Annotated in this window: 45 protein-coding genes and 2 pseudogenes (1 of these 47 cut by a window edge); 23 read left to right on the top strand and 24 right to left on the bottom strand. The window is 62.3% G+C overall.

The genetic code is table 11. The annotated features are described in order from the left end of the window. From FYM52_RS00775 to FYM52_RS00730, 10 genes are all read right to left on the bottom strand, one after another. Nucleotides 1-1307, bottom strand: partial view of a TonB-dependent siderophore receptor gene (locus FYM52_RS00775; protein WP_154162693.1) — the 5' portion only. 829 nt of this gene lie to the left of the window's left edge; 1307 of the gene's 2136 nt are visible here — the first part of the coding sequence; its start codon is at nt 1305-1307; its stop codon lies off the left edge, out of view. A 709-nt stretch (nt 1308-2016) separates the two neighbouring features. After that, entirely contained in the window at nt 2017-2235 is a 219-nt protein-coding gene (locus tag FYM52_RS00770; RefSeq protein ID WP_042412622.1) for a hypothetical protein, read from the bottom strand. 122 nt (nt 2236-2357) lie between these two features. Continuing rightward, on the bottom strand, nt 2358-2813 hold the full coding sequence (locus tag FYM52_RS00765; RefSeq protein WP_042412621.1) for an Lrp/AsnC family transcriptional regulator: 456 nt from the start codon (nt 2811-2813) through the stop codon (nt 2358-2360). 305 nt (nt 2814-3118) lie between these two features. Then, nucleotides 3119-4588, bottom strand: a complete 1470-nt coding sequence (locus tag FYM52_RS00760; RefSeq protein ID WP_154162692.1) for an efflux transporter outer membrane subunit — start codon at nt 4586-4588, stop codon at nt 3119-3121. Continuing rightward, nucleotides 4585-7740, bottom strand: coding sequence for an efflux RND transporter permease subunit (locus FYM52_RS00755; protein WP_154162691.1), 3156 nt, complete (start codon nt 7738-7740; stop codon nt 4585-4587). Before FYM52_RS00755 ends, FYM52_RS00760 begins: the two co-directional genes overlap by 4 nt. A gap of 18 nt (nt 7741-7758) precedes the next feature. Next, a complete protein-coding gene (locus FYM52_RS00750) occupies nt 7759-9042 on the bottom strand; it encodes an efflux RND transporter periplasmic adaptor subunit (protein ID WP_154162690.1) in 1284 nt (427 codons plus the stop codon). 302 nt (nt 9043-9344) lie between these two features. Beyond that, the gene (locus FYM52_RS00745; RefSeq protein ID WP_154162689.1) at nt 9345-10262 is read right to left on the bottom strand and encodes an SDR family oxidoreductase; all 918 of its coding nucleotides are present in this window, start codon (nt 10260-10262) and stop codon (nt 9345-9347) included. Between the two features lie 98 nt (nt 10263-10360). Then, nucleotides 10361-11377 carry an NADP-dependent oxidoreductase gene (locus FYM52_RS00740; RefSeq protein ID WP_154162688.1) on the bottom strand — a complete coding sequence of 339 codons (1017 nt, stop codon included), beginning with the start codon at nt 11375-11377 and terminating at the stop codon, nt 10361-10363. Between the two features lie 99 nt (nt 11378-11476). Continuing rightward, on the bottom strand, nt 11477-11917 hold the full coding sequence (locus FYM52_RS00735) for a PaaI family thioesterase (protein ID WP_043378066.1): 441 nt from the start codon (nt 11915-11917) through the stop codon (nt 11477-11479). A gap of 197 nt (nt 11918-12114) precedes the next feature. Beyond that, nucleotides 12115-12900 carry an SDR family oxidoreductase gene (locus FYM52_RS00730; RefSeq protein WP_154162687.1) on the bottom strand — a complete coding sequence of 262 codons (786 nt, stop codon included), beginning with the start codon at nt 12898-12900 and terminating at the stop codon, nt 12115-12117. Between the two features lie 274 nt (nt 12901-13174). Here FYM52_RS00730 and FYM52_RS00725 point away from each other — a divergent pair, with 274 nt between their 5' ends. From FYM52_RS00725 to FYM52_RS00660, 14 genes are all read left to right on the top strand, one after another. Beyond that, nucleotides 13175-13495: a hypothetical protein gene (locus FYM52_RS00725; RefSeq protein ID WP_042412606.1), complete on the top strand. Its 321-nt coding sequence runs from the start codon at nt 13175-13177 to the stop codon at nt 13493-13495. Nucleotides 13496-13742: 247 nt separating this feature from the next. Continuing rightward, nucleotides 13743-14882, top strand: a complete 1140-nt coding sequence (gcvT, locus tag FYM52_RS00720; RefSeq protein WP_154162686.1) for a glycine cleavage system aminomethyltransferase GcvT — start codon at nt 13743-13745, stop codon at nt 14880-14882. 113 nt (nt 14883-14995) lie between these two features. After that, the gene (gene gcvH / locus FYM52_RS00715; protein WP_154162685.1) at nt 14996-15370 is read left to right on the top strand and encodes a glycine cleavage system protein GcvH; all 375 of its coding nucleotides are present in this window, start codon (nt 14996-14998) and stop codon (nt 15368-15370) included. Nucleotides 15371-15482: 112 nt separating this feature from the next. Then, on the top strand, nt 15483-18353 hold the full coding sequence (gene gcvP / locus FYM52_RS00710) for an aminomethyl-transferring glycine dehydrogenase (RefSeq protein WP_154162684.1): 2871 nt from the start codon (nt 15483-15485) through the stop codon (nt 18351-18353). 88 nt (nt 18354-18441) lie between these two features. Then, a complete protein-coding gene (locus tag FYM52_RS00705; protein WP_154162683.1) occupies nt 18442-20640 on the top strand; it encodes a PAS domain-containing sensor histidine kinase in 2199 nt (732 codons plus the stop codon). Continuing rightward, nucleotides 20640-21299: an RluA family pseudouridine synthase gene (locus FYM52_RS00700; protein ID WP_154162682.1), complete on the top strand. Its 660-nt coding sequence runs from the start codon at nt 20640-20642 to the stop codon at nt 21297-21299. Before FYM52_RS00705 ends, FYM52_RS00700 begins: the two co-directional genes overlap by 1 nt. Before the next feature lie 248 nt (nt 21300-21547). Beyond that, a complete protein-coding gene (locus tag FYM52_RS00695; protein WP_042412594.1) occupies nt 21548-22672 on the top strand; it encodes a branched-chain amino acid ABC transporter substrate-binding protein in 1125 nt (374 codons plus the stop codon). 106 nt (nt 22673-22778) lie between these two features. Continuing rightward, nucleotides 22779-23705: a high-affinity branched-chain amino acid ABC transporter permease LivH gene (gene livH, locus FYM52_RS00690; protein WP_042412591.1), complete on the top strand. Its 927-nt coding sequence runs from the start codon at nt 22779-22781 to the stop codon at nt 23703-23705. After that, a complete protein-coding gene (locus FYM52_RS00685; RefSeq protein ID WP_154162681.1) occupies nt 23705-24952 on the top strand; it encodes a high-affinity branched-chain amino acid ABC transporter permease LivM in 1248 nt (415 codons plus the stop codon). Before livH ends, FYM52_RS00685 begins: the two co-directional genes overlap by 1 nt. A gap of 41 nt (nt 24953-24993) precedes the next feature. Next, nucleotides 24994-25764, top strand: a complete 771-nt coding sequence (gene livG / locus FYM52_RS00680; protein WP_042412585.1) for a high-affinity branched-chain amino acid ABC transporter ATP-binding protein LivG — start codon at nt 24994-24996, stop codon at nt 25762-25764. Nucleotides 25765-25781: 17 nt separating this feature from the next. Continuing rightward, on the top strand, nt 25782-26483 hold the full coding sequence (locus FYM52_RS00675; protein ID WP_043378083.1) for an ABC transporter ATP-binding protein: 702 nt from the start codon (nt 25782-25784) through the stop codon (nt 26481-26483). Nucleotides 26484-26533: 50 nt separating this feature from the next. Then, a complete protein-coding gene (locus FYM52_RS00670) occupies nt 26534-27292 on the top strand; it encodes an SDR family NAD(P)-dependent oxidoreductase (protein WP_154162680.1) in 759 nt (252 codons plus the stop codon). 332 nt (nt 27293-27624) lie between these two features. Further along, nucleotides 27625-28605: a tripartite tricarboxylate transporter substrate binding protein gene (locus tag FYM52_RS00665; protein ID WP_154162679.1), complete on the top strand. Its 981-nt coding sequence runs from the start codon at nt 27625-27627 to the stop codon at nt 28603-28605. 548 nt (nt 28606-29153) lie between these two features. Then, nucleotides 29154-30482, top strand: coding sequence for a diguanylate cyclase (locus FYM52_RS00660; protein WP_154162678.1), 1329 nt, complete (start codon nt 29154-29156; stop codon nt 30480-30482). On the opposite strand, the gene FYM52_RS00655 is transcribed toward FYM52_RS00660, so the two are convergent. Next, nucleotides 30479-31642, bottom strand: a complete 1164-nt coding sequence (locus FYM52_RS00655) for a GNAT family N-acetyltransferase (RefSeq protein WP_154162677.1) — start codon at nt 31640-31642, stop codon at nt 30479-30481. The genes FYM52_RS00660 and FYM52_RS00655 overlap by 4 nt on opposite strands. 939 nt (nt 31643-32581) lie before the next feature. Between FYM52_RS00655 and FYM52_RS00650 the strand changes: the two are divergent. Next, a pseudogene (locus tag FYM52_RS00650) lies at nt 32582-32884 on the top strand (RNA recognition motif domain-containing protein); the annotation flags it as partial. A 161-nt stretch (nt 32885-33045) separates the two neighbouring features. On the opposite strand, the gene FYM52_RS00645 reads toward FYM52_RS00650, so the two are convergent. From FYM52_RS00645 to FYM52_RS00625, 5 genes are all read right to left on the bottom strand, one after another. Beyond that, nucleotides 33046-33297 carry an RNA-binding protein gene (locus tag FYM52_RS00645; protein ID WP_042412572.1) on the bottom strand — a complete coding sequence of 84 codons (252 nt, stop codon included), beginning with the start codon at nt 33295-33297 and terminating at the stop codon, nt 33046-33048. 48 nt (nt 33298-33345) lie between these two features. Next, nucleotides 33346-33612, bottom strand: coding sequence for a translation initiation factor IF-1 (gene infA / locus FYM52_RS00640; protein WP_042412569.1), 267 nt, complete (start codon nt 33610-33612; stop codon nt 33346-33348). Nucleotides 33613-33643: 31 nt separating this feature from the next. Continuing rightward, a complete protein-coding gene (locus FYM52_RS00635) occupies nt 33644-33862 on the bottom strand; it encodes a hypothetical protein (RefSeq protein ID WP_042412566.1) in 219 nt (72 codons plus the stop codon). Nucleotides 33863-34163: 301 nt separating this feature from the next. Next, complete coding sequence (locus tag FYM52_RS00630) at nt 34164-34880, bottom strand: EAL domain-containing protein (protein WP_307902411.1); 717 nt, start codon at nt 34878-34880, stop codon at nt 34164-34166. Nucleotides 34881-35309: 429 nt separating this feature from the next. After that, nucleotides 35310-35585, bottom strand: coding sequence for a hypothetical protein (locus tag FYM52_RS00625; protein ID WP_154162676.1), 276 nt, complete (start codon nt 35583-35585; stop codon nt 35310-35312). Nucleotides 35586-35618: 33 nt separating this feature from the next. Between FYM52_RS00625 and FYM52_RS00620 the strand changes: the two genes are divergently transcribed. The 5 genes from FYM52_RS00620 (at nt 35619) to FYM52_RS00600 (ending at nt 41449) form a co-directional block, all read left to right on the top strand. Further along, on the top strand, nt 35619-38483 hold the full coding sequence (locus tag FYM52_RS00620) for an HD domain-containing phosphohydrolase (protein ID WP_154162675.1): 2865 nt from the start codon (nt 35619-35621) through the stop codon (nt 38481-38483). 226 nt (nt 38484-38709) lie between these two features. Continuing rightward, complete coding sequence (locus tag FYM52_RS00615) at nt 38710-39282, top strand: DUF3455 domain-containing protein (RefSeq protein WP_154162674.1); 573 nt, start codon at nt 38710-38712, stop codon at nt 39280-39282. Between the two features lie 70 nt (nt 39283-39352). Continuing rightward, nucleotides 39353-39928: a sigma-70 family RNA polymerase sigma factor gene (locus FYM52_RS00610; RefSeq protein ID WP_162524610.1), complete on the top strand. Its 576-nt coding sequence runs from the start codon at nt 39353-39355 to the stop codon at nt 39926-39928. Beyond that, a complete protein-coding gene (locus tag FYM52_RS00605; protein ID WP_154162673.1) occupies nt 39925-40668 on the top strand; it encodes an anti-sigma factor domain-containing protein in 744 nt (247 codons plus the stop codon). The genes FYM52_RS00610 and FYM52_RS00605 overlap by 4 nt, the downstream gene beginning before the upstream one ends. A 217-nt stretch (nt 40669-40885) precedes the next feature. After that, a complete protein-coding gene (locus FYM52_RS00600; protein ID WP_154162672.1) occupies nt 40886-41449 on the top strand; it encodes a fasciclin domain-containing protein in 564 nt (187 codons plus the stop codon). A gap of 72 nt (nt 41450-41521) precedes the next feature. Here FYM52_RS00600 and FYM52_RS00595 read toward each other — a convergent pair whose 3' ends face one another. The 4 genes from FYM52_RS00595 to FYM52_RS00580 all read right to left on the bottom strand — a co-directional run bounded on the left by FYM52_RS00595 (nt 41522) and on the right by FYM52_RS00580 (nt 48597). Next, complete coding sequence (locus FYM52_RS00595) at nt 41522-43021, bottom strand: efflux transporter outer membrane subunit (RefSeq protein ID WP_154162671.1); 1500 nt, start codon at nt 43019-43021, stop codon at nt 41522-41524. Nucleotides 43022-43038: 17 nt separating this feature from the next. After that, nucleotides 43039-46281 carry an efflux RND transporter permease subunit gene (locus tag FYM52_RS00590; RefSeq protein WP_154162670.1) on the bottom strand — a complete coding sequence of 1081 codons (3243 nt, stop codon included), beginning with the start codon at nt 46279-46281 and terminating at the stop codon, nt 43039-43041. A 26-nt stretch (nt 46282-46307) separates the two neighbouring features. Further along, on the bottom strand, nt 46308-47558 hold the full coding sequence (locus FYM52_RS00585) for an efflux RND transporter periplasmic adaptor subunit (RefSeq protein ID WP_154162669.1): 1251 nt from the start codon (nt 47556-47558) through the stop codon (nt 46308-46310). Nucleotides 47559-47769: 211 nt separating this feature from the next. After that, on the bottom strand, nt 47770-48597 hold the full coding sequence (locus tag FYM52_RS00580) for an alpha/beta hydrolase (RefSeq protein WP_154162890.1): 828 nt from the start codon (nt 48595-48597) through the stop codon (nt 47770-47772). 182 nt (nt 48598-48779) lie between these two features. On the opposite strand from FYM52_RS00580, the gene FYM52_RS00575 reads away from it, so the two are divergent. After that, complete coding sequence (locus FYM52_RS00575; protein WP_154162668.1) at nt 48780-49700, top strand: LysR family transcriptional regulator; 921 nt, start codon at nt 48780-48782, stop codon at nt 49698-49700. Between the two features lie 402 nt (nt 49701-50102). Continuing rightward, nucleotides 50103-51848, top strand: a pseudogene (locus FYM52_RS00570) (diguanylate cyclase). A 290-nt stretch (nt 51849-52138) separates the two neighbouring features. Here FYM52_RS00570 and FYM52_RS00560 read toward each other — a convergent pair. The 4 genes from FYM52_RS00560 to FYM52_RS00545 form a co-directional block, all read right to left on the bottom strand. Continuing rightward, a complete protein-coding gene (locus tag FYM52_RS00560) occupies nt 52139-53482 on the bottom strand; it encodes an HD-GYP domain-containing protein (RefSeq protein WP_154162665.1) in 1344 nt (447 codons plus the stop codon). Between the two features lie 42 nt (nt 53483-53524). Further along, nucleotides 53525-54976, bottom strand: a complete 1452-nt coding sequence (locus FYM52_RS00555) for a sensor domain-containing diguanylate cyclase (protein ID WP_154162889.1) — start codon at nt 54974-54976, stop codon at nt 53525-53527. A 624-nt stretch (nt 54977-55600) separates the two neighbouring features. Continuing rightward, a complete protein-coding gene (locus tag FYM52_RS00550; RefSeq protein ID WP_154162664.1) occupies nt 55601-55876 on the bottom strand; it encodes a hypothetical protein in 276 nt (91 codons plus the stop codon). A 627-nt stretch (nt 55877-56503) separates the two neighbouring features. Next, nucleotides 56504-56896, bottom strand: coding sequence for a hypothetical protein (locus FYM52_RS00545; RefSeq protein WP_154162663.1), 393 nt, complete (start codon nt 56894-56896; stop codon nt 56504-56506). 416 nt (nt 56897-57312) lie between these two features. Here FYM52_RS00545 and FYM52_RS18705 point away from each other — a divergent pair, with 416 nt between their 5' ends. Further along, nucleotides 57313-57459, top strand: a complete 147-nt coding sequence (locus FYM52_RS18705; protein ID WP_162858915.1) for a hypothetical protein — start codon at nt 57313-57315, stop codon at nt 57457-57459. Nucleotides 57460-57671: the final 212 nt, after the last annotated feature.

Here is a 57671-nt window from a genome sequence, read left to right as displayed (position 1 = left end):
AGGTCCTGAAAGTACACGGCCTGCGTCTCCCCCTCATGGCGGTTGTTCTGCGTCGGGGCAACGCGGACTGGCTTGGCCGGCCATGCGCCGGTATTCGGGTTGAACGGGTCGTAGGTGAACGATCCCGCCACCGTGCCATAGACCTTGGGCCGACGCAGCTCCTCGCTGACCTCCACGCCCACCAGCAGCTCATGCCCGACGCTGCCAGTCTGGAACTTGCCGGACAGATCCACCGTATTGGAGGTGGTTCGATTCTGGGTTTGCTGCCAGGCGTAATTCGGGCGGATCAGCCCGGTGACCGCGTTGTACGTACCGGCGAAGTAGTGGTCGAAGTCCTGATCGGCTTCACGCTGGCTGGCCACCCAGCGCACACTCCAGTCGTCGTTGAAGTCGTAACTCAGGTCCGAGCGGGCCACACGCAGACGGTCCTCCACATAGTCGCCTGGATGCTGGAAACCGTTGCGGATGGACACCCCGGCCGGCAGCGTTTCGTACGACGGTCCACGGTCGGGCACCCGCCAGACGTTGTCGTAGGTGTACTGTGCCGTCCAGCGCAGCCCGGTGCGCGTGTCCACCAGGATGCTGGGCGAGATCATCTCGTTCTTGTTGCGAATGCCACTGCGGAAGCTGTGCGCCTGCTCGCGATCGGCTGTGAGGCGCACCACCACATTCGGATTGACCACATGGTTGATGTCGATGGTTCCACCGAAGTTCTCCCAGGATCCGCCGCGCAGAGTCAGGCTGCTTTTGGCGTCAAAGCGGGCCTGCTTGCTGACCAGGTTGATGATGCCCCCGCCCCCGCCCCGGCCGTACAGCACCGAGCCCGGTCCCTTGAGGATTTCGATGCGCTCCACGTTGGCCGTGCTGCGGCGCACCTGGCCCGATTCACGGATGCCATCCCGGTAAATGTCTCCGGCGTCAGCGCTGAAGCCGCGGATCATCACGCCCTCCCCACGCATGTCGTAGTTGGTGTTCACGCCGGGAACGCCGTCGAGCATCACAGCCAGATCGTTGATCCCGTAGCTCTTGTACTTGTTGACTTCCAGCGTGTCGATGGTCTGCGGTATGTCTTTGGGCGCCAGGTAGGTCTTGGTCGCCGTGGTCACCCCTTCAGGACGCACATCGTCGGCGTCGTACTGCGAGGCTTTCACCTGCACGGCCGGCAAGGCCGCCACGTCTTCGGCCGCGTCCTGATGGGCCTGGGCCAGACTGGGCAATGCCAGCAGCACCAGTGCCGCAACAGGGTGCAGCCCGCCGCGTTGTCCCTTGCTAGCGCCCTGCTGCAGGCTTGGTTTATTGTGCGTCATCAAGCGCTTCCCTCTGGGCTGTATCAGCCCTTGAAAATGAAAGAGCGTTAATGTAAACAACAATCAATCTCAATAAGATTCAACTCAAGTCAAAAGGCAAATTCGTCGCGTGCGTACAACAGTGATGCGCTTGTGTGCGCTGCAGATACAGGTTCGGTGGCTGAACGCAGCAGGGCCCACCTCTAAGGGGGGAATACATCACTATCAAGGTGATTGACGCTGTAAAGATCATGTCCACAGCCGCCTAGTCCTGACTGTGCACAGCCATACATAGCCAACAGCGAAAGGCAGGTAATCGCGCCCGCAGGTTGCAGAGCTAGTCCACACCACACGAGAACCTGACACCGAGGGATGGTTCAGGACATGTTTAGACAAGCACTTGGGGTCCTAGCGAGGTCATCCACTCCACGAATTACCCGATCTCTATCTGGCCGAGAAAGAAGTCACTGATAGGTGCAACATGGCAGACGGGGTTACTTTTGCAGCAGGCAACCTACTACGTCTGAACCTACACATGCCAATCCGCCATAGCGATGACCGGCGACAGGTTTTGGCATCCGCTCTTCAAATTGGACTCTGCATCTGGGATGCTGCAATCGCATTGCTCGAGAGCAGAGCCCGCTGTCTGTGTCTGCCCCCAAGCAGACGCCCAATCCTCGGCATCTTGGACATACGCCATGCCTGCAGCGGGCATTCAGGCGCTTGCGGCTCACACCTCCATCACACCGCCGGCATCCAGCGCAGGCACGCGCAGCAAGTCCTCGTTCACCCCCATCACCTCACTGGCACGCTCCACGGCCTGCCACAGGGGGGCCGGCATCTGCAGGATGTCATCCGGCGACGCAGAGCGTGCAATCCAGGCGCTGATGGCACCGTGCTGCTCGTGTGTCAGCAGATCCAGGTTCAGCATTTCATCGATGGTCTTCATAAGGGGGCTTCGTCAATGGTGAGCGGGAGAGACCGCAGGATGCGCACGCCTGCAGTGTGCCTTAGATGCTGCCGACCATCGCCAGATCAAGGGGGCAGCGCTTACGCAGCAGGTGTGCCCCCTCACCCGCCCAGCGGCAGTTCGGTGCGCTTGAGCGTGCGCAGCACGAACATGGACTGGCTGTGCTGGATGCCCTTGATCTTGTAGAGCTTTTCACGCAGCAGGCGCTCGTAATCGCGCGTGTCCTTGACCACCACGCGCAGCAGGTAGTCGTAGGTGCCCGAGACCAGGTGCGCTTCCACCACCTCGGGGATGGTGGCCAGCTGTTCACCAAACTTCTCCAGCGTGTTGTCACTGTGGCTGTTGAGCGTGACCATCAACAACACCGTATCGGCAAACCCCAGGGTCTGGGGGTTGATGCGCACGGTATAGCCCTCGATCACACCCTCGTCCTCCATGCGCTTGATGCGTGTCCAGCAGGGCGAGGCGCTGAGTCCCACCGCCTGGCCGATGTCCTGCAGGCTGGCACGCGCATTGCCTTGCAATACAGCAAGGATTTTCCGATCAATTTTATCCATGAAGCAAATTTTGCTGCAATTTCATAAAACGCAGCATTTTTTTTCGAAAACATTCGAATTTCATAGCAGGACAGCAGCATTTTTTGCGGCGCGACATGCAAACTACAAGGCATGGAAGCAACGCCCACCGGCGATGTGGAACGCCATTTCATCGCCAAGGCAATTTACCGTTTGCCCGTGGCCATGTGACCCACGCTGGACGCACTGTGCAAAAAGGCCGATCTGCAATACCCCTCGCAGATCGGCCTTTTTGTTGGTGCCTGCCGCAGACCGCGCCAGGGCGCCCTGCGCACGCGTGCAGGCGGCTAGCCTGCTGTACCTGCAGGCACCTCCGGCATATTGACCGCCTCCTGCCCGCCCAGTGCCTTCCACAGCGTGACACGGTTGGTTTGCTCGCCCAGGCGCAAGGTGATCAAGGTCTGCTGGGCCGCATACAGGCTGCGCTGCGCGTCCAGCACCGTCAGGTAGTTGTCGACACCGGCCTGAAAGCGCGCATCCGACAAATCGAATGCTTTCTGCGTGGCATAGACCATGCCGGTCTGCGCGCCCAGGCGGTTGGCCCACTGTGCCTGGTCGGCCAGCGCATCGGCCGCCTCCTTGAAGGCCGTTTGCACGGTTTTTTCGTACTGCGAAGTGGCAATGCGCTGGTTGGCCTCGGCCACCTGCACGCCGGCACGCAAGCGACCCCCATCAAAAATGGGCAGCTTGATTTGCGGCATGAAGCTCCAGGTGCCATTGCCACCGCCAAACAAGCTGTCCAGTTCCCGGCTGCCCGAACCGATGCTGCCCGTGAGCGTGATGCTGGGGAACAGGGCCGCCCGCGCGGCACCGATGTTGGCGTTCATGGCGCGCAGGTTGTGCTCTGCCGCCTGCACATCCGGGCGCTGCAACAACACGCTGGAGTGCAGGTTCAGCGGCACCGGCACAAAAGCCATGTTGTTGGCATCGTTCGCGGCCATGGTCTGCGCCGTGGGCAGCAAGGCCTCGGGCACCGCGCCGCCGACCAGCAATTGCAGGGCATTGCGACTGCGTGCGGCTTGCGAGGTATAGGCGGCCACATCGCTGCGTGCCGATTCAACGGTCGAGAGGTTTTGCGCGATCACCAGCCCCGAGGTGGCCCCGATATCGAACATGCGCTTGGTCAGCGCGTAGGCCTTCTCACGGCTGTCCAAGGTGTTCTGCGCCAGTTCCAGGCGCGCCAGGTCGGCGGCCAGGGTCAACCAGGCATTGCTGACATCGGCCACCAGGCCGATCTGCACATTGCGCTGGTTCTGCTCCGACTGTAGGAACGCTTGCAAGCCCGCCTCGCTGAGGTTGCGCACCCGGCCCCAGAAGTCGATCTCATAGCTGGTAAAGCCCAGCTGCGCGGTGTATTGCTCAGTGATCGTGGACTGGCCGGAATTGCTCAGCTCCGCACTGCTGCGGCTGCGCGTGCCCTGGCCTTGTGCGGTGATGCCCGGCAGCAAATCGGCGCGCGTGATGCCGTATTGGGCCCGCGCTTTTTCGATGTTGTCCACGGCCACGCGCAAGTCGCGGTTGTGGCTCAAGGCCAGTGCCACCACTTCGCGCAGCTGCGGGCTTTGGATCCAGGTTTGCGCCTGCGCGAACTCCAGCACGCCCGTGCTGGCTTGCACGGGCGTGCCCGTCTGCCCGCTCAGGGTATCCGGCACGCCGGGCACCGGCGGAACGTAATGGGGTGCCAGGTTGCAGGCTGACAGCAGCACGGCAGCCAGGGCAGCGGCGGCCGCAGGCCGCAAATTCAAAGAAGTCATCATGCAGCGCTTTCCTGGTGGTCGGGGGTGTCATCGCGGCGCGAGTGGCTCTTGAACCAGCTGCGCACCAGCAGGAAGAACACCGGCACCATGAACAGGCCCAGCACCGTGGAGGCCACCGTGCCCCCCAGCACCGCCGTGCCGATGGCATTGCGCCCACCGGCGCCCGCGCCCGTGCCCAGCGCCAGCGGCACCACGCCAAAACCGAACGCCAGCGAGGTCATCAGGATGGGGCGCAACCGCATGCGCACGGCTTCCACCGTGGCATCGAACAGGTTCTTGCCCTGCTCCTGCAACTGCACCGCAAACTCCACGATCAGGATGGCGTTCTTGGAGGCCAAGCCCACCGTGGTCAGCAGGCCCACCTGGAAATACACGTCGTTCGACAGCCCGCGGGTATAGGTGGCCAGCAGCGCACCCACCACGCCCAGCGGCACGGCCAGCATCACCGACAACGGCACGGTCCAGCTTTCGTACAGCGCGGCCAGGCACAGGAAGACGAACAGGATGGAGATGGCATACAGCAGCGGCGCCTGCGCGCCCGACTGGCGCTCCTGCAGCGAGGCCCCCGTCCATTCATAGCCAATGCCGTTGGGCATGTCGCGCAGGATGCTCTCCACAATCTGCATGGCCACACCAGAGCTCACGCCCGGTGCCGCATTGCCCACGAGTTCATAGGCCGGCGCACCGTTGTAGCGCACCAGCTGGGGCGAACCGTAGGCCCAGTACGAGGTGGAGAAGGCGCTGAAAGGCACCATGTCGCCGTTCTTGTTGCGCACGCTCCACTTGGCAATGTCCTGGGGCAGCATGCGGTGCGGCGCATCGCCCTGGATGTACACCCGCTTGACGCGACCGTTGTTCAAGAAGTCGTTCACATAGGTCCCGCCCATGGCGCTGGACAGCACGCTGTTGATGTCGCTGTACGACAGGTTCAGGGCTGCGGCCTTGCGGTCGTCGATGTCCAGGCGCAGCTCGGTGGCATCGTCTAGGTTGGTGGTGCGCACGCTGGACAGTTCGGGGTGCTTGCGCGCCTCGGCCAGGAACTTGTCCTTGGCTGCCAGCAAGGCTTCGTGACCCAGGCCATTCAAGTCCTTGAGCATGAAGTTGAAGCCGGCATTCGAGCCCAGGCCACGCACGGCGGGCGGCTGGGTCACGAAGATGCGCGCATCGCGGATGGCCCCCAGTTCCTGGGTGGCCCGGTGGGCAATCGCTGCCGCCGACTGCGACGCCAGCGGGCGTGCCTCCCAGGGCTTGAGCCGCACGAAGCCGCGCGCCGAGCTCTGGTCACCGCTCAGGCCCGAGACCTGGTTGAAGCTGATCACCTCCGGCTGCTGGGCAAAGTAATCGCGCACCTGGTCCAGCACCTCCTGCAGGCGCGCATCGGCCGCACCGGCGGGCAGGTTCACGCTGACGCTGACAAAACCCTGGTCCTCATCGGGCAGAAAGGACGTGGGCAGGCGTGCCAGCAGCAGCCACACGGCCGCCAGGATCAGCAAAAAGACCAGGGTCATGCGCTTGGTCCGGCGCAGCGCCCACACCACCCCGCCCTGGTAGCGCAGGGCCGTGGCGTCAAAGTGGTGGTTGAACCAGCGGAAGAAGCGGTCGTTCAGCCCCAGGATGCAGCGGCGCAGCTGCCGTTCATGGCCGTGCTGCGAGGGCGGCTTGAGGATGGTGGCGCACAGGGCCGGCGTGAGGGTCAGCGCCACAAACACCGACAAGGCCATGGCCGCCACGATGGTGATGGAGAACTGGCGATAGATGACCCCCGTGGAACCACCGAAAAAGGCCATGGGCACGAACACTGCCGACAGCGTCACGCCGATGCCGACCAGCGCCGAGGTGATCTCGCGCATCGAGCGCCGCGTGGCCTCCTTGGCCGACAGCCCGGTCTCGTGCATCACGCGCTCGACGTTTTCCACCACCACGATGGCGTCGTCCACCAGCAGGCCGATCGCCAGCACCATGGCGAACATGGTCAGTGTGTTGATCGAGTAGCCCGCCGCGGACAGCACACCGAAGGTGCCCAGCAGCACCACGGGCACGGCAATCGCCGGAATCAGCGTGGCGCGGAAGTTCTGCAGGAAGATGAACATCACGATCACCACCAGCACCATGGCCTCGCCCAGGGCCTTGACCACCTCGTGGATCGAGGCGCGCACAAAGGGCGTCGAGTCGGAGCTGACGAAGTAGTCGATATCGTTGGGGAAGAAGGCCTTCATTTCCGCCAGCTTGGCGGCGACCGCATCCGAAACCTGCATGGCATTCGCGCCATCGGCCAGCACGATGCCCAGGCCCGCGCCCACCATGCCGTTGAGCTTGGACTTCACGGTCAGGTTGTCCGGCCCCAGCTCGACCCGGGCCACATCCTTCATGGTCACGACCGAACCATCCGTGGCGGCCTTGAGCACGATGTTCTCGAACTGCTCCACCGTCTGCAGCTTGGTGCGCGCGGTGATGGTGGCGTTGAGCTGCTGGTTGGTCACGGCGGGCAACGCCCCCAGCTGGCCGGCCGACACCTGGGCGTTCTGGGCATTCAAGGCATTGATCAGGTCCGACGGCATCAGCGCGTACTTCTGCATCAGCGCCGGATCCATCCAGATGCGCATGGCGTAGTTGGTGCCGAACACGCTGATGTCCCCCACCCCGTCCAGCCGGCCCAGCACATCGACCAGGTTGGAGTTCAGATAGTCGCCGATGTCCACCTGTGTCATGGACGGATCGGTGGAGTAGAAGCTGTAGGTGACCAGGTAGTCCTGCCCCCCCTTGTTCACGAACACGCCGCGGCTTTTCACCGCCTCGGGCAGGCGGTTCATGGCCGACTGCAGCTTGTTTTGCACCTGCACCTGGGCCACATCGATGTCGGTGCCCGGCGCGAAGGTCAAGGTGGTACGCGCGCGGCCCGAGGCATCCGAGGTCGAGCTCATGTAGAGCATGTTGTCGATGCCCTTGAGCTGTTGCTCGATGATCTGGGTGACCGAGTTTTCGACCGTCTCGGCCGAGGCGCCCGTGTACTGCGCACCGATCGTCACCCGCGGCGGGGCGATGTCGGGGTACTGCTCCAGCGGCAGGGTGTAGATCGACAGCCCCCCCGCCAGCATGATGACGATGGAGATGACCCACGCGAAGATGGGCCGGTTGATGAAGAACTGCGCCATGGTGCGATCGCTTCCCGCTTACTTGGAGGCCTGCACGGCAGCGCGCAGATTCGCGGCAGCGGCCTGGGCATCGACACGCTTGGGGCCTTGCTTGGCCTTCAGGTCCACCTCGACCACGCTGACGGTATCGCCCGGCTTGATGCGCTGGAAGCCGTCGACCACCACGCGCTCCCCGGGTTGCAGGCCGCTGTCCAGCAGCCAGTAGGTGCCGACGGCGCGGCTCAGCTCCACGGCGCGCTTTTCCACCACGTCGCCGTCCTTGACCACCAGCACGCTGGGGCGGCCCGTCAGGTCGCGTGTCACCGACTGCTGGGGCACCAGGATGGCCTCCGGCGCCAGCCCCGTGGGCAGTTGCGCCTGCACGAACATGCCGGGCATCAGCAGGCCTTCGGGGTTGGGCACCACCGCGCGCAGCGTGACCGTGCCCATGGTGGCGTTGACGATCAGGCCGGCAAACTGCAACTTGCCTTCGTGCGGGTAGTCGCTGCCGTCTTCCAGGCGGATGCGCACCGGCATCTGGTCGCCTTCAATTTTTTGATAGCGCCCCGCCTCCCAGTCACGCCGCAATTGCAGCAAATCGGCCGAAGACTGGGTGAAGTCCACGTACATCGGGTCCATCTGCACGATGTTGGTCAGCGGCGTGGTCTGGTTGGCCGTGACCAGGGCACCGGGCGTGACGCTGGACAGGCTGATGCGGCCCGAGATCGGGGCCTCGATGCGGCTGTACTTCAGGTTGATGCGCGCGTTCTCCAGGTTGGCGCGCGCCACGGCCACGTCGGCACGCGACTGCTTGGCCGCGGCCTGGCTTTCTTCATAGGCCTGCTGGCTGATGGCCGTGATCTTGACCAGCTCGGCATTGCGCCGTGCCGTGGCTTCCAGGGTCTGCTGGCTGGCTTCGGCCTTGGCCAGGGCCGCCACCGCACTGGCTTCGGCCGCGCGCAGGCTGGCCGCATCCAGCTGGTACAGCGGCTGCCCCTGCTTGACCATGCCACCCTCGGTGAACAGGCGCTTTTGCACGATGCCGCTGACCTGCGGCCGCACCTCGGCGCTCAGGAAGGCCTGGGTACGCCCGGGCAGCACCGTGTCCAGCATCTGGCTTTGCTTTTGCAGCACCACCACGCCCACCTTGGCCAGCGCATTCTGCGCGGCGGGCTTGTCCGCAGTCTTGCCGCACGCAGCCACCAGCACCACGGCCAGCGCTGCGGCGGCCATGCGCCACCTGCCTTGTGGCCGCTGGTGCTCGGGTGAAAAACAGTCCGGCAAACGGGAAGCGGCGCGTGAAGTGACAAGGCAGTGCGTCATGGAGAGGCAATCAGTGGAGCGAAACGGTGCCATTCTGGGCCCGCAATGTTGAGTTTTTGTAAAGCGCCCGGCCCAAAACCGGGGAAATTGGTAGCAAGACCGCCCGCCATCAGCTGCTTTGCGCCAGATTGCAGCCGCGGCCTGTCTGCGCCTTGTGCTGAGACTGCGAGAGTCTGTAACAGTTCCCTACATCCTGTCCACACAAATTCCGGCACGCACCCGCCAGATGCGACACAGCCCCGGCCAGCGGGGCTGCAGGTCCGCGCCGCGGGCACAGGGCCCGCGGCCTGTGCGGGGCGCGCTCAGGCGGCGGCCGGCGTGCGCAGGGCGTTGCGCAGCTGGGTGCCCACGTCCGGGCGGTCCGCAAAGGCATCGGTGGGGTTGCGCATCTCCAGGATGTCCTCCAGGCGCGTCTGCACATTGCCCAGCGCATGCGGGTGGCTGAAGATGTAGAACTGGTTGTCGGCCATGGCCGCGAACACCTTGCTGGCGATGTCCTCGGCCGTGACCTTGCCGGAGCTGACGGCCTTTTGCGACATGGCGCGCGCAATCTGCTGGCTGGTGGTCAGCTGCTGCGTGTCCACGCCCCCGGGGCGGTTGCGCTCGCTGTTGGCTATGCCGGTCGGCACAAAATACGGGCACAGCACGCTGCAATGCACCTGGTCGCTGACCAGCCGCAGGTCCTGGTACAGGGTTTCGGTCAGGCTGACCACGGCATGCTTGCTGACGTTGTACACGCCCATGTTCGGCGGCGCCAGCAGCCCGGCCATGCTGGCCGTATTGACGATGTGACCCTGCCAGTCCGGGTCCTGGCGCGCGGCCTCCAGCATCATCGGGGTGAACAGGCGCACGCCGTGGATCACGCCCCACAGGTTCACGCCCAGCACCCACTCCCAGTCCTGCACGGACTGCTCCCACAGCAGGCCGCCACCGCCCACGCCGGCGTTGTTGAACACGAAGTGCGGCGCCCCGAAGCGGGCCTGCACCTCGGCCGCCAGTTGCTCCATGGCCGGCGCCTGGCTCACGTCCACCTGCCGCGCCAGCACGTCGGCCGCGCCCAGGCGCCGGGCTTCGGCCTCGGCCGCGACCAGGGCGTCGGCCTGCACATCCACCAGCACCAGGCGCATGCCGCCGTGGGCGGCGATGCGCATGCACTCCAGTCCAAAGCCCGAGCCCGCGCCCGTCAGCACCGCCGTCTTGCCTGCCAGTCCATTCAGCATCTGTGTGTCTCCTTGTGTGTGATCCTGTCCTCGCATCCGTCACTGCCCGCCGCCGCCTGCAAAAAAGGCGCCACCGGGGCGCCTTGCAGGGAGGTGGCTCAGACCAGCTGGACCAGTTGCTTGCCGAAGTTCTTGCCCTTGAGCAGACCCAGGAAGGCCTCGGGGGCGTTCGGCAGGCCGTGGGCAATGCTCTCGCGCGGGCGCAGCTTGCCCTGGGCCACCAGAGTGCCCAGCTCGGTCAGGGCCTCGGGCCAGACGTCCATGTGTTCGCTGACGATGAAGCCTTCGACCTTCATGCGGTTGATCAGGATCAGCGCCGGGTTGGCCAGCGGCAGGGGCTGGCCGTCGTAGCCAGCGATCATCCCGCACACGGCCACGCGGGCGAACGCGTTCGCGCGCAGCAGCACGGCGTCGAGGATGTAGCCACCGACGTTCTCGAAGTAGCCATCGATGCCGTCGGGGCAGGCTTCCTTGAGCGCCTTGGCCATGGACTTCAGGTCGGGGTGGGCCTTGTAGTCGATGCAGGCATCAAAGCCCAGCTCGCCCGTGGCGTAGGCGCATTTTTCCGCGCCACCGGCAATGCCCACCACGCGGCAGCCGCGGGCCTTGGCCAGGGCGGCAAAGGCACTGCCCACGGCGCCGGTGGCGGCGCTGACGACCACGGTCTCGCCCGCCTTGGGCTGGATGATCTTCACCAGCCCGTACCAGGCGGTGACGCCGGGCATGCCCACGGCGCCCAGGTAGTAGGACAACGGCACGTGGGTAGTGTCCACCTTGCGCAGCATGCCGGGGGCGTTGCCGTCGACCACGCTGTACAGCTGCCAGCCGCCCATGCCCACGACCTGGTCGCCGGGCTGGAACTTGGGGTGGCGGCTTTCCACCACCTCGCCCACGGTGCCGCCGATCATCACTTCGCCCAGGGCCTGGCTGGCCGCATAGCTCTTGCTATCGTTCATGCGGCCACGCATGTAGGGGTCCAGGCTCAGGTAGTGGTGGCGCACCAGCACCTCGCCGTCCTGCAGCGCAGGGGTGGCCGTCTCGACCAGCTTGAAGTTGTCGACCGTGGCTTCGCCCTGGGGGCGGTTGTCCAGCAGGATCTGTTGATTGACGGGCATGTGACTTGTCTCCTTTTGATAGCTGTCAGCGCTTGCCAGATAAGCGCAAAAAGCACATTTGATACATGAAAATCAAGCCAGCCCTGGCTGGCCGCTGGCTCAGTCTGTGGCAATCACGGTGGTGGCGCTACCGGGTTTCTGACCAGGCTTGACGGTGCGCGGCATGTACTTGAAGGTGCCGGTGGCATGGGTGCACAGGCGGCCCTCGCTGTCATAGATCTTGCCTTCGCAATAGGCCATGGTCTTGGTGCGGTGCAGCACCAGGCCCTTGGCCACCAGCGGGCCGCGTGCGGCCTGCATGAAGCTGGTCTTCATCTCGATGGTGACGCAGCCGAAATCGTCGCTCTCCAGGCTGCGCGCGGCCACGGCCATGGCCACGTCCATCAGCGTCATGCTGGCACCGCCGTGCGTCACGTCGAAGGTGTTCAGGTGCTCGGGCTTGGCGGTGTAGCGCAGCTCGGCCTCCCCGTTGGCCATGTGGTGCAGGGTGAAGCCCAGGTGGTTCACAAAGGGGATGGGGTGGGCGCCAAAACTCAGCATGCGGTGTCTCCGTCATTCATATCAGGGGGAAATGCGCGCAAGCATAGCGGTGCAGGCGGTGGACTTCGGGCAAAAAGCTGTCGCATTGGAGTAATGGCGACAATCCCGACCACGCAGGCCGCCGCCCGCGCGGGCTGGGCCCTGGGCGCTGCAGACACACCGCGGGGACAGGGCCACTGACCGCGCGCGCATGCCCATCAGCCCAGCACCGCGCTCACGCCGCCGTCCACCGCCACCCACTGGCCGGTGATGTGCTTGCCGGCATCGCTGGCCAGCAGCACGGTCAGGCCCTTCAGGCCTTCGTCATCGCCCAGGCGCCGCAGCGGTGCGCGGCTGGCCATGTTGTCCTCGCCCATGGTGTCGATCAGCACCTCGGCCATCTTGGTGCGAAAGAAGCCCGGGCAGATGGCATTCACCGTCACATTGTGGGGGCCCCACTCGGCCGCCAGCGCGCGCGTGAAGTTCAGCACCGCGCCCTTGGAGGTGTTGTAGGCAATCGTCTTCATCTCGATGGGGTTGCCGCCCAGGCCGGCGATCGAGGCCAGGTTGATGATGCGCCCGCCGCGCGCCAGCATGCCGGCGTTGGCCACGGCCTGGCTCAGCAGGAAATAGCCCCGGATGTTCAGGTTCATCACCTTGTCCCAGGCCGCCACGGGGTGGCTTTCCGCCGGGGCGCCCCAGCTGGCGCCCGCGTTGTTGACCAGGATGTCGATGGGACCGACGCGCTGCACGGTCTCGGCCACCAGGCGCAGGATGTCCTCTTCCTTGGCGCAGTCCGCGGCAATCCACTGCGCGTCGATGCCCTGGGCCTGCAACTCGGCCGCGGCCGCCTCCAGGTCCTGCGCCTTGCGCGAGGTCAGCACCACGCGCGCACCGGCCTCCCCCAGGGCCTGTGCCATCTGCAGCCCCAGGCCGCGCGAGCCACCGGTCACCAAGGCCGTCTTGCCTTGCAGGTTGAAGAGTTGTTGCACGGTACGCGTCATGGACGAAGTCTCCTGGTGGTCATGGATGGAAACGGCCCTCGTTCGGGGCCTGCGCCTGCATTGTGAAATGCCCACCCGCATCGCGCTGTCGCACGGGTGAAGCCACTACCTAGTGAATCCACCAAGGCAGCCACGCAGACCCGCGGCCCGCCAGCCACCGCGCCACGGCGACCGACGCAGTGGCCCCCCGGGTGATGGGCCCTGCAAAAAACACTTGCGCAGCGGCCACAAAAAACTGTACATTCATACAGTCACTGTTGTTTTATACATATCCATGTTCGCAACCGATACTGTTCAAGACCAACCCTGCTTCACCGTGGCCCTGTGCGACTACCCCGGCCTGCCGGAGTTCGAGCGCCAGCGCGCCGAAACCCGCTACGCCCGCACACTGGCGCGCCAGCTTGGCGGCGAGGCCCAGGTGGCCGACGCCCTGCGCACGCTGGAGCGTCTGGAAGACGCCCCGCCCGAGGAAATCACCGACGATGCCAAGGCCATCTACCAACGCTGGATGAAGGCCGCCCGCGCCGCGGCCGAAGCCGGCATGCAAGGCCTGGGCGGCGAGGAAGGCTGCTATTTCGAGGTACGCCCCCACTGAGCACATTCACTCAAAAAGAGAGCTGCTGGCGCACGCCCTGCCTGCACTTCGGGCACTTTTTGCTCTGAAATTCAGGTGAAACCAGCGCCAGCGGCTCCTGCCAGGCATGGCCCGTGCGCGGCGCACCCCGTCCAGGTGCGCCCGCCACGGCGCTGTCAACTGCACGTGCGGTCCCGCTACAACGCGCAGCTACAAGCGGCGGCAGCCCCCTAGAATCGTTCCAACCACCAAGAACGAGGACCAGGCCATGACCACAGTGCCGCCCACCGAGGCGCCCGCCCTGCACACCCCCTTGCACGCCTTGCACCTGGAACTGGGTGCGCGCATGGTGCGTTTTGCCGGCTATGCCATGCCGGTGCAATACCCCGCCGGCCTGCTGGCCGAGCACAAGCACACGCGCGAGAAAGTCAGCCTGTTCGACGTCTCGCACATGGGGCAGATCAGCGTCAGCGGCCCCTCGGCCGCCGCCGCGCTCGAACAGGTGCTGCCCATCGACGTGATGGACCTGGGCCTGCACCGTCAGCGCTACGCCCTGCTGCTGGCCGAGGACGGCGGCATCCTCGACGACCTGATGGTCATCAACCGTGGCCAGGACTACCTGCTGATCGTCAACGCCGCCCGCAAGCACGAAGACCTGACCTGGCTGCAGACCCACATCGGCCACGAATGCCAGGTCCAGCCCCTGCCCGAGATGGCCCTGCTGGCCCTGCAAGGCCCGCAGGCCGCCGCCGTGCTGCAGCGCCCGGTGCCGGCCACCGGCCCGCTGCTGTTCATGCAGGGCACGCCGTTCGACTTCAAGGATGCACGCGGCTACATCACCCGCAGCGGCTACACCGGGGAGGATGGCTTTGAAATCTCCATCCCCGCCAGCCACGCCGATGCCCTGGCGCGCTGGCTGCTCAAGCAGCCAGGCGTGCTGCCCGCCGGCCTGGGTGCCCGCAATTCGCTGCGCCTGGAGGCCGGGCTGTGCCTGTACGGCACCGACATGGACCAGCGCACCACCCCCACCCAGGCTGCCCTGAACTGGAGCATCCCCAAGGTGCGCCGCACCGGGGGCCAGCGTGCCGGCGGCTTCATCGGCGCCGACGTGGTGCTGCCGCAGATCGAGGGCCAGGCGCCCGTGGCCGGCGTGCGCGTGGGCCTGCACGCCATGGAGCGCATCCCCGTGCGCGACGGCAGTCCTCTGCACCGCCCGGGGGGCATCGCGGTCGGCCAAGTCACCAGCGGCCTGCTCTCGCCCAGCACCGACCGTCCGATCGCCATGGGCTATGTCCCGCCCGACTGCGCCGCCCACGGCACCCGGCTGGATGCCCTGGTGCGCGGCAAGCCCGTGCCCATGGAGGTCATTCCTCTGCCTTTCATAGGGACCCGCTACCGCAAAAGCTAGGCCGCAGCCGCTGGCAACGCCGTCGGCGCCTGCCAACCCGGCTACAGTGTGAGCCAACGCGCGCCGGCCTGCGGCACGCTTTTTGCCTTTTCTCGCATCACGGAGTTTTTCCCATGAGCCTCAAATTTTCCAAAGAACACGAATGGGTCAATGCAGCCCAGCCTGAAGCCGCCATCGTCGGCATCACCGTGCACGCCCAGGACGCCCTGGGTGACGTGGTGTTTGTGGACCTGCCCGCCGTGGGCACCACCTTCCAGCAGGGCGACGTGACCGGCGTGGTCGAGTCCGTCAAGGCCGCGGCCGACGTCTTCATGCCCGTGACCGGCGAGATCGTCGAAGTCAACGAAGCCCTGCGCGCCGATCCCTCGCTGGCCAACACCGACCCGCTGGGCGCCGGCTGGTTCTTCAAGGTCAAGCTCAGCGACCCCAGCCAGCTCGACGGCCTGATGGACGAAACCGCCTACGGCAACTTCGCCGCCAGCGCCTGAGCGCCTGCACCCTGCTCTGGGCCTGCGCCGCCCAGATCGGGGTGGCTGCGTGCCTGCCGCCGCAGCCGCAACCCGGCCCGCGCACTGTATCGATGAGAGGGAAGGTGGGATGATGAATCAGCGACTGCAAGCACCCCTGTCTGAACTGCACGAGAGCGACGCCTTCGCGCGGCGCCACATCGGACCCAGTGCGCCGGACGAAGCACACATGCTGCGCGCCATCGGCCAGCCCTCGCGCCAGGCCCTGATGGATGCGCTGGTGCCGCCCGACATCGTGCTGGATCGCCCCATGGACCTGCCCCCGGCACTCAGCGAAGCCGAGGCGCTGCACGAACTCAAGACCATCGCCGCGCGCAACCGCGTGCTCAAGAGCTTCATCGGCCAGGGCTATTACGCCGCCCACACACCGGGCGTCATCCAGCGCAACATCCTGGAAAATCCTGCCTGGTACACGGCCTACACCCCCTACCAGGCCGAAATCTCGCAAGGACGCCTGGAGGCCCTGCTGAACTTCCAGACCCTGGTCTGCGACCTCACGGCCATGCCCGTGGCCAATGCCTCCATGCTGGACGAGGCCACCGCCGCTGCAGAAGCCATGGCGCTGGCGCGCCGCAGCGCAGCCTCGCCCAGCAACACCTTCCTGGTCCATCCTGACACCCACCCTCAGACCCTGGCCGTGCTGCGCACCCGCGCCGAGCCCCTGGGCTGGCAACTGGACTGCCCCGCAGACGACGCGGCCTTCCACACCGCCCTGCAAGCGCCGCACTTTGGTGCCCTGGTGCAGTACCCCGGCAGCACCGGGGCCCTGACCGACTGGCGCGATGCGGCCGCACACAGCCACCAGCAGCAGGCGCTGTTCATCGTTGCCACCGACCTGCTGGCCCTGACGCTGTTGACGCCGCCCGGCGAATGGGGCGCCGACATCGTGGTCGGCAGCAGCCAGCGCCTGGGCCTGCCGCTGGGGGCCGGTGGCCCGCATGCAGCCTTCATGGCCTGCCAAGATGCCTACAAGCGCTCCCTGCCCGGGCGTCTGGTCGGGGTCAGCGTGGACAGCCAGGGCGCACCCGCCCTGCGCCTGGCCCTCCAAACGCGTGAGCAACACATCCGCCGTGAAAAGGCCACCTCCAACATCTGCACAGCCCAGGTGCTGCCGGCCGTGCTGGCCAGCATGTATGCGGTCTACCACGGCCCCGACGGCCTGCGCCAGATGGCGCAGCGCATTGCCGGCCTGACCGCCACCCTGGCCCAGGGCCTGCAGGCCCAAGGCCATGCCCTGGTCCACGACACGGCCTTCGACACCCTGACCGTGCGCGTGCCGCATGCTGCAATCAATATAGCTACCCGCGCAGAGCTGGCGGGCGTCAACCTGCGAAAAGTCTCTGAATCTGCGCTGGGCATCTCGCTGGACGAAACCAGCACCCCGGCCGATGTGGCCCTGCTGCTGCGCCTGTTTGGCGCCACCGGCACCCCGGCGCTGGACCACCAGGCCGCCCCATTGATCCCGGCGGCGCTGCAGCGCCACTCCCCCTATCTGACGCACCCGGTGTTCCACCGCCACCGCAGCGAAACCGCCATGCTGCGCTACATCCGCAGCCTGTCGGACAAGGACCTGGCGCTGGACCGCTGCATGATCCCGCTGGGTTCGTGCACCATGAAGCTCAACGCCACCAGCGAGATGCTGCCCATCACCTGGCCGGACTTCGCCCACATCCACCCCTTCGCGCCGGCCGACCAGCAGCAAGGCTATGCCCTGCTGGACCAGCAGCTGCGCCAGTGGCTGTCGCGCATCACCGGTTATGCCGACGTGAGCCTGCAGCCCAACGCCGGGTCGCAGGGCGAATACGCCGGCCTGCTGGCCATCCGCGCCTGGCACGCCGCCCAGGGGCAGCCCCAGCGCACCATCTGCCTGATTCCGTCCAGCGCCCACGGCACCAACCCGGCCAGCGCCCAGATGTGCGGCATGCAGGTGGTGGTGGTGGCCTGCGATGCGCAGGGCAACGTCGACATGGCGGACCTGCAGGCCAAGTGCGAGGCGCACAGCGACCGGCTGGCCTGCATCATGATCACCTACCCCAGCACCCATGGCGTGTTCGAGGACTCCGTGCGCCCGCTGTGCGACCTGGTGCACCAGCACGGCGGCCGCGTCTATGTGGACGGTGCCAACATGAACGCCCTGGTCGGCGTGGCGGCGCCCGGCGCCTTCGGCGGCGACGTCAGCCACCTGAACCTGCACAAGACCTTCTGCATTCCGCACGGCGGTGGTGGCCCCGGCGTGGGCCCGGTCTGCGTGGCCGCCGACCTGGTGCCCTACCTGCCCGGGCACCCGGCCAGCGCCAAGGCCAGCCCGGTCGGCGCGATCTCGGCCGCACCGTATGGCAATGCCTCCGTGCTGCCGATCAGCTGGATGTACATCCGCATGATGGGCGCGCACGGCCTGCGCCACGCCACGGAGACGGCCATCCTCAACGCCAACTACATCAGCGCCCGCCTGCAAGGCCACTACCCCACGCTGTACACCGGCCCCGGCGGGCTGGTGGCGCACGAATGCATCCTGGACCTGCGCCCCCTGAAGGACAGCAGCGGCGTCAACGCCGAGGACGTGGCCAAGCGCCTGATCGACTATGGCTTCCACGCACCGACCCTGTCCTTCCCCGTGCCCGGCACGCTGATGGTGGAGCCCACGGAAAGCGAGCCGCTGTCGGAGCTGGACCGTTTCATCGACGCGATGCTGGCCATCCGCGAGGAAATCCGCCAGATCGAACGCGGCGACTGGACCCGGGACGACAACCCGCTCAAGCATGCCCCGCACACTGCTGCGCAACTGCTGCAAGAGCCCTGGCCGCACGCCTACAGCCGCCAGCAGGCCGCTGGCCAGACCGCACTGGCGCACAAGTATTTTCCGCCAGTGTCGCGTATCGACAACGTCTATGGCGACCGCAACATAGTGTGCACCTGCCCTCCGCTGGCGGCTTACCTGAGTTGATCCCCAGTCCTCTGGGGGTTTCCCGTCGTGCCCTTCACGGAGGGCGCTTACACTGCGCCTCCACGTCCCGCTGCCGGTGCTGCCGCCCATGAGTCGTCCAGACCTTTCCTTTCTGATCACCCGCGAAGCAGACGCTTCCACGCCCGTCCAGGATTTGCTGCCCGAACTGGACCCCGCCGCGCTGGATGTGCTGCCGGCGCTGCAGGTGAGCGAGGAATCGCTGAGCGACGACCCGCTGGCGGCCCTGATCGCCGAGCTGCGCAACTACCAGAACGAGCTGGAAATCCAGAACAAGGTGCTGGATTACAGCCAGGCCGTGGCCGAGAGTGCCTCGGAGCGCTTCGAGGCCCTGTTCTCCAGCGTGCCCCTGCCCCTGCTGGTGCTCGATGAGCATGACATGGTCATCCAGGCGAATGCCATGGCCTACAACGCCTTCCAGGCCGAAGGCCATGACCGGCTGTTTGTCTCGTTCATGCCGCTCGTCAGCCCCGCCGACAGCGACCGCGTGGCCGAGGGTTTTGTGCTGGCGCGCCAGGCCGGGCGCAGCGAAGTGCAGGAAGTGGTCTTCAGCCTGGGCAACGGCGAGCAGATGCAGGGCGACCTGCACATCGCCTGCATCCAGATTCCCCAGCGCGAAGGCCCAACCATCGCGCAATTCATGTGCGCCCTGGTGGACCAGGGCCCGCTGCTGGCCGAACGCCAGCAACTGCAGCAGCGCAACGACCAGCTGCATGCCAGCGAACGCCGCCTGGAGTCGGTGATCAACAGCTCGCTGGACGCCATCATCTGCGTGGACCAGAACCAGTGCATCACGGTTTTCAACCCCACAGCGGCGGCCTTGTTCCTGTGCCCGGCCACGGATGCCATGGGCAGCAAGCTGTCGCGCTTCCTGCCGGATGCCGTGCACGCCCTGGAGTTCGCCCCGCTGACCACGCAGGCCATGCTGGGCGAGATGACCGCCCTCACCGCCACGGGCAAGACCTTGCCAGTGGAAGTGGGCATGTCCTTCGAGCGCCTGTCCGATGGCGAGATCACCACCGTCTTCGCCCGCGACCTGACCAGCCGCAAGCGCGCCGAGGCCCAGCGCAGCGAACTGGAGCTGCAACTGCGCGAGTCGCACAAGATGCAGGCCCTGGGCACCATGGCCGGCGGGATTGCGCACGACTTCAACAACATCGTGGGGGCCATCCTTGGCAATGTGGAGCTGGCCAAGGCCGATTGCAGCCACAACCCGCAGGCCATGGAAAGCCTGCTGGAGATCGAGAAAGCCGGCCGCCGGGCACGCGATCTGGTGCGCCAGATCCTGACCTTCAGCCGCAACGAGCCGCCCAAGCGCTATGCGGTCCGCGCCTCGGAGGTGATGCGCGACACCGAGCGCCTGCTGCGCGTCACCCTGCCACCCGCGATCGAACTGCAGGTGGATGCCCCCCCGGAGCTGCCCCACATGCTGGCCGACCCGACCCAGGTCGAGCAGGCGCTGTTCAACCTGACCACCAACGCCGTGCACGCAATTGGCGACAACCGCGGACTGGTGCGCATGGAGGCCACACTCAGCATGTCGGAGCAACGCCTGTGCGAACGGCTGGGTCTGAGCCTGGGCGACTACATCGCCATCACGGTGCAGGACAACGGCCCCGGCATGTCGCCCGAGACCCTGCAACGCATCTTCGAGCCCTTTTTCACCACCAAACCCGTGGGCCAGGGCACCGGCCTGGGGCTGGCGGTGGTGCACGGCGTGATGCGCACCCATGGGGGCGCGGTGGACGTCACCAGCAAACTCGGCCAGGGCAGCGCGTTCACCCTGTACTTCCCGGTCAACATCCTGGCCTCCACCCCGACGGTGCCACCGCCGCGCTTTGTCACATCTCACATCTGCACGCTTCCCCCAGCCCACGCCGCCGCGTCCGTGCAGGAGCGCCCGCATGTCATGTATGTGGACGATGACCACGCCCTGGTATCGCTGGTGCAGCGCCTGCTGCGCCGCCGCGGCTACCAGGTGTCGGGCTTCCTGGATCCGCGCGAAGCCACGGCAGCCCTGGAGCAGAACCCGCATGCCTATGACTTGCTGGTGACCGACTACAACATGCCCGGGTATTGCGGGGTGGATCTGGTGCGGGACTCCAAGCGCATCCGCCCGGACCTGCCCGTCGCACTGGCATCCGGCTATGTCACCGCCGAGATCGAGGCCCAGGCCCTGGACGCCGGGGCCCTGGCCCTGATTCACAAACCGAACGATGTGGACGAACTGTGCGAGACGGTGGACCGCCTCCTCCACCAAAAGCCCTGATGACTGTTGTTGCGCCCCGTCCTTCTTGTCTGTATGAAGACGAGCACCTGCTGGTGCTCGAAAAACCCTCCGGCCTGCTGAGCGTTCCAGGCCGCGGCGAGGACAAGCAGGACTGCCTGATCCACCGCGCGTTGCAGCACTGGCCCGATGCCCTGGTGGTCCACCGCCTGGACATGTCCACGTCGGGTCTGGTCATCCTGGCGCGCACCAAGACAGCGCAAAGCGACCTGGGCAAGGCATTTGCCGCACGGGAAGTGCACAAGCGCTATACCGCCGTGGTCTTCGGCCAGGTCGCTGCGCCCGAACAGGATTGGGGCATGGTGGATGCCCCGTTGGTGTGCGACTGGGAGCGCCGCCCGTTGCAGATCGTGTGTCCAGAGACCGGCAAGCCCAGCCAGACCCGCTACCAGTTGCATCCCGACCAGCGCGGAATTCCCCCGCACAGCACCCGGCTGTGGCTAGAACCCATCACTGGCCGCTCCCACCAATTGCGGGTGCACATGACCCACATGGGTCACCCGATGCTGGGCGACGCCTTGTACGCCCCTGCGGCCGTCGTCGCCATGGCCCCCAGACTGCTGCTGCACGCGACCATGTTGCAGTTCCAGCACCCGGTATCCGGCAGCCCGTTGCAGGTTCAAAGCCCGGCTCCGTTTTGAGCACCCGGGCTTACCCCATGCCACAACAGCAAATTCTAAATAAGCGACCACGCGCGCATTAATCTTGATTCTCCGCAGCGATTTGCAAACTTTCCCTCTGCACGCAGCGCCATAGAGACAAACCCGGTTGCGCCTTTTGCTAGCAAATTTTTAAGCTTGGCACCTCGCGCATCAGGCATGCAATTTGCAGCTATCCCTCAAGGGCATGCAAATGCCGGATGCAAAACCAACCAAGAGGACATACAACCATGCGTGCTTCGTTTCAATTGAAAACCATCGTGGCAACCCTGGGCCTGCTGGGCGCAGCCGTCACCAGCCAAGCCTACGCACAAAACATCAAGTTCGCCATGGTGATCCCAACCACCGGTCCGCTGACCCAGTACGGGGACATGGTGAAGGAAGGCGTCTCCACCGCCGTGGAACAAATCAACGCGGCCGGCGGCATCAATGGCAAGAAGATCGAAGTCACCACCGTGGACGATGCCTGCGAACCCAAGCAAGGCCCTGTGGCTGCCAACCGCGTGGTCAACAGCAAGATCGGCTACATGATCGGCCCCGTCTGCTCCGGCGCTGCGATTGCCGCAGCCCCCATCTATGACAACGAAGGCGTGGTGGTGGTGACCCCTTCGGCCACGTCGCCCGCGCTGACCGAAGGCAAGAACTTCCACTACATCTTCCGCACCATCGGTCGCGACGACCAACAAGGTCCTTCCGCCGCCAAGTTCATCATCGAAAAGGCCAAGCCCACCAAGGTCGCCGTGCTGCACGACAAGCAGTCGTATGGCCAGGGCATTGCCTCGTCCGTGCGCGACCAACTGCAAAAGGCCAAGGTCAACGTGGCCCTGTTTGAAGGCATCAACGCCGGCGACAGCGACTACTCCGCCATCATCACCAAGCTCAAGAGCGCGGGCGTCGACTTTGTCTACTACGGCGGCTACCACCCCGAAATGGGTCTGCTGCTGCGCCAGGCCAGCGAGCAAGGCCTGAAGGTGCGCATGATGGGCCCCGAAGGCGTGGGCAACCCTGAAGTCAATGCGATTGCCGGCAATGCCGTCGAAGGCATGCTGGTGACCCTGCCTGCTGACTTCTCCACCAACCCCAAGAATGCGGCCATCGTGAAGGCATTCCAGGACAAGAAGCGCAATCCATCCGGCGCGTTCCAGCTGACCGCGTATGCGGCAACGCAGGCGATCGCCGAGAGCATCAAGGCCGTGGGTGACGATCCCAAGAAGGTGGCCGACCACCTGCACAAGGCGACCATCAACACCGTGATCGGCCCTGTGTCCTGGAACAAGCAAGGCGACCTGAACGCGTTCGACTTCCAGATCTTCCAGTGGCACAAGGACGGCAGCAAGACGCCTGCAACCAAGTAATCCGTAGCCACTGACCAAGCCCACAGCGCTTTGCACCAAGCCTGTGGGCTTTTCAGTTCAACACGGGTATTGCTGCGCCCTCCAATTTAGTTAGGCCTTTGCGCACATGAACGACTTTCTCCCCCAACTGCTACAGCAGCTTTTCAACGGGCTCTCACTCGGGGCCATCTACGCCTTGATCGCCATCGGCTACACCATGGTCTACGGCATCATCGGCATGATCAATTTCGCTCACGGGGACATCTACATGATTGGTGCCTACGTGGGGCTGGTGACCCTGTCGGCCGTCGGCATCCAGGGCACCGTGCCCATCTGGATGGTGATCGGCCTGATGCTCATCGTGGCCGTGGTCATCACCGGCATCTATGGCTTTGCCGTCGAACAGGTGGCCTACAAGCCGGTGCGCAGCAGCCCCCGGCTGGTGGCGCTGATCTCCGCGATCGGTATGTCCATCTTCTTGCAGAACTGGGTCGCCCTGGGCCAGGGTGCGCGCGACATGGCCGTGCCTTCGCTGCTGCCTGGTGCTTTCCAGTTTGAGATGGGCAGCGGATTCGAGGTCTTCGTGCCCTACACCCGCGTGCTGATCATTGCCGTGGCGGTCGTGCTGATGATTGCCCTGACCCTGTACATCAAGCACTCGCGCATGGGCCGTGCCTCGCGCGCCTGCTCCCAGGACATGCACATGGCCAGCCTGCTGGGCATCAACACCAACCGCGTGATTTCGTTCACTTTCATCCTGGGGGCAATGCTGGCGGCCGTGGGCGGCGTATTGATTGCCCTGGCCGTGGGCAAGCTCAACCCCTTCATCGGTTTTCTGGCTGGCATCAAGGCTTTCACCGCCGCCGTGCTGGGGGGCATCGGCAGCATCCCCGGCGCCATGCTGGGTGGTGTGATCCTGGGCGTCGCCGAGACCCTGGCGGCTGCCTACATCTCCTCCGAGTACAAGGACATCGTGGCATTCAGCCTGCTGGTGCTGATCTTGCTGTTCCGCCCCACAGGTCTGCTGGGCAAGCCTGAAGTGGAGAAAGTCTGATGCAACGCCTTCTCCTGAACCTGGGCCCGGCCCTGATGGCAGCCGTCATCACCGCCGTGGTCGTCACCCCCATCTTTGGTTTGCAGCTGCAGCGCGTCGGCGGCCGCATGACGCTGGAGCCGCACTGGAACTACGTCCTCGGCGCCGCTGTGCTGGTGTTCGTGGTGCAACTGCTCAAGCCCGCCCTGCGCGGTGCCACCCAGGGCCTGCGCATGCCCAGCCTGCCGGCACTGACACCCAAGCTGCGCAACGCCCTGGTGTTCGCCGCCTTGCTGATGGCCGTGTCCTGGCCCTTCTTTGCCGGACGCAACGCCGTGGACATTGCCACCCTGGCGATGATCTACATCATGCTGGGCCTGGGCCTGAACATTGTGGTGGGCTTTGCTGGCCTGCTGGACCTGGGCTTTGTCGGCTTCTATGCCGTTGGCGCCTATACCTACGCCCTGCTGTTCCACTGGGCCGGCTGGAGCTTCTGGGAGGCCCTGCCACTGGCAGGTGCCGCCTCGGCCCTGTTCGGCTTCGTGCTGGGCTTTCCCGTGCTGCGACTGCGCGGTGACTACCTGGCCATCGTGACGCTGGGCTTTGGTGAAATCATCCGCCTTCTGCTGATCAACCTGAACGACTGGACCGGTGGCCCTGACGGGATTTCCGGTATTCCCAAGCCCACGGTGCTGGGTCTGGAAATGACACGCAATCCGAGCGTCGAAGGCGCCACCACCTTCCACCAGTTCATGGGCTGGGAGTTCAGCTCCGTGCACATGGTCATCTTCCTGTACCTGATGGCACTGATGCTGGCAGTGGTGACGCTGTGGATCTCCAGCCGCCTCATCCGCATGCCCATCGGCCGCGCCTGGGAAGCCCTGCGCGAGGATGAGATCGCCTGCCGCTCGCTGGGGCTCAACCCCATGCACATCAAGCTGTCCGCGTTCACCCTGGGGGCCATGTTCGCAGGCTTTGGGGGCGCGTTCTTCGCGGCGCGCCAAGGCATCGTGAACCCCGAATCCTTCACCTTCATCGAGTCGGCCCTGATTCTGGCCATCGTGGTGCTGGGAGGCATGGGATCGCAGCTGGGAGTGATTGTCGCGGCCATTTTGATCACCGTGCTGCCAGAGCTGGCCCGCGAGTTCTCCGAATACCGCATGCTGATCTTCGGCCTCGTCATGATCCTGATGATGGTGTGGCGCCCCCAGGGACTGTTCCCGGTCACGCGCAACCATGTGAAGGTGCCCGCCAAACGCAGCGCCTGACCCCATCTATCCCATGCACTCTTTGAAGAAAACACTCCAGCATGCCTAGCAGTCATTTGTTGGACGTCAAGGACCTGAGCATGCGCTTTGGCGGCTTGCTTGCGGTCGATGGCGTCAGCCTCGAATTGGGTGAGAAGCAGATTCTCGCCATCATCGGTCCCAACGGGGCCGGCAAGACCACGGTGTTCAACTGCATCAGTGGTTTCTACAACCCCACAGGCGGCAGCATCCTGCTGCAGAACGCCAGCATTGCCGGTCTGGGCAGCCACACGGTCGCCCGCAAGGGCGTCGTGCGCACCTTCCAGAACGTACGGCTGTTCAAGAAGATGACGGTGCTGGAAAACCTGCTGGTGGCCCAGCATCAGAAAAACCGCGCCTCCGTCCTGGCCGGCCTGTTCAACACCCCCAGCTTCCGTCGCCAGGAAGCAGAGTCCATCGAGCGCAGCCTGCACTGGCTGGACTACATGGGGCTGCGCGATTTCGCTAACCGCGAAGCAGGCAACCTGGCCTATGGTCACCAGCGCCGCCTGGAAATCGCGCGCTGCATGATCACCGAGCCCAAGGTGCTGATGCTGGACGAACCCGCCGCCGGCCTGAACCCCCAGGAAAAGCTCGATCTGCAAGCCCTGATCCGCCAGCTGCGCGACCAGTACGGCGTCGCCATCCTGCTGATCGAGCACGACATGGGCTTGGTCATGGGCGTCTCCGAACGCATCACCGTCATGGAATACGGCAAGCCGATTGCCCATGGCACGCCGGAGGAAGTCAGAAACAATGAACGGGTCATCAAGGCCTACCTGGGAGAGGCATGATGAGCACAAATCCACCGATGCTGGAGCTGGACAGCATCAGCACGCATTACGGCTCGATTTGCGCCGTCAACAAGGTGTCGCTGCATGTCAACAAGGGCGAGATCGTGAGCCTGATCGGCTCCAACGGCGCCGGCAAGACCTCGCTGCTGATGACGGTATGCGGCAATCCCCGCGCATCCAGCGGCACCATCCATTTCGAAGGCGAGGACATCACCAGCCTGCCCACGCACCACATCATGCAGCGCGGGATCGCCGTCTCCCCCGAGGGGCGGCGCATCTTCCCGGACCTCACCGTCACGGAGAACCTGCAGATGGGGGGCTTCTTCCTGAACAAGCACGACATTGAAGCGGGCATGGACCACGTGTTCCACTTGTTCCCACGCTTGAAGGAGCGTGCGGCACAACGCGCGGGCACGATGTCGGGCGGCGAGCAACAGATGCTGGCGATTGGCCGTGCGCTGATGTCCAAGCCACGCCTGCTGTTGATGGATGAGCCCACCCTGGGCCTGGCGCCGCTGATCATTGCGCAGATTTTCGACATCATCCAGACCATCCGCAGCCAAGGCGTCACGGTGTTCCTGGTGGAGCAGAATGCCAACCGCGCCCTGCAGATTGCCGACCGCGGCTACGTGCTGGAAACCGGGCAGCTGGTGCTGGAAGACACCGGTGCCAACCTGCTGCGCAACGACGCCGTGCGCAAAGCCTACCTGGGCGGTTGATCGCCCCCCTGAGGGTTCATGCGCCGGTTGGAGCCGCTACGATACGGCGCATGAACCCTCAGCTTTACATCCTGACAGGCGGCTCGCGCGGCATGGGCCTGTCCATGGCCCGGCAGATCCTGCGCCAGGGCCACCACCTGGTGGGCATTGCGCGCCACCGCAACGCAGACCTGGACGCCACAGCCCGCGAAGGCCACGCCACGCTGCTGCAATGGCAGCACGATCTGGCCGCACCGCAGGCTGCTGCCCAGCAGTTGAAAGACTGGCTCCGCGCGCAATCACCCGGCGACTACGCCCGCGTGGTCCTGATCAACAACGCAGGGGTCATCCCCCCCATCGCCCCGCTGGCAGACAGCGACTGGAATGCGATTGCCCAGGCCCTGCGTGTGGGCCTGGAAGCCCCAATGCTGCTGACCGCCGCGTTCCTGCAGGCTACCGAGGCCTGGGAGATTCCACGCCAGGTGCTCAACATCTCGTCCGGCCTGGGCCGCCGCGCCATCGCCTCGCAGGCCACCTATTGCGCCGCCAAGGCCGGGATGGACAACTTCTCGGTGTCCGTGGCGCTGGACGAAGCCCTCAAACCGAATGGCGCCAAAATCTGCTCGCTGGCCCCTGGCGTTATCGACACGGACATGCAACGCCAGTTGCGTAGCGCCTCCAGCCAGGCCTTCCCGGACGTGCAGCGCTTTGCCCAGTTGCACAGCTCAGGGGCACTGACGTCGGCCGACGAAGCCGCTGCACGGGTCCTGGCCTGGCTGGAGCGTGCCGACTTCGGCAATCCGGTGCTGGCCGATGTGCGCAACCCCTGAGCACCGGCCTTGATGCACCAACAGCAGGCATTTTTTGCAGGATCCGTCTTTTGAGAAGGATTCCAGCGCTAACATTCGGCTATCCCAAGAACCTGTTTGCGCTACGTGGGCCACACAGTGCTGCACCATCTGATCGGTGTCTGCAGCCAGTGATCAATCTGCAGGCCACCCCTGCAGGCTACGTGCAAACAGGCGCTCACCCGGTACTCCATGCCTGATGGCCTGCACCCCCGTGCCATCCAACGGCCCACAAATCTGCTTGAAAGCGGCTGGCTCGCTGTGCTTTGCGCCTCCAGCCGCAGTTTTGATGTCTGAGTTTTTTGGAGACCTTCATGTACCGCACACTGATTACCTGCACGACCCTGGCGTTGGCCGCAGGCGCTGCCGCCCCCGTGCTCGCACAATCAGCAGACCAATACCCCGGCAAACCCATCCGGCTGGTCATCCCCTTCCCCCCCGGCGGCGGTACAGACATCCTGTCGCGCGTGATCGCCAACAAGCTGACCGAAGCCACCAAGTGGACCATTGTTCCCGAGAACAAGGCCGGCGCCGGCGGCACCATCGGCATCACCGAGGCGGCCAAGGCCCCTGCCACAGGCTATGAAATGGTCATGGGCCAAAAGGACAACCTGATCCTCGGCCCCTACCTGTACAAGAACCTGCCCTGGAACCCCACCAAGGACCTGACGCCGGTGGCCCACATTGCCTACACCCCGGTCATCATCGCCACCAGCGTGAACTCGCCCTACAAGAGCATTGCCGACGTGGTGGCCGCCGCCAAGGCCTCGCCCTCCAAGATTACCTACGGCTCGCCCGGCAACGGCACCAGCATCCACATTGCTGGCCACATGTTCGAAAAAGCAGCGGGCGTGCAGCTGACCCACGTGCCCTACAAGGGCTCAAACCCCGCGCTGATGGATGCGATTGCCGGCAACGTGGACCTGCTGGTCTCCTCGATCCCTTCGGCCATCGCACAGATCAAGGCCGGCAAGCTGCGCCCGCTGGCCGTAACCTCGGCCAAGCGGTCCACCTCGCTGCCCGATGTGCCTACGATGCAGGAACAGGGCATGAAGGGCTTTGATGTCAGCACCTGGTACGGCCTGTTCATGCCGGCTGGCACACCAGCCGACATCACGGCCAAGATGAATGCCGAAGTCAACAAGCTGCTGGCCAAGCCCGAAACCCAGGAAGCCATCCTGGCCCAAGGCGCCGAACCCAAGGCCATGAGCATTGCCGAGTTTGACAAGATGTACCGCGCAGACTTCGCCAACTCCAAGGCGGTGGTGGAAGCTTCGGGCGCCACCATCCAATAACCCACGCTGCAATTGCCGCGTTCCCTGGCCCTGCCCTGAGCGCAGCCCACCAAGCCCGACCTACCGGTTGGGCTTTTTTGTGGGGGTATTACAGCCAACTGTGCCACACCAAGAACCTGCGTCTGGCGCCATCGGTGTGGTGGTGGGTGCAGCCGCGGTTCCCCTACCGCCCTTTGGCCGTCAATGAAACCTGGATTCACCCAGATGCTTCAGTGCAGTGAATTTGTAATTTTTGGTGACGCGCACGCGACTTGTGGCGCCCCACCTCCTCGTGCCCGTTGCACACCGTACAGCCCTCGCTCCTGCACGTGAGCGCTATCAACTTCCATAGCTGCTCGCGCTTTCTCCATAAGCGCCAGCACCACTTTTGATGCCTATCCTTTGGATAGACTGCCGTCAGCGCACACCTACCCAGGCAAAGGCCCCGTCCGACGCGTGCGCACATGGCGATGGCAGCACCCGCGGATGGCGGGTGTTACACGGGTTTAGCATGGGTCGTTACAAAAAACTTACAAGCTAGACTCAGACAGCTTTTTGGATAGCCCCACTTGATCTCAATCCTCAAACCAATAGCAGTAGCCCTCGACCAGCTTGAGGTCGCCATCTGCATTTTTGATGCAGAGGACAAGGCACTCGTTTGGAACGACACCTTCCTGCAGTTCTTTCCAGAGCATGCAGGCCATGTCCATGTCGGGGAGGACTACCGCGATAACCTGCGGCGTTTCTATCTGCAAAGGCTCTCGGCCGAGGAGTTGCCACAGATCGATCGCTACATCGAGGAAGGTGTGCTGCGGCACCGCAACCAGTTGCGGGCTTTTGAGTTTGACCACCACGACTACCGCGTGCGCGTGGCGTCCCTGCCACTGGGTGCCTATGGACGCGTCAGGCTGTGGCGCAAAACGGCACCGCTGCTGACCGGCATGCAGGACCGCATCAATCCTGACACCAAGCCACTGCCCACACAAATCCTGCCAGACACAGCCATGGCACTGGAAAGCCTGGCGGACGGGATCTTGATGGTCGATGAGATCGGTCGTTCCATCTGGGCCAACCACACATTTCTGGAGCTTTACGGGCTGCCCAGCACCGATGCGCTGAAGCTGCGCGATTTTGCACAGCTCTACACCCAGGCCTGGCAACACGAAGTCCCCACGGCGGAGTATGTCGCCAGTCTGGGTCTCCTCAAGGAACACCAGCGCTTTTCAGGCGCCCCCTACGTGCTGGCACTGCCCAACAACCGCTGGGTGCGCGTGGTGGAACTGCGTGGCACCCAGACCAATGGCAGCAACTTTCTCTCCCATGTCGATGTGACGGAATCCCGGCAACAGCAGGAAGCCTTGAAGCAGCTCACCCAGCACCTGGAGTCGCTGGCGATCAAGGACGCGCTGACCGGCCTGGCCAACCGCCGCCGCTTCGATGAAGTGCTGGAGTCCGAGTGGCAGCGCGCGCACCGCTCCAAAACTCCACTGTCGCTGCTGATGCTGGACGTGGACCACTTCAAGCGCCTCAACGACACGCACGGCCACCCTTTTGGGGATGAGGTGCTCAAGCGCCTTGCCAGCATCTTGGCGCACCGCATCCAGCGCACCGGCAGCCTGGTCGCACGTTATGGCGGCGAAGAGTTTGCGGTCTTGCTGCCGGACACCGATCTGCCCTCAGCCGCCAAGCTGGCGGAATTCATCCGACAGCAGGTGGAAAACATGTCACTGGGCAACGAAAACACCGGCCTGGTGCGCATCACCATCAGCATCGGCGTCGCGTGTGCCAGCGATACGGCCTTGACGACATCGACCACTGCGCTGGTCGACTTGGCCGACCGCGCCCTTTACCAAGCCAAGCGCAGCGGGCGCAATCAAGTGGCAGCGGCCACGCCCTAGGCGGCCCCGCCCCCCCTGCTTTTTGCATCCACCTTGAACGGGTTGGCGCGCTGCAACTCATCGACATAGCCGTCAACAGCCACCGTCTCCCGCTGCAGGAAGTGGTCGATGGCCGCGGCAAACCGGCGGTCAGCCACCCAGTGGGCCGAAAACATCTTCACCGGCAACAGCCCGCGGGCCATCTTGTGTTCGCCCTGGGCCCCTCCCTCAAAAAATTCAAGGCCGTGCTGAATGCAGTAGGCAATCGATTGCATATAGCAAGTCTCGAAGTGCAGGCCCTTGACGAACTCCGTCGTGCCCCAGTGGCGCCCATACAGGGTCTTGCCCCCACGCACATTCAGCGCCACCGCCACCGGTGCCCCGTCACGTTCCGCCAGGATCAGTACCAAGTCCAACACACGCTCCGCATGGGCCCGGAGAAAGAACTCCAGGCTCAGATAGGGCTGCGACCAATGCTCGGTATAGGTATTGACATAGCAGGCGTAGAAGAACTCCAGGTGCTCCCGCTGCAGCTGTGCGCCCTCCAACCACCGGTAAGTGATTCCGGCACTGGTCACATACCGGGTGTCTTGCCGCAGCTTCTTGCGCTTGTCCTGGGACAGCCGGGCCAGGAAGTCTTCAGTGCATGTGTAGCCGTCGTTCCGCCAATGGAACTGCACGTTTTCGCGCAGCATGAAGCCAGCCTCAACCAGGGCTGCCCGGTCCTGCGGCGCGGTGAACAGCACATGCGCCGAAGAGGCATGCACGACGTCGCACGCCGCCGCCAGCTCGTGCGCCAAGGCACGGCACGCAGCCTCATCCTTGGCCAATAGCCTGGGACCTTGGACGGGCGTAAACGGAACGGCCACCACCAGCTTGGGGTAATAGGACAGACCATGCGCCTCAAACGCCTGGGCCCAGGCCTGGTCAAACACAAACTCGCCACGGGAGTGGGTCTTGAAATAGCTGGGGGCTGCAGCCACCAAGACGCCCTCCTCGTGCAGCAGCAAGTGGCGGGCATGCCACCCGGTCTTTGCGCCGACACAGCCCGTTGTTTCCAGCAACTGAAGAAATGCGTAGCTGGTGAATGGATGTCCACCGGCCAGTACCTGCCACGCGTCTTCTTCGATATGGCCAAGCGCATCCACCCAGCTCGCCGTATACCGCTCTTTTTGAGTCATGCCGTAGTCTGGCACAGGCCCACCTATCCCACAGATACTGCGTGATTTGCAGGGCCGCCCGCGTCTCTGGGCATAGCTTTCGCACACAGCATTGCATGGCGAACCTCCGCGCAAGCCATCGTGCACTGCGAGTTTCCACACGCCAACGTGCCCGTTTGCAGCAACGGAGGCTTGACATCACCCAGACACCTAAGCCCTAAGCCCTAAGCCCTAAGCCCTAAGCCCTAAGCCCTGAGCCCTGAGCCCTGAGCCCTGAGCCCTGAGCCCTGAGCCCTGAGCCCTGAGCCCTGGGGGCATTGCGACCCTACACAAGAAAGGCCATGCCTTTGCACCGAACGCTGTTATAGTTGCTGCCAATTTGCTGCAACGCAACAACATATACAGCACACCAAAATGCAGCGCCCCAAGCGCAACCCACATCGCACCAGACGATTTTCAACTCCTTGTTTTCAATGACTTCTGGTTGTCATTGAGAAATGACCAAGCATGCCGCTGCATGCTTGGCTCTTACTTTACGCCCCCCAAAACGTATAAGCGGCTTGCTTTTGAGTCTGTTATTCGCGCGTCTGCCTAATCCCAACGCGTCTCTCTTGATCCACTCTCCTGCTATCTCTCAAGTCATCGGCCGCTACGCACTCACGCCTACCGCCGCAATGACCGCCAGCGGCTCCTACACAGCAACGCTTTCCATTCGCAGCGGCAAAAGCTCTTGCTCACACGACCGGGTGTTTCGCTTCATTCCCCTGTTTCGATCTCCTGCTGCCGCCATCCGCTATGCCATTGAGCAATGGCAAAAGCTATTTGCACCTGCCCGGCCTGCCCGACTGACAACCGAGCTTGCGGCGCTCCACACCCAAAGGCCAACCCGTACCCGGGCGCTTTGCACCCTTTGATCCCTGGACATCTCCCAGGATCACCGCAACTTCATAGAGTTACACCATGACAACCAAACTGTACGTAGGCAATCTTTCTTACAACGTTCGCGACCACGATCTGGAGCAACAATTTGCCGAATTCGGTAATGTGACCTCTGCCAAGGTCATGATGGAGCGCGATTCCGACCGTTCCAAGGGTTTTGGCTTTGTTGAAATGTCGACCGAGCAAGAAGCGCAAGCTGCCATCCAAGGCCTGCATGACCAACCTCTGAATGGCCGCAACATGCTCGTCAACGTTGCACGCCCCCGCGAAGAATCCGGCGGCGGCTACCGCAGCAACAACGGCGGTGGCGGTTACCGCGGTGGCAATAACCGCTACTAAAAGCTCTTGAGGCTCTAGGTCTCAAGGCCCCTGCCAGCACTTGCTGACAGGGGCTTTTTGTTGGCAGCCGACAAGCATCAAATGCCCAAAGAAAACCCCCTGCGGACTTTCATCCGCAGGGGGCTGCGCTTGTAGCTACAGGTGCTTTAGCTGCGATCGCGAGCAATCGCCACGCTCAGCGCGCGCCCCTCGGTGGGCTGACCATTCAAGCCCTGCACTGCGGCTTGCGCCTCTTCTTCCGTGGACATCTCCACAAAGGCAAAACCGCGAGAGCGGCCAGTGTCACGCTGCAAGATGACCTGGGATGACAGCACCACGCCATAGTTGGTCAACAGCTTGCGCAGTGCATCGCTGTCGATCGAGAAGGCCAAGTTACTGATGTAGAGTTTGTTTTGCATAGGGTACTTTCAAGAAGGACGGACCTTTGTGCCAGGACAGCCCAAAAATCAACGGGGACGACGCTTGGGACCACCGGGGGTCGCGTTCATCCGCGTCTCGATGTGGCGGAAGGTCACCCGCCCTTTGTTCAGGTCGTAGGGCGACATCTCGACAGTGACCTTGTCGCCCGCCAAGACGCGAATCCGATGCTTGCGCATCTTGCCGCCCGAATAGGCAATCAGTTCGTGCCCGTTGTCCAGCTTTACGCGAAAGCGCGTATCGGGCAGAACTTCTTCCACCCGACCTTGCATTTCAATGAGTTCTTCTTTTGCCAAGGTGCCTCCAGATGAGTGGCGATAAACAGGTTTAGTTCAGTGCGTTGGCCAGCAGCATCGTGCGTGCCTGATCGAGCGCATAGCTGTTGGCCAGGCTCTCGCTGGTGAACTGCGGAATGAATCGGAAGACACGGTCATAGACACCGCGTCGGATAGATACCGATGCAGCAAACTGGCCGGATGCGTCGAGGTGACTGAAGGGTGTAACAACGTAGTTGCCCACCTGCTCTTTGATAGGTTTTTGCAGCATGGCATACGGACGGGCACGCCTTGCTTGTGGGCAATGTCCATCGAGTAAATAGGGAGACAGCGGACCCTGGTAGATCAGGGGCTGGGCAGATCGAACGAAGAAGAGATCTGCAGAGATTCGCCGGGAAGGGAGAGTGACAGTCGCACGCTTCTCAAAGAAGGGAACTACCAACGGCCAAGGGGCTACGGAGGTGTCAGACGTGCGCTAGAGGGGCGAAGAACAAATTTAGCGCGCGAGACCAGTATATGCCAAGTCGCGCAGCGCGCGGCACACACGACCGACCGCGCTGCGGCATTCAGGCCTATATGCCTGCGCCAGTTTCAGACAGCTCGCAGCCAGCAGGCCACGTCACAACAGGCAACTGCTCAAAGGCTGGTTTGGCAAACAGATAGCCCTGGAAGTAATGCACCCCCATCGCGCGCAACGTGTGGTACTCGGCATCGGTCTCCACGCCTTCCGCAATCACTTCGATCGACAGTGCCTGGCACACGCCCAGAATGCCTTGGACGATGGCACGACGAACAGGGTTGGTGTCGATCTGGCGCACCAACTCCATGTCCAGCTTGATGATGTCGGGCTGGAACTCAGCAAGCAGGTTGAGGCCGGCGTAACCCGCACCGAAATCATCGATTGCCGTCTTGAAGCCGCGCCGGCGGTACTCCTGCATGATGCGCTTGAGGTGGTCTTTGTCGACCACTCGCTCGTTCTCGGTGATTTCAAAAATAAGGTGGCTGGTTGGAAACTGGTGCTGCTGCGCCGCTTCCAAGGTGGTGCGAATGCAGGCTGCAGGCTCGTATACGGCGTTCGGCAAAAAATTGATGCTGACATGGCAGGGGACGCCCAGACGTGCTGCCAAACTGACAGCCTTGACGCGGCAGGCCTGATCGAACTGGTAACGGTTGTCCGCATTCACCTGACTCAGAATCTGCCCCGCGCCGCTGCCATCCAGCCCACGCACCAGGGCCTCGTAAGCAAAAACGGTTCGATCACGCACGTCCACGATCGGTTGAAAGGCCATACTGAATGCCAGGTCCAGCGGGGGACGGTCATGACAGCCTTTACAGGGCGGTAACGAAGACTTGGGTTGAAGAAGCATCGGCAGATGTTATCGCACCCAGCTCCTGTGCCTGTCGTGGGTCTGGCAACGCCCGCATCGTTTGTGCGTATGGCTGTGCCTGCTGCAAAACTTCAGAAAAACTGCTGGGTTGCACACTGATTGCAACAGCCATCCACCGCTCAAGAAATAGCGACGACAGCGGAACCTACACAGCCCACAACGGCAAGCCCGCTTCTTGCCGGGGCGACGCCACGCCACCAATCCAGCTGCGGGATAGGATGCTAGGCCCATGCCTTCAAGCTGGATCAGATTACGGTTGCGTGTGCACTAAAAATGCATGACGAAGCCGCACCTTTGCTGGCTGAAAGCTATCCGCTGGCTGTGCACGATCTATAAAGCTCTGGTCGCTTCACCCACTTGTTTCGGGATTAGCGCCTGAGACTGTGCGCGCAGCATAAATCCGCCGGGTCTTAAAGGCCGCATGGATTCACATCCAGTCATGCCATAGTGCTGCTTCACTTTGAAAATTTCCCTAATTGGCTTTGGCACGCCAAAGGAGGCAATCTCCACTTGCAAACCAGCATTCCAATCATGAGGTGGTTTCACAACACGGGCATTTAAAGCGCAGGTTTTGTCAGATGTTGCCCAATTAAACTGATTGCTCATCGCGGGTGCCCCAACCTGCGGAAAGCCTGCCTGATGCACCACCCTGTACGATTCCCCCGGCAGTTCCGCATTCGTGTGCACATTGCCGTATTGACGATGGCCTGTATGGGGCTGGTGGCAATCTTGCTGATCGGCCTCGGTTGGGCGGCCACCACCCAACGCTTGGTGCTAGATGCTGGGCAGCGCGCAGCGCGCGACACGACCTTGCTGGGTCAGCAGATACGGTTGCAACTAACGCCAGCACAAGGGGCATTGCGTCATATTGGTGCAGGTCGTCTGCCATTAGCCTCCGATGAGGCCAGTCGGTTGCAAGCACTCGAAGGATTGATAGGGGAATTGCGCGCAAGCCCACTGGAAGCGGCTGTGTATATCGCCTACCCCAATGGTGACTTTGTTCTGGCGCGGCCTTTGAATTTGGCCGATGTACGGGAAAGCGTGGCTGCACCCGATGGTGCAGGGTTTTTGGTCCAAACAATCACACAGCAGCCAGACGGTCGTCGCCTTGGACGTTTTCGCTTTCTAGACGGGGGCGGCAATCTGCAAGAGGTCCAGGACAGAGCAGATTATCAGTACGACCCACGCACACGCCCTTGGTACGGAGTCGCACGGCAGCACCCGGAGCAAGCACAACTTACACAGCCTTATCGGTTTGCGACCACACAGAGACTTGGTGTGACACTGAGCAAACAGGCTACTGCTGCGGATGCGGTGGTGGGTATTGATGTAGCTTTTGACGATCTGGAGCAATTGCTGCTGGCCCTGCGGGCTACACCAGGAACCCGCCTGGCCTTGCTGCACACCAGTGGACAGGTGATGGCAGCGACCGTCGATTTGAACAGTGTCGGTAGCGACACACAACCGATGCTCAGCGCCATCAATGAACCACAGTTGCAACATCTGCGTGATGCCTCTAAGGACGCAGGCATGCCACAGCTGATCGAGATTGATGGTCAACGGTGGGTCGGCCTGCACACACAAATTGATATCGGCCTGGGCGATTCGCTCGATCTGCTGCAAATGCTACCGTTTGATGAACTGGCAGCCGATGCACGACGGCGTGCGCTTTACTACATCGGAATGGCAGTGGCTTTGGCACTGTTGCTGCTGCCATTGGGTTGGGCCGCCGGCAAGGCGATCGGACGCAGCATCAACCTGCTGCGCGAACGCAGCCTGCGCATCGCACGTTTTGACTTTACTGGCGAACCACTGCCCCCCAGTCGGGTGAGCGAGGTGGGTGAATTGTCCCAGGCCATGCAGCACATGGGAGGGACGATCGAAGCCTTTCTGGGTCTGACGGAAAGCTTGGCCACAGAGCCCGAAGTAGAGCGCATGCTCCAGCTCGTGCTAGAACAGTTGACGCAAGCCACCCAGTCAGAGGCGGCCGCCGTCTATCTTTGGGACGCTCAGTCTGCCTGCATGCAATATTGCGCCAAGGCAGGCACCATAGCTACGCCACTGCCAGAGAGGTTCACTTACCCCCCTCTACCAGCAGTTCACGCCAGTGACTCTCCGCTGCACATGGTGAACAGACTGGATTTAGAGTTGCGCGGTCGCCAGGGCGGCCTGCAAGGGCTCTTGGTGCTTGAATTCAAGGACGATGTTGCGCACAAGGAAGCCGCTTTTCAGCGTTTCGCACGCCGCCTTTCAGGCATGTTGGCCGTAGCGATCGAAACACGCCAGCTTTTGGAATCCCAACGGCGCCTTTTCGACGCGATCATCCAACTGATGGCCGATGCGATTGACGCTAAGAGCCCCTACACCGGAGGCCATTGCGAGCGGGTGCCACAGATGGCCATCGAACTGGCCGACCGCTTGCATGCCACATGCGATGGACCGTATGCGAACTTCAGGATGAGCGAAAACGAGCGCTACGCTTTCCACTTGGGTGCGTGGCTGCATGACTGTGGCAAGGTCACCAGCCCAGAACACATCGTGGACAAAGCCACAAAGCTTGAAGTTATCCGCAACCGTATTCATGAAGTACGGTTGCGCTTCGAGATTCTGTGGCGGGATGCTGAACTGGCTGCTGTGCGCGGTGAATTGGACAGCAAGCAGCTAAGCACCCGCCAGCAGCAACTGCAGGATGACTTTGCATTTGTTGCGAGCTGCAATCTGGGCGGTGAGTTCCTGTCTGACGAATCCATCGCCAGGTTGCGCAGCATCGGTGTCCAAGGCTGGCAACGCCACTTTGATGATCGATTGGGCCTGTCGACTGCAGAATTGCGCCAATTAGATGCGCTACGCCCTGAAACACCACCGCTTCCAGCCATGGAAGCTCTCTTGGCAGACCTGCCTGAGCACCGTGTGCCCTGGGGCGATGACAGACCGGCTGTCGAGGCAGGGGATCCACGCAACAAGTTTGGTTTTGATATGAAGCTCCCCCCTTACCAGCAAAACCTTGGGGAACTGCACAACCTGAGTATCCGGCGCGGCACACTCAGCGAGGAAGATCGCTTCAAAATCAACGACCATATGGTGCAGACCTACATCATGCTCAAGGGACTGCCCTGGCCTACAGGGTTAGAACAGGTCCCAGAGCTGGCTGCGACGCACCACGAACGCCTAGATGGCAAAGGTTATCCGCGGCGCATCCCAGGTGAGCGACTGGGTGTGCTCGACCGCGTGATGGCGATATGCGATGTGTTTGAGGCATTAACCGCCGCAGACCGCCCATACAAACCGCCCAAAACCTTGAGCGAGACACTGCGAATCATGGCTCTCATGTGTAAAGAGCAGCATCTCGATGCAGAGCTGTTCCGCTACTTCTTGCGCACCCGTCTCTGGGAAGACTTTGCAGCACGCTTCATGAAGCCGGAACAACACGATGCAGTAGACCTAAATGCTCTCGAAGCTTTGCTTCCTCCGCAGCCAGTGGCTGAATGCGACGCTTGCCTGTGAGACCCAGGGCTGTTATCCATCAACAGATACAAGGTCTCAAGGCGTTTCTAGGTCAACGAGGTCAATTCATCCCAGATGGCGGCAACCGCTGAGAAAGAACCATCCACCAAGCCAGGATTTTTTTCACATCCGCTGCATCCAAACATCGTGCTGGCGGGTAGTACATGCAGCAGCACTCAAACAGCGCTGCTTGTTATTACCTCACCAACCTGTATGGAGAACTGCCATGTCGACCATCCGCTCTGTGCCTCGTTTTACAGCTATCGCGACAGCTACCGTCGCTGCCACCCTTCTGGCCGCCTGCGGCTCTATGTACCAGCAAGCCCGCACTTTTTCGCAGGCTTCGCTGCCTGCACCTATCCAGGTACCGGCGGGTCACAAAGTTGCGTGGGAGACGGTTGGCAGTGGCGACATCACCTACGAATGCAAAGACAAGGCAGGCATGCCTGGGCAGACCGAGTGGGTTTTCGCTGGTCCTGAAGCCGTACTCAAAAACAGAGCTGGCCAACAAGTCGGCCGCTACTACGGTCCACCAGCCACCTGGGAGGCCAACGACGGCTCCAAACTCACTGCGACGCAAATCGCAGTAGCCCCTTCCGGTCCAGGCAATCTGCCATACCAGCTGGTCAAGGCCAATGCTGCCACGGGCAGTGGCGATCTGGTGGGGGTGAGCTATATCCAACGCGTGGCGCTGCGCGGAGGCATTGCACCGGCAGATAAGCCTTGCACCGCCGCTACGAAGGGACAAAAAACCATGGTGAAGTACCAGGCCGACTACATCTTCTGGAAGCCGCTGTAAAACGCCAAGGTGGCACGGATACACTGGGCGGAGCAACTCCCACCTACCTTTTTTCTCAGCTTATCTTTTCGTGCCACCTGCCGCTCTCACCGAAGAAGCGTTTGACCATGATGCAGCACTGAAGGCCTGCGCACATGGCGATCGTGATGCATTGCGCCGCATCTATGAGCGCGAATCGCGCTACTTGCTCGGCGTTGCCTTGCGCATTGTGCGTGATCGTGCTGCTGCTGAGGATGTGCTGCACGACGCATTCATGGCGATCTGGAACCGTGCATCCAGCTTTGACGCCAGCCGTGGCGCCGGCAGAGGTTGGATCTATAGCGTGGTGCGTCATGCAGCACTCAACAAGATCCGCGATAGTGCTCGCGAGACACGGCTGGATGAGCCTGTCGCAGCGCACTATGACGCACAAGCCTCGCTCGCTTTGTGGAACAACGACGGTGACGAATTGTCTAGGCAAGCTGCTCTTGGCCGCTTGGGGCACTGCCTGGAGGCGCTGGAGCCGACAAGACGCCTCTGTTTGCTGCACGCTTATGTGGACGGCTGCTCCCACAGTGAGATCGCCCAGCGAGTGCAAGCACCACTGGGCACGGTGAAAGCTTGGATACAGCGAGGACTGCGCGCCCTGAGGGAGTGCATGCAATGAGCAGCGATAGCAAACCTGACAAGCCAGTGAATGAGGGCCGCTACGACGACTTGCAAAACCAAGCCGCAGAGTATGTTGTGGGCACACTGGACGCTATCCAACGACGTGAAATCGAGTCCCGCCTACCGCATGAGCCAGCACTACGCGACGCAGTTGACGCCTGGGAACACCGCCTGCTGCCACTGACTGCGTTAGCGCCACCTGTCGAGCCTACTTCTAGTCTGTGGCCACGTATCGCTGCCAGCATTGCCCCAGAGCGTCTTGCCAGACCTCTCTCCAACCACCGCTCCTGGTGGCAGTGGGACAGCCTCGCTCTGTGGCGTGGTTTAGCGGGCAGTGGCTTTGCAGCCGCTGCCATACTCGCAGCGGTACTACTGGTGCGTGAGGCCACCCCACCCACAGCACCGCGCTACTTTGTGGTGCTGGCTGCGCCACAAAACCAGGCCCCGGGCTGGTTGGTACAAGCACAAACCGAAGGGCGCTTGCGGCTGGTGCCACTGGGAACGGATACCGTACCCGCTGAAAAATCTCTGCAGTTTTGGACCAAAGCAGATGGATGGAGCGCTCCGGTCTCTCTTGGCTTGGTCAAGCCGGGGGAAGCGATTGAGGTGCCAGTCGATCAGCTGCCACCTTTGCAACCCAACCAGCTTTTCGAGTTGACGCTAGAGCCCGCAGGCGGATCGCCGATCGGAAAACCCACTGGACCCATCCAATTCATCGGCCGAGCGGTACAGATCTAGCGTCCATCGTCTTAGGCGCCAGATGCAGCATGCGCAGAGACCCCAAGCTATTGGCGTGCGGGGTTTTGTTGCGACCACTTCTACCCCAATCGAATGCTTGGTCCCAACAACGCGCATAGCGCAATTCGTACAAATTGTTGAATCCAGTATGGGATGTACTGCGTATATGAGACAGCCGACATCTTTCGGCTGGTCCTCAACATCCAAGGAGTACTTCATGACCTCGATTCAAACTGCACGCAAGCTCGCATTGATCGGCCTGGCAATAGCCACATCCGCCACATCTGTGGCGGCCATGGCTGATGTGATGGTGGGCGGCGCCCCCATGCTTGTCAGCAAGGACATCATTGACAACGCCATCAACTCCAAGGACCACACCACCTTGGTCACAGCGGTCAAGGCGGCAGGCTTGGTCGACACACTCAAAGGCCCTGGTCCCTTTACTGTGTTCGCCCCCACCAATGCAGCTTTTGACGCACTGCCGGCTGGCACTGTGGATGCGTTACTCAAGCCAGAAAGCAAGCCCAAGCTGACGACAGTCCTCACCTACCATGTGGTCGCAGGCAAGTGGGATGCAGCCGCTCTCGCAAAAATGATCAAGGACGGAAAGGGCATGGCCAAGATCAACACCGTCAGCGGAGGCACACTCCTGGCCAAATCCAGCGGATCCAAAATCACGCTCACAGACGAAAACGGTGGAATGGCTGCAGTGACCATCCCTGATGTCTATCAATCAAATGGCGTGATCCATGTGATCGACAAGGTGCTACTGCCGAAGTAAAGAAAGCAGCGAATGCAGCAAGGGCCATGTTCAGCCCTTGCTGCATCATCCTAAATTCGCATCCCTAGTGCCTCACTTATCAGCGATATCGGTTTGATGGGAAACCACTAAGCGCCGAGGCGCAACGGTATCGGACGTGGGGACTGTCTTCCAATCGCCCCCCAATGCACGGATCAGGCCGACGGTAGCCGTGTACTGGGCCGTGCGCACCTGCAAGGCCTGGCGCTGGCTGCGCAGTTCGCTGCGGCGCGCATCCAGCAGCTCGAGCTGGCTCACCAGGCCGTTGCGGTAGCGCGAATCCGACAGCTGGGTCGCTCGCCGCGCAGACTGCACAGCGCGGCCCTGGGCTTCGGCCTGGCCTTCCAGCAGTCGCAGGGCACTGAGCTGGTCCTCCACTTCGCGGAAGGCCGTCAGCACCTGGCCGCGGTGGGCGGCCATGGCCGCTTCCAGCCGGGCGCGGGCGCCCTCTTCCTGGGCCGCGCGCTGCCCGCCGTCGAACACAGGCAGCGACAGCAGGGCACCAATGCCCCAGGAACGCGCCGACCACTTGAACAGATCGCCCAGCTCAGGCGATGCATGGCCGCCGTTGCCGGTCAGCGTGATGGCGGGGAACCAGGCCGCCTCGGCCACGCCCACGCGCGCCTGGGCCGCCATGACGGAAGCCTGGGCTGCCGCCACATCCGGGCGGCGCGCCAATACGGTGGCTGGCACGCCGGGGGGTACCACAGGTAGGGCCGCTTCGGCCGCAGCCGCTGGCACGGCAAAGCCGCGGGCCACCTCGCCCACCAGCACCGCCAGCGCATGCTGAAGCTGGGCCTGCTGCTGGGCGAGGGACAGGGCCTCGGCCTCGGTGGCAGCCACCTCGGTCTGCACCCGGGCCACGTCCAGCTCGGCCACATCGCCGGCCTGGAAGCGCCGCTGCGTCAGATGCAAGGTGTCACGGTAGGCGGCCAGGCTGGCCGTGACCAGTCCATGCTCGGCCTGAACGGCCCGCAGCTGCAGATAGGTCTGGGCCACTTCGGCCTGCACCAGCAGGCGCGTGCTCTGCAGCAAGGCAGCGCGTGCCTGGGCGTCCAGCCGTGCGGCCTCGCTGGCCTTGGACAGCCGGCCGAACAGGTCCAGTTCGTACGACAGATTCAGACCGGCCGTGACCACGGTGGCCGGCATGGCACTGCCGGTGGTCGTGATCCCTGCCTGGCGTACCGCCCCGGTGGACACCCCCAGTTGGGGCGCACGCTGGGCATCGGCCGTGCGCAGCAGGGAACGCGCCTCGGCCAGCCGGGCCGCTGCCTCCTGGATGCTGGTATTGCCATCTGCGGCGCGCTCCACCAGACCGGTGAGCACCGGGTCGGCAAAGCCCAGCCACCAGGCACCGCGCGATTGGGCTTCGGCCGGCGCCGCGGTGGTCCAGTTCCGGCCTTGGCCTTCAGCGCTGTTGGAGAAATGCGCAGGCACGGGCAAGGCAGCGTCGGCGGTCACGGGGGCCAGCGAGTGGCTCATGCAGCCGGCCAGGAACAAGGCCGCCGCCAGCGGCAGCCAGCGCGCCGCGGGAAAAGAGAGAACAGTCGTCATCACCGGATTCCTAGCTTTCATTCGTTGGAGCCGCGCGGTGCGGCCAGCACGGGGTGGGCGGCTGCGCCCGGGCCGCTGTGCAGCTCGCGCTTGCCCAGTGGTGCCGTGTGGTGGCCGTGCTGCTGCAGCGGACGGTTGCCCGCCAGGCGGCGCAGGACCACGTAGAACACGGGTGTCAGGAACAAGCCGAAGGCCGTCACACCGATCATCCCGGCGAACACCGCTACGCCCATGGCGCTGCGCATCTCGGCGCCGGCCCCGGTGGACAGCACCAGGGGCAGCACGCCCATCACAAACGCCAGCGAGGTCATCAGAATGGGGCGCAGACGCAGGCGGCTGGCTTCGATGGCGGCCTGCACCGGGGTGCGGCCGACAAACTCCAGCTCGCGGGCAAACTCCACGATCAGGATGGCGTTCTTGGCCGACAGCCCCACCAGCACGATGAGCCCGATCTGCGTGAACACGTTGTTGTCGCCCCCGCTGAGCCACACACCGGTCATGGCGGCCAGCAGGCCCATGGGCACGATGAGGATGATGGCGATGGGCAGGGTCAGGCTTTCATACTGGGCCGCCAGCACCAGGAACACCAGCAGAATGGCCAGGGGGAAGACCAGCACGGCGGAATTGCCGGCCAGGATTTCCTGGTAGGTCAGTTCGGTCCACTCGAAGCCGATGCCCGGCGGCAGGGTTTCGGCAGCGATGCGCTCGATGGCGGCCTGGGCCTGGCCGGAGGAGAAGCCGGGCGCGGGCCCGCCGTTCACATCGGCCGCCAGGAAGCCGTTGTAGCGCATGGCACGCTCGGGCCCGAAGCTGGGCTCCAGCTTCATCAGGGCCGACAGCGGAACCATCTCGCCCGTGGTGGAGCGCACCTTCAGCAGGCCCACATCTTCGGCACGCGCCCGGTAGGCGGCATCGGCCTGGACACGCACGCTGTAGGTGCGGCCGAACTGGTTGAAGTCGTTGGCGTACAGGCTGCCCAGGTAGATCTGCAGCGTCTCGAAGATATCCGTCACGGGTACGCCCAGCTGGCGCGCCTTGGTGCGGTCGATGGCGGCATAGAGCTGGGGCACGTTGACCTGCCAGCTGGTGAACAGGCCGGCCAGCTCCGGCGTCTGGTAGGCCTTGGCCATGAAGGCCTTCACGGCCGCGTCCATGGCGTCGTAGCCCAGGGACGCGCGGTCCTCGATCTGCAGCTTGAAGCCACCGGTCGTGCCCAGGCCGGCCACTGGGGGCGGCGGGAACATGGCGATGAAAGCTTCCTGGATGCTGCCAAAGGCCTGGTTCAACTGGCCCGCGACCGCGCCGCCGCTCTGGTCGGCGCGCGTGCGCTCTGCAAAGGGCTTGAGCGTGACAAACACGATGCCCGAATTGGAGCTGTTGGTGAAGCCGTTGATGGACAGGCCCGGGAAGGCGATGGCGTCTTCCACATTGGGGTTGGTCTTGACGATCTCGCCCATGCGGCGGATCACGTCTTCCGTGCGGTCCAGGGTGGCGCCATCGGGCAACTGGGCAAAGCCCACCAGATACTGCTTGTCCTGGGCCGGCACAAAGCCGCCGGGAACCAGCTTGAACAGGCCCCAGGTGGCGCCCACCAGCACCAGGTAGATGGCCAGCATCAAGGCCTTGCGGCCGATGACACGCTGCACGCCACCGCTGTAGGCATCGGAGCCACGGTGGAACAAGGTATTGAAGCGGCGGAAGAAACCGCCCAGCACGCGTTCCATGCCGCGTGTCAGCGCATCCTTGGGTGCGTCGTGGCCCTTGAGCAGCAAGGCGCTGAGCGCGGGCGACAGGGTCAGCGAGTTGATGGCAGAGATCACCGTGGAGATGGCGATGGTGGCCGCGAACTGGCGGTAGAACTGGCCTGCGAGGCCGCTGATGAAGGCCAGGGGCACAAACACGGCGCACAGCACCAGGGCGATGGCAATGATGGGCCCACTCACCTCCTGCATGGCACGGTAGGTGGCCTCGCGCGGCGACAGGCCGGCCTCGATGTTGCGCTCCACGTTTTCCACCACCACGATGGCGTCATCCACCACGATGCCGATGGCCAGCACCAGGCCGAACAGGCTCAGCGCATTGATGGAAAAGCCCAGCAGGTGCAGCACGGCGAAGGTGCCCACCACCGACACCGGAACGGCCAGCAGCGGGATGATGGAGGCGCGCCAGGTCTGCAGGAACAGGATGACCACGACCACGACCAGGGCCACGGCTTCCAGCAGGGTGTGGATCACGGACTTGATGGAGGCACGCACGAACTGCGTGGGGTCGTAGGCGATGCGGAACTCCACACCTTCGGGCATGTGCTTTTGCAGCTCGACCATGGTGGCACGCACATTGGCCGAGATGTCCAGAGCGTTGGAGCCCGGGGCCTGGAAGACGCCCATACCCACGGCTGGGTCGTTGTTGAGCAGGGAGCGCAACGAATAGTCGGCCGCACCCAGCTCCAGGCGGGCCACGTCGCGCAGGCGGGTCACGGCGCCGTCGGCACCGGTCTTGACGATGATGTCGCCGAACTCTTCTTCGGTCTGCAAGCGGCCTTGCGCATTGATGGACAGCTGCATATCCACACCGGGCAGACCGGGCGAGGCGCCGACCACGCCGGCTGCGGCCTGCACGTTCTGGCCGCGGATGGCAGCCACCACATCGGCGGCCGAGAGGCCGCGCTGCGCCACCTTCTGGGGGTCCAGCCAGGCGCGCATGGAATAGTCGCCGCCACCGAAGATCTGCACCTGGCCCACACCGGGGATGCGCGCCAGGCGGTCCTTCACATTGAGCACCGCGTAGTTGCGCAGGTAGTCGATGTCATAGCGGCCATTGGGCGAGACCATGTGCACGACCATGGTCAGGTCGGGCGCGCTCTTGACCGTGGTGATGCCCAGGCGGCGCACTTCCTCGGGCAGGCGCGGCTCGGCCTGGGACACGCGGTTTTGCACCAGCTGCTGGGCCTTGTCGGGGTCGGTGCCCAGGGCAAAGGTCACGGTCAGCGTCATCACGCCGTCGGTCGTGGCCTGGCTGCCCATGTAGAGCATGCCTTCCACGCCGTTGATGGATTCTTCCAGCGGTGTGGCCACGGTTTCGGCGATCACCTTGGGGTTGGCACCCGGGTACTGGGCGCGCACCACCACCGAGGGCGGTGCGACTTCGGGGTACTCCGAGATCGGCAGCACGCGCAGGGCGATCAGGCCGGCCAGGAAGATGAGCACCGACAGCACCCCGGCAAAGATGGGGCGGTCGATGAAAAAGCGGGAGAGATTCATGTGCGGGTCTTTCTTGCCGTACGCATTCAGGCGATGGGCTGCTTGGCCGCGGCCGGGACGCTGTCACCGGCCAGTTCGGCCTTGGCAGCCATGGGCACTTCCTGGGGGGCGATCACGGCGCCGGGGCGCACGCGCTGCAGGCCATTGACGACGATGCGTTCCCCGGCCTTCAGGCCCGATGTCACGACACGCAGGCCGTCCACGGGCGCGCCCAGCTGCACTTCGCGGTACTCGGCCTTGTCCCCTTCGCCCACGACCATGACGAACTTCTTGTTCTGGTCCGTACCCACGGCGCGCTCGTTGATCAGCACGGCCGAAGTGCTCTGGGCCTGGCCCATGCGGATGCGGGCGAACTGGCCGGGCATTAGGCTGCCGTCGGCGTTGTCGAACACGGCGCGCACGCGCACCGTGCCACTGCGGGCGTCCACCTGGTTGTCGATGAGCTGCAAATGGCCACTAAAGGGAGTGCTGCCGGCCGTGCCGGTCCCCATCTGCACAGGGATAGATTCAATGCGCGCACGCCCGCCCTGCGTGCCCTTGCCGCCGTCCAGTCCGTCGATGGCACGCGCCACGACCTGCTCGTCGGTGTCGAAGCTGGCGTAGATGGGGCTGACCGATACCAGGGTGGTCAGCACGGGGGCGCTAGCGCCGGCGCTGACCAGGTTGCCCACGGTGACTTCGATGCGGCCCACACGGCCGGCCACGGGGGCGCGCACCTGGGTGTAGCCGAGGTTGAGCTTGGCCGTCTGCAGCGCGGCCTGGGCGGCACGCAGGTTGGCATCGGCTTCACGCTGGGCATTCACACGTTCGTCGTGCTCGCGCTGGGCGATGGCGCTTTCCTGCAGCAGGCGCGTGGCGCGCTCCATTTCGCTGCGGGTGTAGGACAGGCGGGCCTGGGCCGCCACGACCTGGGCTTCGGCACGGTCCACCTCGGCCACGTACGGGGCGGGGTCCACGGTCACCAGCAGGTCGCCCTGCTTGACCAGGGCGCCTTCGCGGAAGTGCACGGCCTGCACGGCACCCGCCACGCGCGGGCGGATGTCCACACGCTGCACGGCTTCGAGGCGGCCCGAGAACTCATCCCATAGCGCCACATCCTGCTGCACCACGGTAGCGACCGAGACTGGGATGGCCGGTGGCGCCAGCTGAACTGGTGCTTCGGCATGCGTGGTACGCAGGCCGACTACAGCCCCTCCCGCAGCCACCAGCATGGCGGCTGCGCCTACAACGGTCCACCAGCGGCGGGGGGAAGAAACGGATGAAGACGGTAGTTTCATGACAATATTCCTCAGGATGGGGCCTCGTACCAATCGGTCGCAGGCGAAAAATTCCAGGCAAAGCGATGCCCTCCGGATGAACACACCGGAAAAAAGCAACAACAAAGGAAGCCTGCAGCGGCGCAGCGCGCAAGCGGTAGCTGCAACCGACCTCACAAGGACTTGAGGTCAAGCATCAGCAACGGTCAGAGAATTCAGGGCATGCCGCCCGTTAGCTGGGTGGACGACATCGGGTGGTGTCGAAAAAATGGCGGATCTGCTCCTCAACCTGGGCGGCACAAGGGCAGGTGCGAGTGCCTCCTGGTTGCAGCAGCGCATCCGGCCATTGCTGGGCTTGATTGAATACGTGGCGAACCACGAGCAAACCAGCACCTTCAAGCCGATCCGCATACGCCAGGGCCTCATCGTGCATAGGATCTGCACTCCCCACCATGACCAGCGAAGGCGGCAGTCCCGCCAGGCGCTGGGCTGCGCCGGGGACGGCATAAGGGTGTTCGGCATCGCGCGTGCAGCCAAGGAACTTGAGCCAGCCATCGGCCCACTTGCACGCAGTGGCAGTCCCCGTGACGGCTCGCAGCGAGGCAGTGCCCACACAAGGATCCAGCATCGGCGACACCAGAATCTGGCCCGCCAGCGGAGGGTGTGACTGATCGCGCGCCATCAGTGCCACGCCAGCGGCCAGGTTACCTCCAGCCTCCTCCCCTGCCAGATAAACCTGTGCGCCAGCGCCAGCCAGGCGTGTGCGTTGCTTGTAAGCCCACTGCAGCACCGCATAACCGGTCTCCAGCGGCTTCGGAAAGGGGGACAGTGGGTAACCCACAGAAACCACGCGTGCTCCAGCCGCCTCCAGCAGGCCGGCGACGGTGCAACCATTGTCCAGGTCACCCGAAACAAACGCACCACCGTGGAAATGCACCACCAATGGCAAGACCTGCCCTGCTTGCTTCTTGCCATACACACGCACATCCACCTCCTGCCCGTCCACCTGGATGGTTGAGTCGGTACAAATAGACGACGGTGAAGAAGATGTTGCAGGCATGGCAGTAAGGGCCAACAGGCCCAGGCAGAACCGGGTGATAGCAAATGTAGCGGGCACGCAGGCGACGATAAACCAGGCAATCACCACCGCAGTGTTTCCAATTTCTGAACAATCACCTTGGAGACTACGTGTGAGAATTCTTTTGCCCCACAAGGGGCAGAGAAGGAAAAAAGGGAGAGTCCATGGACCAAATCCAGGCCATGCGCCTGTTCGCGCGCGTGGTCGAAGCCGGCACATTCACACGTGCGGCCGATTCACTTCAACTGCCCAAAGGCACGGTGACCAAACACGTCCAGGCGCTGGAGGAACGGTTGCGGGTGAAGTTGCTCAACCGCACCACACGCCGAGTGACGGTCACCGCCGATGGCGCCGCCTACTACGACCGCGTCGTGCGTCTTCTGGCCGACTTCGACGACATGGAGGCCAGCCTGAGCCAAGCGCGTGCTACGCCACGCGGGCGCTTGCGGGTGGATGTCGGCACATCCACGGCACGTTTGCTGATCATTCCGCGCCTGGCCGACTTTCAAGCCAGGTACCCTGACATCCAGTTGGACCTGGGGGTCAGCGACCGCACCGTCGACCTGATCGGCGACAACGTGGACTGCGTGATCCGAGGCGGTGAGCTGGCTGACCAGTCCCTGGTGGCGCGGCGCATTGGCAACCTGGAGTTTGTCACCGTTGCGGCACCCAGCTATCTGGCCCAATACGGCACGCCCCTGCACCCTCTGGATCTGGAGCAGGGCCACCGCAACATTATTTATTTCTCCCCCGTCTCCATGCGCCGCTACCCGCTGGAGTTTCATCGCGGCAACGAGGTGATCGAAATCTCCAACCCGGCACAACTGGCCGTCAACGAAGCGAATGCCTATGTGGGTGCGGTGGTTGCAGGACACGGGGTTGGTCAGATCACCTCCTTTCAAGCACAGGATCACTTGGCACGTGGCGAGCTCGTGCAGTTGCTGCCCGAATGGGGGCAACCATTGCTGCCCGTGTATGTCGTCTACCCTCCCAACCGCCACCTCAGCGCCAAGGTGCGGGCTTTTGTGGACTGGGCAGCAGAGATGTTTGCGCAAGACCCACAACTGCAGCGCTCAGCTTCCTGATCAACACAACGGCTGCCGCTGTGCAGGCACCACATGCCCGCGCAAGCCTCCTGCGCTCGTCCGTGCAGACCAGCGCCGTAGCAAGCATTCGGTGGCATCAAACAGATAGGGATTGCCAAAATCCCTGGATTCGAAATCAAGGGAACGCGTTGAGCCAGACACTGGCGCCACGCCAGGTGCATACAGATTCAACCTGCGTATTTCTGTATATGTCCCCTCTTTGCAGCACCTGCTTGTGCCAACCCGCCTGTGACGAAGCTCGCTTGACACCAGCATTTCTGACGGCTGATCGCACTGATTTCATTCATTTCCCCGTCAAAACAAAGGACACCCGCCCAACGGCACTCTCAGACAGAATTGCATGGCTCACAAAGAATTGCAGCCAACTTCTCGCATTAAAAAATGATAAAAAAATTGGGGCTCAGCTATATACAGCGTCTGCTTATAGCTATTGTTTTTGCACTGATACTGCTCTCCGCATGGTGGACAGGCGCCAGTCTGCTAGATCTCGTACGCACCCAACGCGCGTTGGACGAAGCACACGGAGCTGTGCATGTCGCAGACGCATTGCTCCGTCAGGTGATAGATGCAGAAACCGGACAGCGGGGGTATGTGGTGGCAGGCAATTCGTCCTATCTTGCCCCCTACCATGCCGCAGTGGCTGAAATCCGCCAGACCCGATTGACACTTGAAAGAATGGTGGTGATACCCAAAGAGGCTGAAACACTGAATGCATTGATGCACAAAGTGGATGAAAAACTCTTGGAGCTGCAGCACACCATCAGTTTGATGACGGCTGGCGATCAGGAGCAAGCACTGCAGATCATTCGATCAGGAGATGGCAAGGATTTGATGAATCAAATCCGTCAAGCTGCTTTTGAATTTGCCAATCTCCAAGATCAGCGGTTGCGCGAGTTGCGGCAAGATCATGCGAATGCGATAGACCGCACGTACATCGCCATGGGCTTGTCCTTGGTATCAAACATCGGTCTGTTGATCTTGTTACTGGCAAGAACTGCCGTCTTCACGCGCCGGGTCCAATCCAACCAAGAAGAACTGCACAAACGCAATCTCGAGCTCATTGAGCTCGCCCAAAAAACCAAGGATCACAACCTGCACATGCAAAAGCTTTCTGAACTGGGAAGCTTTCTGCAAGCATGGATTGATACAGAAGAAGCCAACAAGTTTCTGGCAGAGCGTTTGCCGGAGCTGCTCAAAGCCCGCTCCGGAGCGCTGTACGCCATGGCAGCGTCTCGCAATCAATTGCAGCTGGCTTTTTTCTGGGGGAACGAAAAATACGTTGATTTCTTCGAGCCGAATGAATGCTGGGCACTGCGAAGCGGCCAGCCTTTTGTGCAGCCTGAAGGCACGGGAGCGAGCACATGCAAGCACCTGCATGCCTTGGAAAGTATTGAACGCCCGGGTGTGCAATGTCTGCCTATCGCTTCGCACGGAGAACTCACTGGCTTGGTGATTTTGGATCCAACCCAAGAAGAAGATCCTTTGGACAATTTTCATGCCCGATTGCGCCAAACCACGGTGGAACAGGTCGCCTTGTCGCTTGGCAACTTGCGCTTGAGAGAATCTCTGCATCAACAATCCATCAAGGATGCGCTCACCGGCCTGTACAACCGGCGTTTTCTGGATGAAACCTTGCATCGAGAAATCTTGCGTGCTGAACGCAGAGGTCTGGACAATCCAGAAGGCGCGCTGGCCATCATGATGATCGATGTGGATCATTTCAAACAATTCAACGACCAATATGGTCATGAAATCGGAGATCGCGTCTTATGCCGTGTTGCCCAGTGATTGGCTCAAACGGTGAGATCGGGTGACCTGGTGGCTCGCTATGGTGGTGAGGAATTTACGGTTGTTCTACCATCCGCTACGAGCGAGGTGGCGATTGAGCGTGCAGAAGAATTGCGAATGGCTGTCATGCAAATGCTCCCCGTAGCAGATAGAGGGGAAATACATATGCCAGTGACGATCTCAATTGGTGTGGCTTGCCTGGAAGGTAAAGGGCAGACCGCTGAAACCCTGATCAAGAATGCCGACCATGCACTTTACCAATCGAAGCATTCCGGTAGAAACAAGGTCACGCTGTTTCAGCAACCTCTTCTTCATTCATCACACCTCAATCACAATTAATCCAGATGAAGAATGCTTGAGGATTTCAAAATGCATAACAAATCAATAATCGAAACCATCGTTTACGCGAAGTCCTTCATATCCAACCAAACTTTCTGAGCGAATACTCACAGCATCGGAAACTTCGACTTGAATCGGTCGGCACCTTGCTGAAAAAGCAGGTCCATCATCCCCGCGGAATACAACCAGCACTTGTGCAAATCGATATTCCTGATGTCTGTGAACTAAGCGCGATTTGAAACGCTAACCTTGAACTGTGGCACCATCAGTGCACACCTTTCCTGGTTGGATCAGACAGCACCCGTTGCTTCGGGGCTAGGCTGCAGCGGGGCGCAGGCATCACACCACGCAGACACTGCCCGATCAATCACATGCTCGGTCTGCCCAATTTGGGGCCAGCGATGCAGGCACGCGTGCACCACCGATCTCAGCTGCCACAAGGCCTCTCGGTTGATGAGTACGAACTCGGTCATGCTGGGCAAATCACTTTGCATCAAGGCCATGAGATCGTCATGCTGGCCCGGCTCGGCCCCCACATCGGCCAGTTGCCTTCGCAAGGCGGCCAATCGTTCATCGACGAAAACACCCGGCTGCCCATCTGGGAGCAACCTCCAGTGCTCCGGCAATTGCTCGCGCAGCGTTTGCCACAGTGCAAATGCTGCGGACAGTGCGGCGACATTGTGGACCACCTCCTCTTGCAGCGGCAGCAACGGAATCCCCGGAGTGAGTTCATCGTGCAGCAGCGGCAGGATCCAACGCACCAGATGGGCCGGGTAGCGGCGGTGGTTCATGCGCAGCATCAGCGACAAGCGCTGACTTGGCAGGTCCTGGTACTTGTCGAAGAACGCGGACACCACTTCGGCCAGCATCAGCACTTGGCCTAAAGGCGAAATACTCTCGCCGCGCACACCACGTGGATAGCCGGATCCATCCATGAACTCGTGATGCTCGAGCACGGCGCGTTCTACGGATTCAGGATAGATCTGTGCCGAACGGACCACCAGCATTCCCGTGATCGGATGCGCGGCCACATGCCGGCGCTCCATGTCCGACAACTGGTAAGTGGCATGCATCCACACCGGGTTGACGAAGAGCATGCCGACATCGTGGAGCAGCCCCGCCACCGCAGCCGATGTGCAGTCTTGCTCATTCCATCCACTTTGCTGACCCAGATAGATGGCCACCAAGGTCATTTGCAGGCCATGGAAATACAGCTCCGGGCGCTGCTGGTGCATGACCGTCAGCTTGAATGCGATTTGGCGCGTCAGCTGGACCGCACGCAACGGCTGCAGCAGCCTGTCCACCCCTCCCGAAGCCTGCACCAAACGGCGCATCAGGACCGTCGACTCGCATTTGGCTCTCGCGTGTTCGGCAAGCACATTCGCATCGACAAGGTTTTCGACGATCAGCTCCGCGTCGATGGGATCACGCAACCTGTGCTGGACCAGTCGGTCATAAAGGCGGCTGTCAATACGCACCCCCTTGTCCACCAGTTTGAGGCCTTTGTCCGTGTAGATGGCTTGCCCAGTCACCACACTGGAGTGATCGGCCATCTCTGTGACTGCACGGATGAAATGGGAATTGCCCTGTATCTCACCAGCCGTGGTCTCTTCGAGCAAAGCGTGGGTTGCCATAGCCAATCAACTCCAAGAACTGATGAGAAAACGCCAACTCAGCTAGCCCACCTGCACCATCGACAGTTCCACCTTGTTGCGCCCGGTGGCCTTGGCGGTGTACAGGGCTTGGTCCGCCACCCGAACAACTGCCGACAGATCACTGTCTTGCTCCGGCGTCCATGTGGCGGCGCCTATGCTGGCCGTCACACGCCCAAACTCACTGCCAGAGTGCTCAATTCCCAGATCGGCAATCGCCACGCGAATGTTCTCGGCCATCGCAATCGCACCATCCGGCGAAGTGTCCGGCAAGACCACGATGAATTCCTCGCCACCATATCGGGCCGCATGGTCTAGAGGGCGGCGGATATTGTCACCAATGCACTTCGCCACAGCCGCCAGCGTAGCGTCACCGGCCTGATGCCCGTAGGTATCGTTGTAAACCTTGAACCAGTCAATATCGACAAACAGCAATGAAAACATGCTGCGGGTTCCCCTGGCCCGGCGCCACTCCTGATTCAGGATTTCGCCCAAGGTGCGACGGTTGTGAAGCCCCGTCAAACCATCGGTTTGCGCCAACATCGCCAACTTCGATTCCGCTCGCATCCGGCATCGCAACTGCAGCCCAAACGCAAAGGACAAACCAATGAAGGCGGCCGCCAGCGCCAGCATGACGCCAGCGATGGTCACGGTACGCTGCCACCACGCCGCATAGATATCGGAATAGGCCTCCGCCACGATGATGGTGAGTGGCAGGTTGCGCAAGTTCTTGAAGTAATACAGCCGCCGCACTCCATCGATGACAGAAACATCTGTAAAGCTGCCTTCAACCTTCTGGCGATGCTCCTTGAAAGTGCTTGCATTGCTCACGTTGCGCCCAATGACTTTCTCGTCATAAGGTCGGCGCATGATCAAGGTACCGTCTTGCTGCATCAACACCATCGCACCATGGTTTCCCAAGGAAAGCGTCGAAAACAGTTGGCGGAAATAGTCCAGCTGAATCGCAAGCAGCACCACGCCCGCAAAAGATCCGTCAGTGTGGGAAATGCGGCGGCTCAGCGGAATGCTCAAGGACCCATTGCGCAGTCGCGACGCATAAGGATGGCCGACATACAAACCGACGTTGGAACGCTGCTGGTGGACCCTGAAATATTCACGATCGGCAAAGTTAGCGACCCTGGGTACCTCTCCGGCAGCATCGAAGACGATATTCCCGTTGGCATCCAGTACCAGCATGGAACCGAGGTAGGACGCAGTGGCCGCACGATCGAACAGCGCAATATTACGCAGTCGGCCCGACGCAGCCATCACTTCGTGGTCATTGACCCCATCAACGGCAGCTTGCAAGGACAAGGCATACAGCTCGAAATTGCGCTCAATGTCATGCTCGGCCATCGCGGCAATATTGCGCAAACCGTCGGTCGCTCGCTCCGTCGCATCCACCCGGCTTTGATACAGCACCACCGCACAGATCGCCACCATCATTAGTGCAATCACCACCCCGGCGGTCACCATGATGTAGGGTGCGGCAGCCCCGTGAAAGATCCGCTGGAAAGAAAACCGTCGAAGCCAATTTGTGTCGTTATGGTCTTCCACTGCTTCCCCCTGCTTTGTTCTCTGTTTCAGAGATCAGCAGGGCAACCAGATGGATGCACCCATGTGGTTACCCCACCTTCCGGCAAATTGGTCTTGAATGTCTCTGCTCCAATGACAAAACGCACAACGAAGCCTGACAGAAGTTGCAAAGACCAACACGATAAAAAAGTCGGCGGACATGCCCGATTGCGGCAGATGGTGACAGCATACACAGGGTCTGCACATGCTGGCAGACACAGCCGCTCTCATCGCGCTCGACGGACTACAGACCAGACATTCGGCTGTTCCCGCGCGCCCACAGCGCCAGCGATGGGGCATGCCCAGCAGTGGATGCCCAAACCCTCACCCCCCTGTTACGCTTGGCGCACTCAGCCATACCAGCGAACAACGTAGGGCTGCCGTAATGCAGGGGCTGTCGTCGCCACTTCACCAAAGCGATTGACGCAACGTGACAGTCCAGCGCACCCATCGGCGGCGCAGGCTGTGCCCGCCCTGGCCCCGCCCCAGCAAAGACTGCGGAACACTGGCGCGGCTTTGGCGCGCTCAGTGAGTGCCTGCGCAATGTCCCGCGGCTTCCATCCGCCCAAGTGCGTACACAGTCAAAGTCAGCCAGGCCGCAGCTTGTCCCCCGTGCTGGGGCCTGCCCGCAGCATGGGGGAGATCACCGAAGCCCAGGCCCGCCGCCCAAGCGCCTAACGAACCGCCCAGGCCGGTGCCGCCGGCAAGGCGCCGTGCACGGCCCATCTGCGCTGTTTGCAACTGCAACTGCAACTGCAACTGCAACTGCAACTGCAACTGCAACTGCAACTGCAACTGCAACTAATAATTTAAGTTTGATAGCTGCTAGCGCTTTATTTATAAGTTCTAGAGGCACTTTTTATTGATATTTTTATGATCACCCAGGCCGCACAACACCAACACGCTGGACTTTTGTTGGGCATGGCCTGAGCCTCCCATCCGACGCTGCAACAACTGCGGCGCGCCTGTACTCCAGGAGCCGGCTGTGCGCACAGGTCACGCAGGCGCACCCTGGTACGCCACCCAACAGTTGGTGCATGACACCGTGGAGATGGTCTTGCGGCCCCTGGGCCAGTTCATCCGAGAGGGGGCATCAGAAGCCCAAGACAAAGCTGCGCCTTGACAAGGGGCATGACTGGCACGCTCATGACTACAAGCCAAGAGAACCGCCACACGCTGCGGTTTTCAGTCTGGGGCGGAATGCGTAGCCGTGTGCATAACAAAGGGAATTGAACCCTCATATTTCCAATCAATAACAATAACTTAGCAAAATTTGTGTGAATATGGCGTGATAGCCTAAAAGGAAAGACACAGCGCCGCACAAGAGCACACAAGCCAACTGAATTGAATGCCGGCATTTCTCAATAAAACAGCCGCCCACGCAGGCACAAAAAAAGCACCCTGAGGTGCTTTTTGTGGTGATGTAACCTAGGTTCTAAGTCCCATGCCCGGGAAAAGTTTGTGGCAGGGCTGAAAGATCCCTAAAGCAGAGTAGACGGCACCTTGTGCCAGCATCACAGTTTCAAGGGCCTGCTCATACGCTGCTGCGTCAAACGGCCTGTTGACACACGACCATCCTATGGTTTGCTCCAGCTTCTGACAGAGCTCATTGAGCTCTACAAGCATCAGTTCCTTAGTGCGCCTATGTCCTGCGTATCTGACGGCATCAAAGCTCACAACGACGTTGTCAGCTTTATGTCGAGCTTGCCAATCCCTCTCTCTGGTGGCTCGCACCAACACACTTTTCTTGAACTCTGTACAAGCCCGATCGATAACGATCAACGACTCTTCGATCATGTCGGTATCAATTTCATCGCTCATTTTTAAACCCATTTAAAAACGATTCAGGTGATACAACATCCACACACCAGGACTATGCCTAACTTGCGCCAGGCAAAGATTGGTATGGGTTCCTACTGCCTTGGCCAAGCCATCTTACCCCCCCGAACGGCTGGCCAAGCCATAGAGGCTCTGCATGGCATGAGGACACACGAATTCATTGCCATGCACACAGATTTGTGGCTGGTCTCAGCTTGTGCCCAGCACCGGCGCAAGGCTGGCTCGGCAGCGCGATCCACAACGGCCATGGCCACGCGCGCAAACACTCACTGCAGCAGCAAACGACAGTCCCACTGCCTGGGCAGTAGGCAAGTGTTTGGCTGCCATTCGTGCGGCAGAACTGCGCAGGATCACTACATGGGGTATGGTGGGCAGCATCAACCACCAAGGATCACCTAGTGCCCAAACCCAATTACCAGTTCGAAAAACGTCAACGAGAGCTCGAAAAGAAGAAGAAAAAGGCCGAAAAGGCCAACCGCAAAGCCTCCGCGTCTGAAGGTGCACCGGCTGAGGCCTCTCCTGAAGCGCTGCCTGAAAGCAAGTAGCAAAGACCAAGGCAATTGGCCTTGCAATCGGCTTGGAATTTTTAAAGCTGCCGGCAATTTATCGCTCCCCAAATGCAGGGCGCAGCGAATTTGCCGAGCACCAGAAAAAAATAATCAAAGCACTTTTGCGAAAGTGCTGTTATAGTGGCCATCAGTTTGCTGACATGCAACAGTGCATGTGCAACCAGCACAAGTGTTTCGCACCCAAGCGA

Source organism: Comamonas sp. CAH-2 (assembly GCF_009668305.1).
Classification (GTDB): Bacteria; Pseudomonadota; Gammaproteobacteria; order Burkholderiales; family Burkholderiaceae_C; genus Comamonas; species Comamonas aquatica.
The sequence above is the reverse complement of the archived record's forward strand: the minus strand, read 5'-3'. Positions and strand labels throughout refer to the sequence as shown.

What these genes read in the sequence shown, in the direction of transcription:
- FYM52_RS00770 (WP_042412622.1), bottom strand. Translation starts at nt 2,235, where the DNA reads ATGAAGACCATCGATGAAATGCTGAACCTGGATCTGCTGACACACGAG.
- FYM52_RS00765 (WP_042412621.1), bottom strand. Translation starts at nt 2,813, where the DNA reads ATGGATAAAATTGATCGGAAAATCCTTGCTGTATTGCAAGGCAATGCG.
- FYM52_RS00760 (WP_154162692.1), bottom strand. Translation starts at nt 4,588, where the DNA reads ATGATGACTTCTTTGAATTTGCGGCCTGCGGCCGCCGCTGCCCTGGCT.
- FYM52_RS00755 (WP_154162691.1), bottom strand. Translation starts at nt 7,740, where the DNA reads ATGGCGCAGTTCTTCATCAACCGGCCCATCTTCGCGTGGGTCATCTCC.
- FYM52_RS00750 (WP_154162690.1), bottom strand. Translation starts at nt 9,042, where the DNA reads ATGACGCACTGCCTTGTCACTTCACGCGCCGCTTCCCGTTTGCCGGAC.
- FYM52_RS00745 (WP_154162689.1), bottom strand. Translation starts at nt 10,262, where the DNA reads ATGCTGAATGGACTGGCAGGCAAGACGGCGGTGCTGACGGGCGCGGGC.
- FYM52_RS00740 (WP_154162688.1), bottom strand. Translation starts at nt 11,377, where the DNA reads ATGCCCGTCAATCAACAGATCCTGCTGGACAACCGCCCCCAGGGCGAA.
- FYM52_RS00735 (WP_043378066.1), bottom strand. Translation starts at nt 11,917, where the DNA reads ATGCTGAGTTTTGGCGCCCACCCCATCCCCTTTGTGAACCACCTGGGC.
- FYM52_RS00730 (WP_154162687.1), bottom strand. Translation starts at nt 12,900, where the DNA reads ATGACGCGTACCGTGCAACAACTCTTCAACCTGCAAGGCAAGACGGCC.
- FYM52_RS00725 (WP_042412606.1), top strand. Translation starts at nt 13,175, where the DNA reads ATGTTCGCAACCGATACTGTTCAAGACCAACCCTGCTTCACCGTGGCC.
- gcvT (WP_154162686.1), top strand. Translation starts at nt 13,743, where the DNA reads ATGACCACAGTGCCGCCCACCGAGGCGCCCGCCCTGCACACCCCCTTG.
- gcvH (WP_154162685.1), top strand. Translation starts at nt 14,996, where the DNA reads ATGAGCCTCAAATTTTCCAAAGAACACGAATGGGTCAATGCAGCCCAG.
- gcvP (WP_154162684.1), top strand. Translation starts at nt 15,483, where the DNA reads ATGAATCAGCGACTGCAAGCACCCCTGTCTGAACTGCACGAGAGCGAC.
- FYM52_RS00705 (WP_154162683.1), top strand. Translation starts at nt 18,442, where the DNA reads ATGAGTCGTCCAGACCTTTCCTTTCTGATCACCCGCGAAGCAGACGCT.
- FYM52_RS00700 (WP_154162682.1), top strand. Translation starts at nt 20,640, where the DNA reads ATGACTGTTGTTGCGCCCCGTCCTTCTTGTCTGTATGAAGACGAGCAC.
- FYM52_RS00695 (WP_042412594.1), top strand. Translation starts at nt 21,548, where the DNA reads ATGCGTGCTTCGTTTCAATTGAAAACCATCGTGGCAACCCTGGGCCTG.
- livH (WP_042412591.1), top strand. Translation starts at nt 22,779, where the DNA reads ATGAACGACTTTCTCCCCCAACTGCTACAGCAGCTTTTCAACGGGCTC.
- FYM52_RS00685 (WP_154162681.1), top strand. Translation starts at nt 23,705, where the DNA reads ATGCAACGCCTTCTCCTGAACCTGGGCCCGGCCCTGATGGCAGCCGTC.
- livG (WP_042412585.1), top strand. Translation starts at nt 24,994, where the DNA reads ATGCCTAGCAGTCATTTGTTGGACGTCAAGGACCTGAGCATGCGCTTT.
- FYM52_RS00675 (WP_043378083.1), top strand. Translation starts at nt 25,782, where the DNA reads ATGCTGGAGCTGGACAGCATCAGCACGCATTACGGCTCGATTTGCGCC.
- FYM52_RS00670 (WP_154162680.1), top strand. Translation starts at nt 26,534, where the DNA reads ATGAACCCTCAGCTTTACATCCTGACAGGCGGCTCGCGCGGCATGGGC.
- FYM52_RS00665 (WP_154162679.1), top strand. Translation starts at nt 27,625, where the DNA reads ATGTACCGCACACTGATTACCTGCACGACCCTGGCGTTGGCCGCAGGC.
- FYM52_RS00655 (WP_154162677.1), bottom strand. Translation starts at nt 31,642, where the DNA reads ATGACTCAAAAAGAGCGGTATACGGCGAGCTGGGTGGATGCGCTTGGC.
- FYM52_RS00645 (WP_042412572.1), bottom strand. Translation starts at nt 33,297, where the DNA reads ATGCAAAACAAACTCTACATCAGTAACTTGGCCTTCTCGATCGACAGC.
- FYM52_RS00635 (WP_042412566.1), bottom strand. Translation starts at nt 33,862, where the DNA reads ATGCTGCAAAAACCTATCAAAGAGCAGGTGGGCAACTACGTTGTTACA.
- FYM52_RS00630 (WP_307902411.1), bottom strand. Translation starts at nt 34,880, where the DNA reads ATGGCCTTTCAACCGATCGTGGACGTGCGTGATCGAACCGTTTTTGCT.
- FYM52_RS00625 (WP_154162676.1), bottom strand. Translation starts at nt 35,585, where the DNA reads ATGAGCAATCAGTTTAATTGGGCAACATCTGACAAAACCTGCGCTTTA.
- FYM52_RS00620 (WP_154162675.1), top strand. Translation starts at nt 35,619, where the DNA reads ATGCACCACCCTGTACGATTCCCCCGGCAGTTCCGCATTCGTGTGCAC.
- FYM52_RS00615 (WP_154162674.1), top strand. Translation starts at nt 38,710, where the DNA reads ATGTCGACCATCCGCTCTGTGCCTCGTTTTACAGCTATCGCGACAGCT.
- FYM52_RS00605 (WP_154162673.1), top strand. Translation starts at nt 39,925, where the DNA reads ATGAGCAGCGATAGCAAACCTGACAAGCCAGTGAATGAGGGCCGCTAC.
- FYM52_RS00600 (WP_154162672.1), top strand. Translation starts at nt 40,886, where the DNA reads ATGACCTCGATTCAAACTGCACGCAAGCTCGCATTGATCGGCCTGGCA.
- FYM52_RS00595 (WP_154162671.1), bottom strand. Translation starts at nt 43,021, where the DNA reads ATGACGACTGTTCTCTCTTTTCCCGCGGCGCGCTGGCTGCCGCTGGCG.
- FYM52_RS00590 (WP_154162670.1), bottom strand. Translation starts at nt 46,281, where the DNA reads ATGAATCTCTCCCGCTTTTTCATCGACCGCCCCATCTTTGCCGGGGTG.
- FYM52_RS00585 (WP_154162669.1), bottom strand. Translation starts at nt 47,558, where the DNA reads ATGAAACTACCGTCTTCATCCGTTTCTTCCCCCCGCCGCTGGTGGACC.
- FYM52_RS00580 (WP_154162890.1), bottom strand. Translation starts at nt 48,597, where the DNA reads ATGCCTGCAACATCTTCTTCACCGTCGTCTATTTGTACCGACTCAACC.
- FYM52_RS00575 (WP_154162668.1), top strand. Translation starts at nt 48,780, where the DNA reads ATGGACCAAATCCAGGCCATGCGCCTGTTCGCGCGCGTGGTCGAAGCC.
- FYM52_RS00560 (WP_154162665.1), bottom strand. Translation starts at nt 53,482, where the DNA reads ATGGCAACCCACGCTTTGCTCGAAGAGACCACGGCTGGTGAGATACAG.
- FYM52_RS00555 (WP_154162889.1), bottom strand. Translation starts at nt 54,976, where the DNA reads ATGGTGACCGCCGGGGTGGTGATTGCACTAATGATGGTGGCGATCTGT.
- FYM52_RS00545 (WP_154162663.1), bottom strand. Translation starts at nt 56,896, where the DNA reads ATGAGCGATGAAATTGATACCGACATGATCGAAGAGTCGTTGATCGTT.